The organism is Glycomyces amatae, from assembly GCF_020991375.1.
Taxonomy (GTDB): domain Bacteria; phylum Actinomycetota; class Actinomycetes; order Mycobacteriales; family Micromonosporaceae; genus Glycomyces; species Glycomyces amatae.
The window spans coordinates 1-57,671 of sequence record NZ_JAJLQZ010000008.1 but is presented as its reverse complement, the minus strand read 5'-3'; the positions used below and the strand labels follow the sequence as shown (position 1 = coordinate 57,671).

Sequence of the window (57,671 nt, the reverse complement as noted above, 5' to 3'; positions counted from 1 at the left end):
GTCGACCTCGAGGTCGGGCACGTCGATCCCGGCGATCTTCGCCGCGCGGGTGCGCACCATGTGGTCGTGGTTGGCCGGGTCGTAGGAGATGTCGCCGGTCTTGTCGGCCTTCTCGATGCCGCCGATGCGGTGCTGGAGGCCGGGCGTGCCGGGGACGGCCCACGGCCGGGCGAGGGTCTCGGGGTCGCGCAGGTACGGCAGGAACGCCGGCTCGCCCTTGGCGTCGACGCCGTTCGGCTCGGTCGCGAACGCCACCGAGATGTCGGGCAGGTCGGCGAGGTCGGGCAGCCGCCACGGCTCGGCGCCGTTGGCGATGTACCCGTCGGAGAGGACCATCACCGGGGTCCGGTAGGCCAGGCCGATGCGCGCGGCCTCGAGCATGATGTCGAAGCAGTCCGAAGGGGACTGCGGCGCGAGGACCGCGATCGGGGCCTCGCCGTGGCGGCCGAACATGGCCATCACGAGGTCGGCCTGCTCGGTCTTGGTGGGCAGGCCGGTCGAGGGCCCGGCGCGCTGCACGTCCACGACCAGGAGCGGCAGCTCCAGCGAGACCGCGAGCGAGATCGTCTCGGACTTGAGGGCGATGCCCGGGCCCGAGGAGGTGGTGACGCCGAGCGCCCCGCCCCACGAGGCGCCCAGGGCCGCGCCGACCGCGGCGATCTCGTCCTCGGCCTGCACGGTGGTGACGCCGAAGCGCTTGTGCTTGGACAGCTCGTGGAGGATGTCGCTGGCCGGGGTGATCGGGTACGCGCCGAGGAACACCGGGAGCCCGGAGGCGACGCCCGCGGCGGTGATGCCCCACGCCAGCGCCGTGTTCCCGGTGACGTTCCGGTAGGTGCCCGCGTTGAGCTTCGCCGGCGGGACCTCGAACCGGACCGCGAAGGCCTCGGCGGTCTCGCCGTAGTTCCAGCCGGCCTTGAGCGCGGCGATGTTCGCCTCCGCGATGGCCGGCTTGGCCTTGAACTTGCCGCGCAGGAACTCCTCGGTGGCCTCGGTCGGGCGCGAGTACATCCACGAGACGAGGCCGAGGGCGAACATGTTCTTGGACCGCTCGGCGTCCTTCTTGCTGACCTCGTACTCGGCCAGGGCCGCGATGGTCAGGCCCGCGAGCGCCACCGGGTGCACCTGGTAGTCGTCGAGCGAGCCGTCCTCGAGCGGGTTCGCCTCGTACCCGACCTTGGTGAGGTTCCGCTTGGTGAACTCGTCGGTGTTGACGACGATGGTGCCGCCGGACTTGAGGTCGCGCAGGTTGGCCTTGAGCGCCGCGGGGTTCATCGCGATGAGGACCTCGGGCTGGTCGCCGGGGGTGAGGATGTCGGTGTCCGCGAAGTGGATCTGGAAGCTCGACACCCCCGGGAGCGTCCCGGCGGGGGCGCGGATCTCGGCGGGGTAGTTCGGGAGGGTCGACAAGTCGTTGCCGAGCTTGGCGGTCTCCGCGGTGAAGCGGTCTCCCGTGAGCTGCATGCCGTCGCCGGAGTCCCCTGCGAAGCGGATGACGACCCGGTCAAGCTGCCGGACGGTGTTCACCTAGTTCTCCTCATGCGAGTTCTGGGGCACGCAGGATTGCGGCGCTTCGGGCGGGGGAGCGGGGGGCTCCGCCATGTCTTACTTGCGATGCTACGCGGCGGCCGGGACGCGGTGCCAACCCAACGAGGCGGGCGCGATGTAGGCGACACCACTTCGTGCCCTAGCTCTCACCCACTGGGACAGGACGGCCTCGTCAGTGACCTGGACCTCTCGTTTCGGCCGCCAGAGGACCGAATCCGAGTCTTCCATCCGTCCCGGATCGTGGACGCGGCTCGGCGGCGCCGACACGTCGGAGTCGCGTATCCGACTCGCGTCCGGCGCCCGCCGTCAGTGCTATGGGGACCCGTGCGCTCGCGACCGGCCTCCCCCGCCCCGTCTCCGGGAACCGCGGTCAGGAGCCGCTGGTGGTGCTCGCGCTCGCGCCCGCGTCCGTCGTGGGCGTCTCGCTCGGCACGGGGCTGCTGCTGGTCTCGTCGTCCGGCGTCGGCTCGGTGGTCGGGCCGTCGTCGACGAGGACGAACGCCTCCGCCTCGCCGTCCCACTCGTACCGGGCCGTCCAGGCCTCCCCGGCCTCGTCGAGGCCCTCGATCGCGACGACGCCGTCCTCGACCTCGGTGACCGCGGTCAGCTCGTGCTCGCCGTCCGGCTGCCACACCCACCCGAAGGAGGCCAGCACCGGACCCTCGTCCGCGTCCTCCTCCATCGTGAACGCGGCGACGCCGATCTTCTCGTCGCAGCGCAGCGCCAGGATCGTGTCGTACTCGCCGTCGCCGTCCGCGTCGCCCTCGGCGACCCCGGCGATGCTCCAGCCGGTGTCGCCGGTGATCTTCCACGAGTCGAAGTCCGCGGTCTGCACGCCGGTCGCGCACGACGCGGCCCAGTCGCCCTCGAACGGGCCGTCGACGACCAGCGCCTCGAGCCCGCCGGCGGGCGGCGAGGGGGTCGACGCGGCCGACTCGCCGCCGGACATGCCGGGGGAGGCCGGGTCGTACGGGGACGCGCTGGGCGCCTCGTCCGAGCTGGTCTCGACGACGGCGCCGCCGGCGTCGGTGGACTCGGGCCCGCCCGCGAGCGGGCCGAGGGTCTGCGCGACCGCGAAGCCGCCCGCGGTGACCGCGGTGCACGCGCCCACGACCGCGGCGAGCGAGACGAGGCGGCGGCGGCGCAGCGCGGCCGGGCCGCGCATGATGAGGTCGTCGACCGGCGGCGGCGGGAAGTGCGCGCCCGACTCCGCCTTCAGGCTCGCGAAGGCCGCCGCGACCGCGCGGTCGTCGTCGTGGGGCTCGATGCTCATGAGCGGTCCTCCTTCACGGAAGCCCGGCGGCCCGCGGACCGGGGCGCGCCCGGGTTCGCGCGCCGGATGCGGATCGGCATGGTGTCGCGGAAGGCGCTCGTGGCCGTCTCCGCCGGGGCCTCGTCGCGCAGCAGCGCCGCCAGCTCCTTGCGGCCGCGGTGCAGCCAGGACTTGACGGTGCCCTCGCGGGCGCCGGTCTGGGCGGCGATCGCGCTGATCGTCATGTCGGCCATGTAGTGCATGACCAGGGCCTGGCGCCGCTTGGCCGGGATCTCCTTGAGCGCGGCGACCAGCGCCACGTGGTCCGGGCTCGCGGCGGGCGCGGCCTCGGGGGCCTGGGACTTCTGGAGGAACTTGCGCGCGACCTGGTTGCGGCGGTGCCGGCTGGTCGCGAGGTTCCACGCCACGCGGCGCACCCACGCGACGGGCTCCTCGTAGCCGCCGACCTTGTCCCAGCGCTGCCACGCCCGCAGGAAGGCCTCCTGGACCAGGTCCTGGGCTTCGGTGGCGTCCCCGAGATACGCGCACACCTGGGCAGCGAGCTCCGAGAAGTGGTTCTCGTAGAGGTCGGTGAACTCCGCCTCCGTTCGCACATCCGCTCCAGCGCAAGTAGGGGAATCAAGGACATCCATCGGGCCCTGTCCGTCGTGCCCGGCGGCAACCATTGTCGCTTTGTCCGAGGCGGAGACGCGAGGCGGGGTCGGCATGTCGGCGCTCCCGACCGCCCGGGGGCCGCCGTGCGGCCATCCGCGCACGAGCGCGTCGAACTCGGCGTCGACCGGCCACGGGCCCGGCGCGCTCCGGGTCCACTTCGCCGAGGCCGCATCGGGCCGGCGGTCGGCCCGGTGCAGCGGCGGGGCGCTGGCGGCGGTCATGTGCGGTGATCCCATTCCTTATATCTGCGCTCCGCGTGCGGAACGTCCCGTCTTCATCCGAGGCGGCTCGGTCGTCCATCTGCGCTCCGCGTGCGGAACGCCCTGTCCTCTATCCGCGGCGGCCCGGCGTCTCTCCGTGCGCTGCCCGCGGAACACACGCCTCTCGGCCCCGGCCCGAAGCCGTCCGCCGTTCGGAGTGAATCCTCTTCGTACAACAACACGTTCACGGGTGCCGCGCGGTTGCGCTCAGTGCGCCCGAGTTCCGCGGAAATCGTTCGAACCGGAACGTTTTCCGAAGGGCCCGCGAAACCGCGCCTCCAGCGCTTCCCGTCGACCCCCTCGCGGCATTATGGTGTCCCCATGGCCTCCTCTCGACTGGTCGGTGCCGCATTGTCCGAATACCTGGTCTTCGGGGTGCTCCTGCTGGTCGGATTCGCGTTCGTGGCCGCCGCCATGACGGCGAACCGGCTGCTGCGGCCCTCGGCGCCCTCACCGGGGAAGGGCGCGGTGTACGAGTGCGGCGTGGACCCGGTCGGCGGGGACTGGGCCCAGGTGCAGATCCGCTACTACGTCTACGCGTACCTCTTCGTCCTCTTCGCGGTCGAGGCCGTGTTCCTGTTCCCGTGGGCCGCCGTTTTCCGCGACTTCGGGCCCGCCGCGGCGGCCGAGATGGGGCTGTTCGTCGGCGTCCTGGCGCTGGGCCTCGCCTACGCCTGGAGGAAGGGGGTCCTGCGATGGCGGTGAACCTGCCGTTCCCCTCGCGCGGCGGCCGGCCCGCCGAGTCCGACGCGAGCGCCCTCGGTGAGCCGATCCGCTTCGTCCTCAACTGGGGCCGCCGCTATTCCCTATGGGTCTTCAATTTCGGATTGGCTTGCTGCGCAATAGAATTCATTGCCGCTTCGATGAGCCGGCACGATTTCATGCGCCTCGGGGTGATCCCTTTCGCGCATTCGCCGCGCCAGGCCGACCTCATGGTCGTCTCCGGCACCGTCACCGACAAGATGGCCCCCGCGATCAAGCGCCTCTACGACCAGATGCCCGAGCCGAAGTACGTGATCTCATTCGGCGCCTGCTCCAACTCCGGCGGCCCGTACTGGGACTCGTACTGCGTCACCAAGGGCGTCGACCAGATCATCCCCGTCGACGTGTACGTCCCCGGCTGCCCGCCGCGCCCCGAGGCGCTCCTCTACGGCATCGGCGAACTCCAGAAGCAGATCGCCGCCGAACCCCTGCGGAAGCCGAGCCTGCGCCCCCTGCTGCGGAGGCCCCGTGACTGACCACAGAGGATATAGAGTGGATCCTACGGGATCTGCGATCGGAGGCCCGGCCCGATGACCGACCCCTGGCACAATCGCCTCCGCGCCGCCATCGGCGTCGAGGAGGTCGGCGCGGACGGCCCCCGCGCGGTCGCCGACGTCGACCCCAAGGACTGGCACGAGGCCGTGCGCGCCTGCCGCGACGACCTCGGCTGCGACTTCTTCGACTGGCTCTCCGCCATCGACGAGGGCCCGGTCGAAAAGAGCCCAGCCGAGGGCCCGGTCGTGGAGAGCACCGCCGAGGGCCCGGTCGCAGAGAGCCCGGCTGAGGGCCCCTCCGGCCCGGCCGCCGGCCGCACCGGCGGCTTCCGCGTCGTCGCCCACCTGTGGTCCGTCGCCGAGCGCCGCGGCGTGCTCCTGCGCGCGCTCCTCACCGAGGGCGCGGTCGCCTCCGTCACCGACCTCTACCCCGGCGCGGACTGGCACGAGCGCGAGACCCACGAGATGTTCGGCGTCGACTTCCCCGGCCACCCCGGCCTCAAGCCGCTCCTGCTCGCCCCCGAGTTCGAGGGCCACCCGCTCCGCAAGGACTTCGTGCTCGCCTCCCGCGTCGTCAAGCCCTGGCCCGGAGCCAAGGAGCCCGGCGAGGCGGCGCACACCGACGGCTCGGAGGCTTCGCCGAAGACCCGCGCCGCCCGCAAGCGCGCCCCCAAGCGCCCGCCCGGCGTTCCCGAGGACTGGATCGAGCCCCGGCCCGAGCCCTCGACCCGCCGCCCCGGCCCTCCGGAGGCGCCCGGTGCTGCTTGAGCTCGCCGTCAAGGTCGCGGCCGTCCTCGCCGCGTTCCTGGTGCTGCCCCTGGCCGTGGGCCAGACCGAGCACAAGCTCATGGCCCACATGCAGGGGCGCCTGGGCCCCATGCACGCCGGCCGCTTCCACGGCTGGGCCCAGCTCATCGCCGACGGCGTCAAGTTCGCCCAGAAGGAGGACCTCGTCCCCGACGCCGCCGACAAGCCCGTCTTCAGGCTCGCGCCCGCCGTCGCCCTCCTGCCCTACCTCCTGGTCATCCTGTTCATCCCGCTCGGCCCCGGCGACCTGGTCGGCTCGAGCCTGGACATGGGCCTGTTCGTGGTCGTCGCGCTCGTCGGCGTCGGCGTCCTCGCCGTGCTCATGGCCGGCTGGTCCTCGGCGAACAAGTACACCCTCATCGGCGCCCTGCGCGGCGCCGCCCAGCTCATGGCCTACGAGCTGCCGCTGGTGCTCGCGGCCGCGTCCGTCGCCGTCGCGGCCGGGACCCTGAGCCTCCCGGCGATCGTGGAGGCCTGGCACCCCTGGTGGCTGCTGTGGCAGGCCCCGGCCGCGGTCGTGTTCTTCACCGCCGGGCTCGCCGAGATCCGCCGGCCGCCGTTCGACGCCCCCATCGCCGACTCCGAGCTCGTCTTCGGCTACCTCACCGAGTACGCGGGGCTGCGCTTCGCGCTGCTCCTGCTCGCCGAGTACGTCGGCATCGTCGTCGTCTCGGCCCTCACCGCGGTCCTCTTCCTCGGCGGCTGGCGCGGCCCCGGCCCCGAGTCGCTGGGCTGGCTGTGGACGCTGCTGAAGACCGGCGCGCTCGCGGCCGTCGTCATCTGGCTGCGCGTGGCCTGGCCGCGGCTGCGCGTCGACCAGATCCAGGCCCTGTGCTGGAAGGGCCTCGTGCCGGTCGCGCTCGCGCAGCTCGTCCTCACCACCGCCGTCGCACTGGCCCTCTGAGCCCCCGCGACCGAACCGCCCCATTCGGATCGTTTCGCCCGAGGACAACCGGATCGGGCGCACCCCGCGTATACCACTCATGGCAGGCTCAGCAATCCCCAGCGGAACCGAGTCCACCCTCCAGCTGCGGCGACGGGGCCGCAAGGCCGCCGCCGAGGCCCCGTCCGAGCGCCCCGGCGGGCGCCGGAAGCGGCGCGGGCGCCGCCGCATGGCCGCCCTCGCGGCGGTGCTCGCGCTCCTCTCCGGGACCGCCGTCATCGTCGGCTCGGTCTTCTACGCGAGCGTCGACCTCCCCGACGAGCTCGACGCCGCCCTCAGCCAGGGGTCCACCGTCTACTACAACGACGGCGCCACCGTCATGGGCGAGCTCGCCGCCGAGCGGCGCACCTCCGTGGGCCTCGACGAGATCGCCGACGACCTCGAGCACGCGCTCGTGGCCGCCGAGGACGCCGGCTTCTACTCCCACCCCGGCGTCGACGCCAAGGGCGTGCTCCGCGCCCTCGTCAACAACGTCACCGGCGGCGACCAGCAGGGCGCCTCGACCCTGACGCAGCAGTACGTCGGCCGCGTCGCCGACATCCGCGGCGACGACACCTACCTCCGCAAGGCCCGCGAGGCCGCGATGGCGATGAAGATGGAGGAGGAGTTCACCAAGGACGAGATCCTCAACCACTACCTCAACATCGTCTACTTCGGACGAGGCGCGTACGGCGCCGAGGCCGCGTCCCAGGCGTTCTTCGGCATCCCGGCCGCCGACCTCTCCACCTCCCAGGCCGCGCTGCTGATCGCCCAGCTCAAGTGGCCGGACGGCCCCTACGACCCGCGCGACCCCTACGACCAGGGCGGCACCGCCGAGGAGGCCGCCGAGCGCTGGGAGTACGTGCTCGACCGGATGGTCGCGACCGGCGACCTCGACCCCGTCAAGCGCGCGGCCCTGACCGAGCCCCCCGAGACCCTCGACCCCGCCGACGACCCCGAAGGGCTCGGCCCCGAGGGCTTCGTCACGAACGGGTTCGTCCTGACCGAGCTGGCCGAGGCGGGGCTGACCACCGAGGAGGTGCTGCGCGGCGGGTACCACATCACCACGACGCTCAACGCCGACCTCCAGGAGGCGGCGCTCGAGCGCACGGGGCTGCGCGAGGTCGCCGCGGACGACCCGGACGCGGCCGCGGCGATGGCCGCCGTCGAACCGGGCAGCGGGCGGGTCCTGGCCTACTACGGCGGCGAGAACGGCGCCGGACTCGACCAGGCGTCCGACCTCGGGCACCGCCCCGGCACCGCCTTCAGCACCGTCGTCGCGGCGGCTGCGGCGCTGGCGAGCCTCGACCTGTGGAGCCCGGTCCTGGACGGCTCCTCGCCGCAGTACTTCGACTCCTACACCGACGAGGAGGGCGAGCCGAGGCCCCTCGTCAACACCGGCGGCGCCTCGGTCGAGGAGGTCAGCCTCCAGCAGGCCGTCTTCGACAGGCTCGACACGCCCGTGTACGGCGTCGCCGAGCAGCTCGGCGGCGAGAGGATCGCCGCGACCGCCGCCGCCTTCGGCGTCGACCGCCTCTGGGACCCGCACGACCTGGACGGGCACGGCGTGGCCGCCGAGGTCGCCACCGACGACCCCGCGGCCGGCTTCCAGCCCGACATCGGCATCGGCGCCTACTCGATGACCGTCCTCGACGCCGCCGTCATGCACGCGACCCTCGCCGAGGAGGGCGATGCCGCCGAACCCTACTTCGTGGAGCGCGCGACCGGCCCCGACGGCACCGTCTACGAGGCCGAGAGCGAGGTCCACGAGGAGTCCATCCCCGCGTGGACCGCCTCCGAGACCCGGGCGCTCCTCACGACGGACCGGAGCGACCCGGAGACCCCGACCGCGCTGCCCTTCGTCGTGAACGCCTCCTCGATGTGGCACGCCGGGTCCGTCCCGGACCTGGCGCTCGCGGTCTGGGCCGGCGACGAGCGCCGGGAGGGCGACGGCAGCTCCTCGAAGGGCACCGTCGCCGAGGCGATCTGGTGGGACCTGATGGAGGACCGGCCCGGCCGGTACGGCGGGGACTGGGAGGACTACGAGCGCGAACGGCAGGAGTCGCCGGATGAGTCGGAGGCGTCGGCGTGGGAGGAGGACCTGGAGGTCGAGCAGCAGGCGGCGGAGGGCGACGAGTCCCTGGGCGCCTTCGAAGAGGAGGTCCCCGAGGGACCGGCCGATCCGGCGGGGGAGGCGGAGCCGGTGCGGTAGGGGCCGCCGCCCTCCGGCCTAGAGGTCGTCGGGGAGCAGCCGGAACGCCTGGAACTGCGCGAGCGGTTCGATCGCCCGGAAGTCGCGTCGGTCGAGCGTCAGGATCGCATCGGTCTCGTACTCGGCGGCGATCACGACGTTGAACGCATCTGCGATGTCAAGGTCGAGGCCGCGATATCGGCGGCGAACGTCCTGTGCCAGATCCAGGGTATGCGACGTCACGATGGGAATCACTGCTCGTCCTTCGTCCACCCGGGCCCTCAGATCGTCGAGCACCTCAAGAGAGGCGTCCCGGCCGAAATCCCGTGTGATCATGTGATCGAGTTCCGAGAACAGCACGGGGCAGATCACCAGCATTCCCGCCGTGCTCATGACCGTGCGAGCGGCCTCGCCGTCGGGATGGCCCTCGTCGAGCGCCGCCAGGAGGCCGGAGGTGTCGGCCGCAACGACGATCACGAGCGGTCGCCTCGCGAATTGTGGTAGCGGTCCAGCTTCTCCTCCCAGACGGCGTCTTTCGCCTCCTGGAAGCTCTCATCGCGGATCCGCTTGTAGGTCTTCCTGAAGAACGGCTCGTCCCAGATCCGGCTCGACATCGCCGCCCGGTGGATCGCGTTGCGGATGATCTCCGCCTCGGACACGCCGTACCGCTTCGCGGCCTCCTTGATGATCGCGAGGTCTTCCTCGTCCGCGTAGACCATGGTGCGCTTCTTAGCCATGTGCATATGATACCGCCGGCATACGTGAATGCCTCTCACTTGAAACGAGAAACGCCGGCCCCCGCGCTGCGGGGGCCGGCTGAAGCGTATGGAGCGCTTACGCGGCCTTGGACTCGGCCTTCGCCGCGGGCTTCGCCTTGGCCTCGGACTTGGCGCCGCCCGAGCCGGACTCGGACTTGGTCTCGGCCTTCTTCGCGCCGTTCTTGGAGCCGTTCGAGCCGAGCGAGCTGGAGTCGGTGGAGCGCGAGTCGGTGCGGTAGAAGCCGCTGCCCTTGAAGGTGACGCCGACGTTCCCGAAGACCTTGCGCAGGCCGCCCTTCGCCTCGCAGCTCGGGCAGTCGGTCAGGCGCGCTTCGGAGAACGACTGATGCTTGTCGAACTCGTAACCGCACTCCTTGCAGCGGTATTCGTAGACGGGCACGTCCTACCTCCAGCAGTCAAAACCGAATCCCGATCGACATTAGCAGTCAACGCCGGGGAGTGCTAATCCCATCCGGCGCGGGAGTGAGATGACGGCCACGGGGGCCGCTCACCGCAGCGACGTGAACCCGTTCGAGGGGGTGATCACGCCCGTCACCGGCTGGTCGTGCGGCTCGGCCGGGACCGGCAGCCCGAACTCGCCGTCGCGCAGCAGCGCCACCACCGGCACCCCCGGCCCCAGGCGCGCCAGCGCCCGGTCGTACGAGCCCCCGCCCCGCCCCAGTCGAATCCCGTCATGTGAGACGGCCAGTGCGGGGACGATCACCGCCGCGGCGCCCGCGATCGCGTCCGGCCCGAGCGTCTCCGCCGCCGCGCCCGCGTCCCCGGTCTCGCCGGTCGCCGGCTCGGACGACTCCCCGTCCCCGACGTCGTCGCCCGTCTCCTCCAGCGGCCCAACGGGTACCGACACCTGCCAGGCGAGGTCGTTGTCCGGCAACAGCACCGGCAGCAGCACCTTGTAGACCACGGCGAGCCGTTCGGGCAGTTCGGGTTCCAGCGCCGCGCCCGGCTCGGCCCCGAACGGCCGGTACACGGCCACCGTCGCACCCTCCTCGACCGCTTCGATCAGGAAGTCCCGCAACGCCTTCCATGTGGCCAGATCGGCCTGCCCGCGTGCTTCGCCCGGCATCGACGTGCGCCGCGCGAACAGCTCGCGCCGCGCCGCCCTCTTGGTCTCATGCATCGAAAATCCCTTCGTCGACGATCCGCACCTGCAAGGATTCCCCCGAACGGCCGGACGCATTCGCCCTTTCGGCCAGACTGCCATAAAAGCCCATGCCGCCTCGTGTTCAGACGGTAGCGCTAGGTAGTGTTCTAGGGAGTGAACTTGAGGGGGCTTCGGTGTCGCTGCGCTCACGGCTCACCACGGCGTTCCTCGTCGTCGTGCTCGGGCCGGTCCTGGTGGGGGCCGTCTTCGTCGCTGCCGTCATGTCCCATCTGGCGGACTCCCGCGGCGAGGCGCTGGCCAATTCGGCCGTGACGATGGTCGACTCGACCCTCGGCACGATCTGCGAGCGCATCCAGGCCTCCGCGGCGGCGGTCGCCCTCAATTACAGCAGCGGCACCCGCACGGACGCGGTCGAGATGGCCCACCTCCTGGTCGACCGGGCCGTCGTCGACGGCGTCGTCTTCACGAGCCTCGAGACCGCCGGGGCCGGCGCGGGGGACGACGTCGGCGTCGACGCCCCCGAAGGCGCCTGGGTCGACTGCGGCGAGACCGCCGCCTACGCCGACGCGGGCCCCATCGTCGCCCTCGGCGCCCAGGCCGAGGTCCAGGGCACCGACGGCACCACGGCCGTCTTCAGCGCCTTCCGCGTCGTCGACGTCGCCTTCCTCGGCCGGATCGCCCAGGTCGCCGACGCGGAGCTGGTCCTCCAGGACAGCCGCGCCGACCCGCTCGGCGCCGGCGCGGTCGACGCCGGGCGCTGGGACTTCACCGACGCCTTCCTGCCGCTGAGCATCGGCACCGCCGCCACCGACGTCACCCCCATGTACTGGACCCTCGCGGCCATGGTCGCCGCCTCGGCCGTGTGCGCCATGGGCCTGGCCGCCTGGCTCGCCCGCTCGACCACGCGCCCGCTCGTGGAGCTCTCGGCCGCCGCCGAGCGCGTCTCCGAGGGCGACCTGGACGTGCGCGTGCCCGTCCACGGCCGCGACGAGGTCGCCCACCTGGCGCTCGCGTTCAACCGCATGACGGCCCAGACCCAGGCGTACGTGCAGGCGCTCACCGCCTCCCGCGACCAGATGCGCGGCCAGCTCGGGCGCCTCGGCCAGACCCTGACCGCCACGCTCGACCTCGACCGCATCCTGGAGGTCATCCTCGACACCGCGATGGTCACGGCCGGTGCCGAGGCCGGGGTGGTCATGCTCGTGGACGTGGACGACGCCGACCAGCTGCGCCAGCGCGCCGGCGAGGGCCACCTCGGCATCGACCAGCCCGCGAGCATCCGCGTCGGCCAGGGCATCATCGGCGCGATCGCCGCCAGCGCCGCCCCGGCCCACGGCCGCATCGTCGACGGCGCCTTCGGCGACTGGCACCGCGTCGACACCGAGCCCGACGCCCGCACCATCGCGGCGGTGCCGTTCACCGGGCGTCAGCCCGTGGACAGTGTGTTCGGCACCGGGCGTCAGCCCGTGGACAGTGTGTTCGGCACCGGGCGTCAGCCCGTGGACAGTGTGTTCGGCACCGGGCGCCAGCCCGCCGACAGTGCGTTCGGCACCGGGAACCGGTCCCCGGACGACGCGTCCGCGCGCCGGCCCGCCGAGTCGGACCCCGCCCGCCCGCTCTCCGAGGCCGACGCCGCCGCGCGCACCGACGCCGGGGTCCTCGGCGTCCTCGTCCTCTACAACCGCGTCGCGGGCGAGGACTTCGCGCCCGGGGACGTCGACACGCTCCGCACCTTCGCCGGGCAGGCCGCCGTCGCCGTCGAGAACGTGCTCCTGCACCGCCAGGCCCAGCGACTGAGCCTGACCGACCCGCTCACGGGCCTGTGGAACTACCGGTTCATGCAGACCTCCCTGCGCCGCGAGGCCGAGCGCACCCGCCGCTACCAGCGGCCCTCGGCGCTCCTGGCGATCGACCTCGACCGCTTCAAGGCCGTCAACGACGCGTACGGCCACCCCGTCGGCGACCAGGTCCTCATCGAGCTCGCCCGGCGCATCACCGCCCAGATCCGCGAGGTCGACCTCGCCTTCCGCCACGGCGGCGAGGAGTTCATGGTGCTGCTGCCCGAGACCGACGCGGCCGGGGCCGAGGTGGTCGCCGAGCGCCTCGGCCGGGCCGTCGCCGGCCGGCCCTTCAAGGTCAACGACTCCTCCGGCGGCCGCGAGCTGCACGTGAGCGTCTCCATCGGCGTCGCCGTCCTCGGCGTCCACGCCGAGGGCGCCGCCGCGGTCCTGGCCGCCGCCGACGAGGCCCTCTACGCCGCCAAGGCCGCCGGCCGCGGCACCTGGCGCGTGGCCGCCGCCTGAGCCCCCGCGGGGCGCCGCGCCCCTTCCCGGCACGGTTCCGCGCGCCGCGGCACTCCCTGACGCCACCCCTCCCACCTCGCCCGACGCCACGCCAGCCCCCCCGGACGCACCGTGCCGCTCCGGCACCACGAGTCATGGACGTTCACCCGGTGTTCGCCAGGGTGGCTGACATCTGACGCAGCGTGTGCACGCTACCCTCGCCATATGTCTGATACCTCGCCCCGCGCCACGAAAGCCGTCATTCCCGCCGCCGGTTTCGCGACCCGATTCCTGCCGGTCACCAAGGCCGTCCCGAAAGAGCTCCTGCCCATCGTGGACAAGCCGGTCCTCCAGTACATCGTCGAGGAGGCCGCCGCCGCCGGGGCCGACGACATCACCCTCGTGACCGCCCCCGGCAAAGACGCCATGGTCGACTACTTCGACGCCCGGGCCGACCTCGACAACGCCCTCCGCGCCAAGAAGAAGGACGCGATGCTGGCGAAGGTCAAGGCCCCCGAGTCCATCGCCGAGATCACCGCGATCCGCCAGGGCGGCGCCAAGGGCCTCGGCCACGCCGTCGGCCGCGCCGCCTCCCACGTCGGCGACGAGCCCTTCGCGGTCCTCCTCGGCGACGAGTTCTACCCCCTCGACGACCGCCTCCTGCCGCGCATGATCGACCTCCAGGCCGAGACCGGCGGCATCGTCCTGGCCCTCATCGAGGTCCCCGAGGACCAGGTCTCCCGCTACGGCGTCGCCGCCGTCCAGGCCACCGACGACCCCGACGTCGTCGAGGTGACCGGACTGGTCGAGAAGCCCGCCGTCGAGGACGCGCCGTCCAACCTCATCCTCATCGGACGATACGTCCTGCCCGGCTCGATCTTCCCCGTCCTCGACGCCACCGGCCCCGGCTCGGGCGGCGAGATCCAACTCACCGACGCCATGGACACCATGCGGGCCAAGGGAACCCCCGTCCACGCCGTGGTCTTCCGGGGCCGCCGCCACGACACCGGAGAGCCCGTCGCGTACCTCCAGACCCTGGTGGAACTCGCCAGCGAGCGCGACGACTTGCCCGGCTTCAACGCCTGGCTGCGGGAATTCAGTGCGACACTTGACTGACCTGGCGACCGCGCTGCGGCGCTGAGAGGCACTTGACCGACGGGGGGAAAGCAGTGAAGGGGACCGGCGACGCTACGCCATTGGCCGACTTCCTGTCGAAGGCGCTGGCCCTGGTCCGGCCGCTGCCCCCCGTCGACATCGACATGACCCAGTCCACGGGCGCGGTCCTGGCCGAGAACGCGGTCAACCCCGGGCCGCTGCCCGCCTTCGACTACGCCGCGATCGACGGCTACGCGTGCGCGGCCGACGACATCGCCGGCGCCAGCCCCGAGCGCGGGGTCGGCCTGAAGGTCCTCGGCGACCTGGCCGCCTCCTCGTGGCGGCCGGTCCGCCTCGTCCCCGGCACCTGCTTCTCCGTCGCCGCCGGGGCCGCGCTCCCGGTCGGCGCCGACATCGTCGTGCCGCTCGCGTGGACCGACGAGGGCATGGCCACCGTGGACGTCCGCCAGGCCCCCCGGCGCGGACACGGCGTGCGCCGCATGGGATCCGAGCGTCCCTCGGGTGAGATCCTCGCCCACGAGGGCCGCCGCGTCACGCCCCAGCTCGTGGCCCTCCTCGCCGCCGCCGGGATCGCCGACGTCGTCGTGCGCCCCACCCCGCGGGTCGTCGTCATCGCCACCGGCGACGAGCTGGTCGACACCGGCCGGCCCTCGCAGCCGGGCCAGCTCATCGACGTCAACTCCCACCTCGTCACCGCCGCCGCCTCCGAGGCCGGCGCCCACGCCTACCGCGTCGGCATCTGCGACGACGAGCCCGACGCGCTCCGCACCGTCCTGGACGACCAGATCCTCCGCGCCGACCTCGTCATCACCACCGGCGGCACCGGCACCGGCCCCGGCGACATGGTCCGGCGCACCTTCTCCCGCGACGGCGCCGTCGACTTCGCGCCCATCGCCGTGTACCTGTGCGAGACCATGGGCTTCGGCACGATCGGACCCGAGGAGGTCCCCGTCGTGTGCCTCCCCGGCGACCCGGTCGCCGCGACGATCGCGTTCGAGGTCGTCGCCCGGCCGCTCATCCAGCGCCTCGCCGGGGCCGAGCCCGTTTTCCGGCCCAGCGTGCGCGCCAACCTGACCGAGCCCGTATCCTCACCGAGCGGGCTGCGGGAGTTCCGTCCCGTCCGCGTCGCCGAGCGGCGCGGCGGGGGCTACACCGTCGCCCCGCTGGGATCCACCTCCTACACGCTCTCCGGACTCGCCGAGGCCACCGGCCTGATGACCGTCGGCGAGAACGCGACCCGGGTGCCCGCCGGGTCGACCGTGGACGTGCTCCTGCTGGACCGGAACCGATGAGCCTGCCTTGCCATTTGAAACCGAGCGGAACGATCGCCGCCCCCGGCTCGACCGCCCGCCCGCGACCGAGCGGAACCACCGCCCCGCGGCCCGCCCCGGGCCGGGCGGTGCCCGATGACCGCCCCCGACGACGCGCCCTCCCACCTGCCTCCGGGCGGCCCCCGATGACCGCCCGCCACGACCTGGACCGAGACCGATGACCCTTTCCAACCCCGGCTGGCCGGTGCACCTCGAGCACGGCGACGTGAGCGTCCGGCCCTTCCGCCGATCGGACGCCGCGCGCTGGTCGCAGCTGCGCCGCGCCAACGAGGCCTGGCTCGCCCCCTGGGAGCCCGGCACCGGCACCACCTGGCACGAGGCCCATTCGCCGGCCGCGTTCCGGGCGATGCTCCGCGGCCTCAAGCGCTCCGTCAAGGACGGCACCAGCTGGCCGCTCGCCGTCTGCTGGCAGCGGCAGCTCGTCGGCGGGCTCACCGTCGGCAACGTCGTGCGCCGCGCCTTCGGCTCGGCCTACGCCGGCTACTGGATCGACCGCGGGCACGCCGGGAAGGGCATCACGGCCACGGCGCTCGCCATCGTGATCGACCACGCCCTCACCGTCGGGCGCCTGCACCGCATCGAGGTCAACATCCGGCCCGAGAACGGCCCGTCGAACCGGGTGGCCGAGAAGCTCGGCCTGCGCCGGGAGGGCCTGCACAAGCGCTACCTCTACATCGACGGCGACTGGCGCGACCACTACGGGTACGCCGTCACCGCCGAGGAGATCACCACCGAGCGCATGGTCGACCGGATGGCCCGCCTCGCCCGCTCCGAGGCCGAGCACCCGACCCAGACCCGCGAATAGCCCGCACCGCCCGGGCCGGGCCCGCTCCGCCGACCGCGTCCTCCTGCGCGTCAGTCCCGCGCGGTCAGGATGATCGGCCCGTCCTCGGTGATCGCCACGGTGTGCTCCATGTGGGCGCCCCGCGAGCCGTCCGCGCTGCGCAGGGTCCACCCGTCGGGGTCGTAGCGGATCTCGTCGGTGGTCTGGAGGAACCACGGCTCGATCGCGATGACCAGACCCGGCTTGAGCTTCATGCCCCGCCCCGGGCGGCCGTCGTTCGGCACGTGCGGGTCGCCGTGCATGGTCCGCCCGACGCCGTGCCCGCCGAACTGCGTGTTGACCTCCAGGCCGTCCCCGCGGGCCACGGTCGCGATCGCGTGGCCGATGTCGCCGATCTTGCTGCCCGCCTGCGCGGCCGCGATCCCGGCCTCGAGCGCCCGCGTCGTGGTGTCGATGAGGTGCAGGTCCTGCTCGGCGGCCTCGCCCACCACGACCGACAGGGCCGAGTCGGCGACCCAGCCGTCGACCTCGGCGGCGAAGTCGAAGCTCACCAGGTCCCCGTCCTCGAGCCGGTAGTCGAACGGCAGGCCGTGCAGGACCGCGTCGTTCACGGAGGTGCACAGCACCTTCCCGAACGGGCTGCCGCCGAACGACGGGTGGTAGTCCACGTAGCAGGAGACCGCGCCGGCCTCCTTGATGCGGCGGGCGACGAGGTCGTCGAGCTCCAGGAGGTTGACGCCGACGTCGGCGACCTTCGACAGCTCGGTGAGCACGCCGGCCACGAAGCGGCCCGCGGGGCGCATCGCCTCGATCTCGGCGGGGGAGTAGAGCTCGATCATCGGACGGCCTCTCAGTTGTCGACGGTTCGGTCGTTGGCGGTTCGGGCGGCTGCGGCACCGCCGGTTCAGATATTGCCGGTATTTATATACCGGTACTATAATACCGGTATGATTCGACCGCCGCTGAGGCCCGAAGAGCACGACCGCGGCCGCGCCCTCGGCCGGGCGCTGCGCGAGGCGCGCGGCCCCCGCAGCCTCCTCGACGTCGCCTCCGAGGCCGGCATCTCCCCGGAGACGCTGCGAAAGATCGAGACCGGCCGCATCGCCACACCGGCGTTCTTCACCATCATGGCCCTCTGCGGCGTCCTCGGCGTCGCCCCCGACCAACTCGCCGACCACGCCCGCCCCGAACATCCCATGACCGGCTGATTCACCGCCGCATCGCGTCAAGGACGCAGGTCACGCCCGGCGCCGACGGCGCCGGAAACCCCCCCGCCCCCGGGATAGGCTCTGGCCGTGGATGCCGCGACCCAACTCCCGACCGTGGGCATGATCGGAGCCGGCCAGCTCGCCCGCATGACCCATCAGGCCGCCATCGCCCTCGGCCAGAGCCTCAAGGTGCTCGCGGGCGACGCCGCCGAGAGCGCCGCCGTCGTCGCCCCCGCGACCGTGCTCGGCGACTACCGCAGCGTCGAGGACCTGCGCGGCTTCGCCAAGGGCTGCACCGTGGTCACCTTCGACCACGAGCACGTGCCCCAGGAGGCCCTGAAGACCCTCGCCGCCGAGGGGGTCGACGTCCAGCCCCGGCCCGAGGCCCTGCTGTACGCCCAGGACAAGCAGGCCATGCGCACCCGCCTCGGCGGCCTCGGCCTGCCCCAGCCCCGCTGGGCCCCCGTCGCGTCCGTCGCCGACGTCGAGGCGTTCGGCCTCCCGTGCGTCCTCAAGGCCGCCACCGGCGGCTACGACGGCAAGGGCGTGTGGATGGTCGAGACCCCCGCCGACGCCGAGCCCGTGCTCGCCTCGGGCCTGCGCCTCATCGCCGAGGAGCGCATGGCCCTCCAGCGCGAGCTCGCGGTCCAGATCGCCCGCTCCCCGCGCGGCGAGACCGCCGTCTACCCCGTGGTCGAGACCGTCCAGACGAACGGCATCTGCACCGAGGTCATCGCCCCCGCCCCGCACCTCGACGAGACCGCCGCCGCGGCCGCCGCCGCGATCGCCGAGACCGTCGCGGCCGAACTCGGCGTCTGCGGGATGCTCGCCGTCGAGCTCTTCCAGACCGCCGAGGGCCTCTTCGTCAACGAACTCGCGATGCGCGCCCACAACTCCGGGCACTGGACCATCGAAGGGGCCGAGACCAGCCAGTTCGAGCAGCACCTGCGCGCCGTCCTCGACTACCCGCTCGGCTCGACCCGGACCGCCGCGCCGTACACCGTCATGGCGAACGTCCTCGGCGGCGAGCCCGGCGGCCCCCGCCTCGACGAGCGGCTCCAGCACCTCCTCGCCGAGGACCCGGGCGCGCACGTCCACCTCTACGGCAAGGCCGTCCGGCCCGGCCGCAAGATCGGCCACGTCACCGTCCGCGGCGACGACCCCGACGAACTGCGGCGCCGCGCCCTGCGCGCCGCCCAGTGGCTCCAGGAAGGCGAGTAATGGCAGAGCAGCACCCCCGCGTCGGCGTCATCATGGGCTCCGACTCCGACTGGCCCGTCATGCAGGCGGCCGTGCAGGCGCTCGACGAGTTCGGCGTCCCGCACGAGGTCCGCGTGGTCTCGGCCCACCGCACCCCGCACGGGATGCTCGCCTACGCCGACTCGGCGGCCTCCCGGGGCCTCCAGGCGATCATCGCCGGCGCCGGCGGCGCCGCCCACCTCCCCGGCATGGTCGCCTCGGCGACGCCGCTGCCCGTGATCGGCGTGCCCGTGCCGCTCAAGCACCTCGACGGCATGGACTCGCTGCTCTCGATCGTGCAGATGCCCGCGGGCATCCCGGTCGCCACCGTCTCGGTCGCCGGGGCCCGCAACGCCGGTCTCCTCGCCGTCCGCATCCTCGGCGCGACCGACGAGGCCCTGCGGGCGAAGATGCAGGATTTCCAGGTCGACCTCGAGCGCATGGTCACCGAGAAGGACGCGAACCTCCGCTACCGGCTCGCCCACCCCGACTAGCCGCAACGGTATCCTCCCGCAGGGTGGTACTGCGACTCACCGACAGTAATATATTTGTTACTATTGATAGAGATTCTATGCTTCGGGATAGTATTCCTGAGGATAGTATCCTCATCTATACTAAGTGGTGATGGCAGTGCTGGACTTTGTAGGTCGAACCCGGGAACTCGGCCTCCTCGACGGTGTTCTCGACTCCGTGAGGGGCCGTATCGGCAGCAGGGCGCCCGGTAAGTGCGTGATGATGCGGGGCCGCCGCCGGGTGGGCAAGTCCGCCTTGGTCGAGGAGTACCGGCAGCGCGTGCAGCTTCCGTCGGTGTATTTCAACGCCACGAACGTGAACTCGGAGCTGGAGCTCTCGAACTTCATCGAAGCCGTGGCCGCTTCCGACCTGCCGGACCGGGAGTTCTTTCTTTCGACGCAGCCTTCGCACTGGGGTGCGGCACTGGGGCAGTTGGCCGAGATCCTGCCCGAGGACGGACCGAGCCTCGTGGTCATCGACGAGGTCCCCTACCTGATGGACAACGTGCCTTCATTTGAAGGAATTCTCCAAGGGGCTTGGGACCGCCAGCTTTCGCGCAAACCGGTGCTGCTCCTATTGGTCGGCTCGGATCTGTCGATGATGGAGGCGCTCAACAGCTATGAACGGCCCTTCCATCAGCGCGGCACCGAGATGGTGCTGGGGCCGATGAGTCCGGCGGAAGTCGGTGAAATGCTCGATCTCGAGCCTGCCGACGCTTTCGACGCCGCACTCGTGACAGGAGGGCTTCCACTGATCTGCGCCGATTGGTCGCTCGGGACCGGCTTGTGGGACTTCCTGGGCCGATCGCTGGAGAATCCGATCTCGGCGTTGGTCGTCTCCGGCAGGCTCGCGCTCGCCGCGGAGTTTCCGGACCGGGCGATGGCGTCGCAGGTACTTCGAGCCATCGGCAGTGGCGAGCGGACTTTCACCAACATCGCCAGAGCTGGGGGCGGCCTCAACCATGCGACCTTGAACAAAGCCCTCGAACTGTTGGTGCACAAGGGTATCGTGACTGCCAGCTTGCCGATGTCCCTTCAGCCTTCGAAGGATCGCCGCTACACGATCTCCGATCCGTACCTGCGATTCTGGCTAGCGCTCGTAGAACCGCACATGGACGAAATCGAGCGTCGCCGCGGTGATCTGGTAGTGGAGAGAATCCGTAACTCATGGACGAGCTGGCGAGGCCGGGCGATCGAGCCGTTGCTGCGAGAGTCGCTGGCGCGCATCCTTCCCATCGGATCGATTCCGTATGCGCGGTATATCGGCGGGTATTGGACACGGAGTAACAGTGTTGAGATCGACATCGTCGGCGCGGAGGAAGCGCCGATTGCGAGAGAACCGCTGTTCGTAGGTTCGATCAAATGGCTCGACAACGACAGGTTCGACCGACGCGATCTGGCCGCCCTGAAGAACCACCGGGTGGCCCTGACCGATGAGGACATTCCTCTGATCGGTGTCTCCCGCAGCGGCTTCGACTGCCAGGGCCTCGACGGGCAGTTCGGCCCCGAAGACCTCATCAAGGGCTGGCAGCGCTGACCGCTGAAAACCGGTGGCGGGCCGCGGAGCCGCCCGATAGCCTCGCCGCATGTCGGGAACCGGGCTGCACCCCACCGGGGGCTACGAGCATGTGACCATCGTCGAAGCGGGCCGCACCGCCTATCTCGCCGGGCAGTGCCCGGTCGACGCCGAGGAGCGCGTCGTCGGCGTCGGCGACCTCGACGCGCAGATCGAGCAGGTGGCGGCGAACTGCCTCGCCGCGCTGGAGGCCGCGGGCGCGAAGCCCGAGGACGTGGTCCGCTCGATCGTCTACGTGGTGAGCGGCGACAGCGACGAGGTCGGCGGCGCCTGGCACCGCCTCTACGAGCACCCCGACCTCGGCCCGGCCTTCAAAGCCGCGAGCACCGTTCTGGGAGTGACCGCCCTCGGCTACTCCGGCCAACTCATCGAGGTCGACCTCACCGCCCGCCTGGACTGAACAGCCCCGCGCCGGCAACCGCGGTGCCGCCGCAGCGGATCGACGCGATCGTGCACGGCGGTTCAGGCCTCCCTGCAGAGGATCGCGACGTGGGCCTCTCCCACCCGGGTCGCCACCAGCGTCGCCTCGTTCGGGCCCTTCGGCTTCAACTGCCTCCGCAGCGCCGCCGGGTCGATGCCCGTGCCCCGCTGCTTGATCGTCAACCGCCCGATCTCCCGCTCCGCCAGGAGCGCCTTCAGCTTCTTCGGGTGCAGCGGCCAGACCTCCTCCACCTTCCACGCCCTCGCGAACGGCGTCTCCCGCAGCTCATCGCCGTACAGGTACGCGATGCGCTCGCTGGCCGTGTGCGCCTCCAGCCCCTCCGCCAGCTCGGCCACCAGCCCCGCCCGGATCACCGCCCCGTCCGGCTCGTACAGGTACGCCGCGACCTCGCCGACCTCGGCCCGCTCTTCCCCTGAACCGGTCAGCTCGTGCCACTCGCCCGCCTTGCACACGCTCGCCCGCCGCGGCACCTGCGCCGCCTCGCCCAGCCACAGGCACGCCTCCACCACGTCCCGGTCCACCGAGACCCATTCGGCCTCGGCCCCTCCGGGGATCCACTCGTGGCCGACCCCCGGCCCCAGCTTCACCGCCGCGAACCGCGCCTTCGCCAGATGCTCCAGCAGCCCGTCCAACGGCGGCGAGTAGTCCGCCGGGTTGAAGTTCCTCGTCCCGCCCGACCTCCTGGCCGGGTCCGCGAACGCCGCCTCCGCCAGATCGGCCTGCAGCGCGTCGCCCACCCGCACCGCGACCGGCAGCCCCATCGCCTCCGCGTTCGCCCGCGCGTACGCGGCGGTCGCCTCGTCCATGTCCACGGCCTCGACCTCCAGGCCCGCCTCCGCGAACGCCAGCGCCTCCGTGCCCAGCCCGCAGCACAGGTCCGTCACCCGATCCGCGGCCGCCGCGAACCGCGCCGCCCGCCGGACCGCCACCGGCCACCGCGTGGCCTGCTCCAGGCCCGCCCTCGTGAAGTACAGCCGCTCGGCCCGCTCGCCGAACTTCGCCCGGGCGCGGCCCCGCAGCTCCGCCAGCGTCAGCGCCGCCGCGGCCAGGTCCGGCTCGACCCCCGCCTTCCGCAGCGTCAGCGGGGCCCGGCCCCCGTCGCGCTCCAGCGCCTCGGCGGCCCTCCGCCGGAGTCCGGGGTCGGCCTTCAACGCGGCGAGCAGGCTGGTTTCCACGCGTCCCATGATCCACCACCGGCGACCCCCGCCCGCCGCGGCCTATGACTTTCAAGACCCCCGGTTGACGTCCCCCACCTGCACGAACTAACTTCTGCCTTAGCACTCGCAGACCGAGATTGCCAAGCGCTATGATCGGCTTGGCACTCTCACCTGGAGAGTGCCAACAGCCACCGGCCGGTGCCTCGGCACCCGCGACGACGAGACCCGCGCTGTCGTGGCGGACAACGTATCGAACATCAGGTTTGGAGAAACCAAGTGAGCAAGGCTGCCATCAAGCCGCTGGGCGACCGCATCGTGGTCCAGGCGAACGAGGCCGAGACCACCACCGCCTCCGGCATCGTCATCCCCGACACCGCCAAGGAGAAGCCCCAGGAGGGCACCGTCCTGGCCGTGGGCCCGGGCGCCTTCGACGACAAGGGCAACCGCCTCCCGATCGACGTCAAGGTCGGCGACGTGGTCATCTACTCCAAGTACGGCGGCACCGAGGTCAAGTACAACGGCGAGGAGTACCTCGTCCTGTCCTCGCGCGACGTCCTCGCGGTCGTCGAGAACTAGCGCGTTCGGGGGCCTCGGCGGCGACGCCCGGGGCCCTCACGCGTCTTAGGAAGGGAAACCATGCCGAAGATTCTCAACTTCGCCGAGGACGCGCGGCACAACCTGCTGCACGGCATCGACCACCTCGCCGACACCGTCAAGGTCACGCTCGGCCCCAAGGGCCGCAACGTGGTCCTCCAACGCTCCTTCGGCGCGCCGCTGATCACCAACGACGGCGTGACCATCGCCAAGGAGATCGAGCTCGCCGACCCGTACGCCAACCTGGGCGCGCAGCTGGTGAAGGAGGTCGCGACCAAGACGAACGACGTCGCGGGCGACGGCACCACCACCGCCACGGTCCTGGCCCAGAAGATGAGCCGCGCCGGCATCAAGGCGGTCACGGCCGGGGCCAACCCGATCGCGATCCGCAAGGGCATCGAGGCCGCGGCGAACGCCGTCTCGGACGAACTGCTCAACCAGGCCGTCGAGATCTCCGGCCACGAGCACATCGCGCAGGTCGCGGCGGTCTCGGCGCAGGACCCGGAGATCGGCGAGCTCATCGCCGAGGCCATGGACGCGGTCGGCGTCGAGGGCGTCATCTCCGTCGAGGACGGCTCCAGCCTGGAGACCGTGCTCGAGGTGACCGAGGGCATGCAGTTCGACAAGGGCTTCATCTCGCCGAACTTCATCACCGACCAGGACTCGCGCCAGACGGTCTTCGAGGACCCGTACATCCTCATCAGCAACTCCAAGGTCTCCTCGATCGAGGAGCTCCTGCCGGTGCTGGAGAAGGTCGTCGAGACCTCGAAGCCGCTGCTGATCATCGCCGAGGACGTCGAGGGCCAGGCCCTCGCGACCCTGACGGTGAACGCCCTGCGCGGCACCCTGCGCGTGTGCGCCGTCAAGGCCCCGGCCTTCGGCGACCGCCGCAAGGCCATCCTGGGCGACATCGCGACCCTCACGGGCGCCGAGGTCATCTCCGCGGAGATCGGCCTCGAGCTCAAGCAGGCCGACCTGTCGCACCTGGGCCGGGCCCGCCGCGTCACGGTCTCCAAGGACGCCACCACGATCGTGGACGGCGGCGGGACCAAGGACGAGGTCGACGCCCGCATCGCGCAGATCAAGCAGCAGGCGTCGCAGACCGAGTCCTCCTGGGACCGCGAGAAGCTCGAGGAGCGTCTCGCGAAGCTCTCGGGCGGCGTCGCCGTCGTCCAGGTCGGCGCGGCCACCGAGGTCGAGCTCAAGGAGCGCAAGCACCGCATCGAGGACGCGGTCAACGCGACCAAGGCCGCGGTGGAGGAGGGCATCGTCGCCGGCGGCGGCGCGGCCCTGGTCCACGCGATCGCCGCGCTCGAGAAGGTCGAGCTGGACGACCCGGAGGCCCGCGTGGGCCTCAGGATCGTCGAGTCGGCCCTGTCGGAGCCGCTGCGCCGCATCGCGGTCAACGCCGGCGAGTCGGGCGACGTCGTCGTCAACGCCGTCACCGGCAAGGGCTGGCGCGAGGGCTGGAACGCCGCCACCGGCGAGTACGAGGACCTGGTCGCGGCCGGCATCCTCGACCCGGTGAAGGTCACCCGCAACGCGCTGCTGAACGCCGGCTCGATCGTGGGCATGCTGCTCACGACCGAGGTGACGATCGTGGACAAGCCCGAGGAGGAGGACGAGGAGGCCGGCCACGGCCACTCGCACTCCCACGGCGGGCACTCCCACTCGCACTAGCCCCTGATCGCGGGCCCCTCGGGGTCCGCGAACACGGCTAGGGCGCCGCGCCCGGCTCTTCCGGGCGAGCGCCCCGCAGGGCCGCCGACATTCGTCGGCGGCCCTGCTTCGCGTCCGGAGCCCTTCCGGCGAACGCGCCCGGGCCCCGTGCACCGGGCCGACCCGCCGCGGACCGCGCCTCGGGCACCAGTCCGCGGATGAGGACGGGCAGGCCCGGACCCGCCGCCTCGACCGCGGACCGTGCTCGTTCGGCCACACCGCCTCGGCTCGGCCCTCCGGACCGGAATGCGCCCGTCCCGACGCACGGTCCCCTGCGGAGGCCCTGGCAGCGGCCTCGGCTGGAACCCCAAGTGTCAACATCCCGACACTTGGTCGCGTAACTGTCGGGAAACCGATAGAGTTCAAGTGCCTTCGCGGCCTTTGGGGATCGGAGCCGCGAAGGCACTTTTACGCCCGCTTTCAGCGGTATCGCCAGTGCCTCCCGAGTAAGCGGACCCTCACGGCCGCAAGCGCTCCGGTCACTCTCCGCTCTGCCGCACCCGCAGCTCCCGCATCCGGTTCAGCGTCGCGGCCACCTCGTGCCGCCGCGGCACCGCCAAGTCGACGTCCCGGATCCGCAGCAGCGCCGCCGCCCCGTCCGCGCCGAGTGCCTCCTCCAAGCGGTCCAGCGCCTCGGCGACCGTGGCCTTCCCGTCGATCCAGTCCTCCCGCACGGCCGCCTCGATCGCCAGGCCGATCCCGGCGGTCATCGACGGGTCGGTGATCTGCTCCACCGACCTGACGTCCACTTCGGACTCACCGAAGCGGAGCCCGTCCGTGCCCTCGGCCTTGATCCGCTGCTTGCCCCGCGCCTCCGAGGACACCGACCGCGGGTCGATCACCCGCTCGCGCGGCATCCGGAACCCCTCGGCCTCCACGCGCCGCCCGGTCGGCCTCGCCGCCAGGGCCCTCGCCCGCTCCGTGACGTCCTCGGGCCGGTAGGCGTCCATGAGGACCACCCGGTCGGCCACGTCCATGTAGTCGCCCGAGCCGCCCATCACCAGGATCACGGCGACCCCGTGGTCGTCGGCCATCGACCGCACCAGGTCCACCAGCGGCGTCAGCGGCTCGCGGTCCTTGGCGACCAGCTCCTGCATCCGCGCGTCGCGGATCATCAGGTTCGTCGCGGCCGTGTCCTCGTCGATGAGCAGCACCCGCGAGCCCGCCTCGAGCGCCTCCACCACGGACGCGGCCTGCGACGTCGAGCCCGAGGCGTTCTCGGTCGTGAAGCGCCGCGTGTCGTCCCCGGACGGCAGCCGGTCGACGAACGCGTGCACGTCGACGCCCGTGACGGCCCGGCCGTCCTCGGCGCGGACCTTCACCGCGCCCCGGTCGGCCACCACGAAGTCCCGGCCGTCCCCCGGCACGTGGTCCCACACCCCGGCCTCCAAGGCCCGCAGCAGGGTCGACTTGCCGTGGAACCCGCCGCCGACGACGAGCGTCACGCCCGGTCCGATCCCCATGCCCCGCACCGTCCCGGCGTGCGGCAGCGTGAACTCGACCGCCATCGACCCGGGGCTCGCGAACGGCACGCCCGCCTCCAGCGGCCGGTCGTCCACCCCCGAGCGCCGCGCGAGCATCGACCCGTCCGCGACGAACGCGACCAAGCCCCGCGCGGCGACCTGCTCGCGCAGCGCGGCGACGTCGTCGGCGTGCCGCACCCACCGCCCGGCCTCCTCCTCGCCCACCGCGAGCGCGTCGTCGGCGGCGTCCGGCAGCAGCCCGCACAGCAGCCGCGCCGCCTCCCGCCCGGCGATGCGCCGCCCGTGCCCCGGCAGCTGCGCGCCGAGGCGGAACACCACCGAGCCGTCCTCGCCGACCTCGCACGAGGACCGCGCCAGGATCTCCTGCCCGCCCGAGTCGATCCGCAGGTCCCTTGTCCGGCAAGCGCTTCGCAGCCGCTTGGCGAGGAGCACCGCGAGCGCCCGGCGCCGCTCGGGCGTGGCGTGCCAGTCGGACAGCAGGTCCGCCGCCTCGGCATCGAAACGCAGTTCGATACGACTGGGCGGTGCGTACGGATCCGACTGGACCTTCACGATGTCCAGAACCGCCGCATCCGTCCACCATTTGCCGCGCAGGGATTTATATCGGCCGTAACTCGTACCTTCCAGGGCCGTTAGTTCGTTAGACAGGTCATGGCGAGGTGGATGCGAACGTTGATCATCAAAATCGCGGGACCCGGCCCGGTGCTGTCGTCCGACTCTTCGCTGTGTCATGCCCCCAGTTTTCCATCAGGGACGAGGCCTCCGCGTCAGCGAACCGAGCGCCGTGCGTCCGCGCCTCATCCCCGGTACCTCGAAAAGTCACTCGAAAAAATCGCGCGAATCCGCGTCATGGCGGCGGACCGCCTGCGTGCTGGATACAGACATGCACGGCCTACCGCAGCGAAAGGTAGAATAAAGTGAGAACCGTACTGGTCTGTGTCAAGACCCCTCAAGCCGGACAGAAGATCTCGGCCTGCGCCACCCGGATGGGACTCGCGCAGGCGGTCAAGTCGGTCGAGGGGTCGCCCGAGCTCTTCCTCGAACTCGGCCGCCGCCAAGTGGACGTGGTGCTGGTCGACGTGGCGCTCGCCGCCCCCGACCCGGTCAAGTTCGTCAAGACCGTCCGCACCCGCTCGCCCCGGACCGGCGTCCTCCTGTCCGGCGCCGCCGACCCCCGCACGGCCGCCATGGTGGTCGCCGCGGGCGCCCGGGGCGTCATCCGCACGCCGTCCAACAACTCCGACGACCTGCTGGTCGCCCTGGCGCAGGCGATCATGTTCGCCTCGCCGACCCTCCAGCGCGTCACGGAGACCGTCCCCCGCCAGCGCTCGACCCTCCAGGGCATGAAGCTCACCGAACGCGAGCTCCAGGTCCTGCGCGGCATGAGCGAGGGCAAGTCGAACGCCGAGATCGGACGCGACCTGTTCGTCTCCGAGGACACCGTCAAGACCCATGCGCGGCGCATGTTCCGCAAGCTCGGCGCGCGCGACCGCGCCCACGCGGTGGCCGAGGCCTTCCGCTCGGGACTGGTCTGCTGACCCGTCCCATCCATTGAGGACTTCAGCGCTCCGGCCGGCAGGAAGAGCGCTTCGGGCCGCGGGAGTTCGGCAGGGCTCCGCACGGCCGGTCCTCACCGATCCTCGCGCGCCAGATGATCCGTGCATGTGGGAAGCACGGAGACGAAGGCGCGCAAGGCGACCGCTCACGCCGCCCCCGGCGGTTCAGCGGCGGTCGGCCAGTTCCAGCAGGACCTCGTCGCCTCCCGGAGTGGCGACGAGCTGCAGACCCACCGGCGCGCCGTCCACCGCGCCGGCGGGGACGGCGAGGGCCGGAGCCCCGGACAGTCCCGCAATGCACGTCAAGCGCACGATCGCCTCCCGGTCGGGCTCGCGCCCGATGCGGGGGGCGGGCCCGGGCGCGGCGGGCAGCGCGAGGGTCGTGCCCGCGGGGATCCGGTCCCTGACCAGTGCGACGACGCCGCTGCGGACCCTCCCGGCCGCGGTGACCGCGTCGCTGCCGATCAGCGACGCGTTCGCGAACCGGGCCTTGACGCCCGGCCCGAACTCGGGGCCCTCCGCCTCGATCCACGCGCCGTGCGCCTGCCAGGCCTCCCACGCCTGGAGGGTCGCGTACGCGACCCTGGCGGTCTCCAGCGGCGAGGCCGCCGCCTCGGCCGCGCCTTCGAGCCCGCCCGCGAACAGCGGCGACGGGTCGACGTCGATCCCGAGCGCTTCGACCGCGGGCATGACCGCGGCCCGCACCGGGCCTGCGATCTCGTCCCACACGTCCTCGGGCACCAGCAGCCGCGTGATCGGCGCGCCCTCCTCCGGTTCGCCCAGGAGCACGCCCATGGCCGCCGCGAGCGTGCCCGCGTCCCGCGCGAGGACCCCGGCCGTGTCGAACGTCGGCGCGAGCGGCACCGCCCCCTCCAGGCTCACCCGCCCGTGGGTCGGGCGCAGCCCGTACAGCCCGCAGTAGGAGGCCGGGACGCGGATCGAGCCGCCGGTGTCGGTGCCGAGCCCGATGTCGGCCAGCCCGAGCGCGACCGCCGACGCCGACCCCGACGAGGACCCGCCGGGCACGCGCCCGGGCGCGGCCGGGTTGTCGGGCGTCCCGTAGTGCGCGTTGGTGCCGTTGAGGCTCCACGCGAGCTCGTCGGTGATCGTCTTGCCGACCGCCCGCGCCCCGGCGCCGCGCAGCAGCGCCACCGCCGCGGCGTCCTCGTCCGGGACGCCGTGCGTCTCGAGCCACCGCGGATTCCCGGCGCCGGTGGGCGTCCCGGCCAGGTCGAACAGGTCCTTGACGGCCAGGCGCAGCCCCGCGAGGGGCCCTTCGCGGCCGGCGTCCTCGAAGGTCCGGATGAACGGGTCAGACATGGCCTCGAGTCTCCTCCTCCGGAGAACCGCGGGGCCGACCGGACCGGACAGGCGGTGCCGCGCGGCGGGACCGCGCATTGCGGCCCTCAACGCTATTCTGAGGACAATCCGATTCCGCCGCTCCACCACACCCCCCTGAGCGAGGCCGAATTGTCCTATCCGCATGCGTCCGATGCCGACCGGTACTGGAACGACGATCACCCCGTCCTCGAAGTGATCCGGGCCCGCCGGGCGGCCGGCTCGGCGCCCGGCGCGCGCGCCGACGGCTTCAGGCTCGGCCTGGCCGTCGAAGGCGGCGGGATGCGCGGGGTCACCTCCGCCGCGATGCTCGTCGCCCTCGACGACCTGGGGCTGCGCCCGGTGTTCGACGCCGTCTACAGCACCTCGTCCGGTTCGATCAACGCCGCCTACTTCCTGGCGGGCGGCGACTGCTGGTACCCGCTGACGATCTACTTCGACGACCTCTGCACGCGCAGGTTCGTGGACATGCGGCAGATGTTCACCAACCGCCCGATGCTCAACCTCGACTACGCCTTCGACGAAGTCCTGGAGAAGGTCAAGCCGCTCGACTACGAGCAGGTCCTGAAGAACCCGACCGAGTTCCACGTCGCGATCAGCCTGGTGGACGAGCTCACCGCGATCAGCCCGAGCGAATTCGAGTCCAGGGAGGACCTGAAGTCCGCCCTGAAGGCGAGCTGCTGGATGCCCGTCGCCGTTCCCGGGACCGGCGTCTTCAGGGACCGGCGCGCCATCGACGGCGGCGTGCTCACCGCGCACCCCCACCTCCTCGCGCTGGACGACGGCTGCACCCACGTGCTCTCCCTCAGCACCAAGCCGATCAAGGCCCCGCCCACCCGCCTCTCACCCGGCCGCCGTTACTCCGTCGCCTATCTGGAACGGCTCCGCAAGGGCCTCGGCAAGGCCTACGCCGCGTCCCAGTTCCAGTACCGCACGCAGCGAAGGCGGCTGCAGCAGTGGATGACCGAGCCCGGCGACGGCCCGCAGGTCCTCGACCTCGCGCCGCTGCCGTGGATGCGGGAGGTCGGGAACCAGACGCAATCGCGCGACACGCTCATCACCGCCGCCCGGCATGCGCACGCCGTCATGAGCGCCGCGATCCAGGGGATACCGCTCGCCGAGCTCCGCGACGGCTCCTTCCGCTCCGTGCCCCGCCTCGTCACCGTGAGGACCGCCGATGGCGAACGCATCGGTTGACCTCCTCGCCGCCGCCTGCGCGCACCTCACCGGCCGCCGGGACGACCGGGCCGCCGCAACGGGAGTCGACCGCTGGAAGACCGACGACTGGCATGCCGCGCTGCTCGACGTGCCGCTCGACGAGCGCGCCTACGCCGACCGGTTCGCAACCGCCCGGCCCACCGAGATCGACGAGCTGTGGGCCTGGTGGTCCGATCCCGAAGCCGACGACCGGGTGAGCTCCACGACCACCGGCTACCTCGGGTTCTTCCTGCTCACGCTGATCTCGATGCACCGCTCGGACCGGATGCGCTACCACGGCGAGGCGTACGAGAGCGTCGGGATCGCCGGGCGGTCGCCGGACGAGCTGTGCCGCAGGCTCGTCGCCGACCCCCACGTGCAGGAGGCCCTCAGGCGGCTCTACGCGCCCTCCGGGAAGACCGGCGGGGCGGCGGCGGTCTGGACCACGATCGACTTCGACACCATGGCGTTCCACCGCCACGGCACGACCTCGATCATCATCTCCGCGTCCTCGGTGGCCCCCGCGGTCGGCCGCGCCGAGCGCCACGCCCTGAAATGCCTCATCTACCCGTACCTGCGCATCCCGGCGATCGTCAAGGCCACCGAGGACTACCAGCGTGACTTCGGCGGCGTCCACTCCAAGGAGTCGCCCCTGGTCACGGTGTGGGCCAGCCATGAGAGCTGGGTGCTCATGGACTTCGTCGAGGGGCCGACCCTCACCGACCACCTCCGTGAGATCGCCAAGGGCCGCAAGGCTCCGCGGTCCGAGATCCTGCGGGCCGTCGACGCCGGGCAGCTGCGCGTCCTCGGCGCGGCCCTGCTGGAGGCGATGGCCGTACTGGCGCAGAAGGTCGGCCACCACAACGACCTCACCCCGTCGAACATCATCGTCCAGGCCGAGAACGCCACCACCGTCAAGTTCAAGATCATCGACCTCGGCGTGAACTTCCTCCACACCCGCACGCTCCCGGGGGCCGAACCCGTCGAGGCCGGGTACGTCGCGCCCGAGGTCAAGGCCAACGGCACGGGCGGCCCGCAGGCCGACCTCTACTCGGTCGGCATGGTGCTCATCGCGATCGGCGGCATACCCCGCACGACGGACGGCACGGTGCCCGACCAGTTCTACGTCGCCTCGGTGGGCCTCGCGAGGCTCCTCGAGGACCTGCTCGACGCCGACCCCGACCGGCGCCTGATCGTCTCCGGCATCGGACCCGGCCCCGCCCGCTTCAAGGAGATCCGCGACCTCTTCCTGCGCGAGGTCGAGGTGCTCGAGGCGGCGGAGGCCGAGAAGCCCAAGACGCCGTGGCGCCGCCTGAAGAGCATCGTTCCCGGTGCCGACGCGGTCCAGCGGCAGCGCGCCATCTGGAAGGTCCGCCGCAGGCAGGCGAAGAGGATCGACAAGGCGAGGCATCCGATGCAGGTCCACCACCTGCGGCAGGCGAAGCGGCTCAAACGCTGGGCGATCGTCTGCGCGGCGCTGGCGTGGGCGACGGTGGCGCTGGTGCTCACCTGGACGGCGCGGGACTTCGACTTCTTCTGGCAGGCGAAGTGGGTGGAGTACGCCAACGGCCTGCTCAATCGCTCGGGGGACCAGCGCGTGCCGTTCTTCGACGACTTCCGCGCCGCCGACTACCCGATCTCGGACGCCTGGGGCAACCTGCCGGTGCGGATCGTCGCGTTCACCTACGCCCTGCCCGGCCTGCGGTGCTACATGAACATCTTCGCCGACATGACGCCGCATTCGGCGCTGCGCCGGCGCGGGTGGAAGGGCGTGCGCACGGCCGCGGCCTCGTTCATGATGCGGGCCGCGGCGATCTTCCCGTTCGTGTACATCCTGCTGCCGACGCTGGTGCAGCGGCGCTGGTGGGTCATCTTCTGCCCGCTGGGGATCGTCACGGTGGCGACGATGGTCTCGGCGTGCCTGTGGTTCGCGCGCGACGCGAACGCGCGGGCCCGCAGGGCCGGGCTCTCGACCGTCCCCAGAGGGGAGATCATGACGCTGGAGCGCCTGGCGTCGTGGGCGCCCACGGCCTGGCTCTACTCCGCGCCGGTGATCGTCATCGGGATCTTCCTCTACAACGACCGGCTCCAGGACGAGCTCATGTACGCCATCGCGATCGGACTGATCAACATCGGCATCTGGTACTTCAAGAACTCCGGGACCGACGCGCCGTACGTGCGGGCCGGGCTCACCCGGGCGATCCTCGCCGCCGAGCGGCTCGACGTGCTGGAGGCGGGGGAGGCCGAGCGGCGGACCGCGCGGACCCCGGGGCCGCGGGCGCCCGACCCGGTCAAGGAGGCCGTGGGCTGACCGCGGTGTTCAGGGAGACCTGCCGGGCGGGAACGACGTTCCTGAACACCGCCGCTCACGCGGGGTCCTCGCCATGCTGCTTGAGCCAGCAGTCGGAGAACCCCCGGGCGTAGTCCCAGGTCACGTAGTGCGCGGGGTCGGGATCGAAGGCCGGCTCGTGGACCTGCGCGCAGTTGGCCTCCAGGAGGCCGCGCAGGTTCGCCATGAGCAGGCCCCACGTGAAGTAGTGCGGCTCGTCGCAGTCGGCGCAGTCGACGACGACGCCCCGGAATCCCTGCGGATGCAGCACCTTCTCGAACATCTCCAGTTCGTGGAGGTCTTCGAGGAGGTCGGCGCGGTCGTCGTCGTCCAGCTCGGGTTCGAACGGGGCGAGCGCCTCCGCGTGGTCGGGATCGTCGGCGAACGGGTCGCGAGGCTCCTCATACACGGTTCAAGCCTAACGCCCGGGAGCGATCCCGCCAGGGCTCCGGCGCGGCGGATCCCCCGGACGGCGCCGGGCCCGGGGGCGCGGGCCGGCCGCGGCGCCGCCTCCTCCCGGATGCGTGCCACTGTCGCCGCCGGGTGCTGACAACGCGGGCCCTGCTCATTAACATGGGCCGCAAGCCAACCGACCGACACAAGGAGACGGCAATGGATGAGTTCACCGAGGGCGCCGAGGAGATCTTCGACGACGTCGTCGACAGTGTCGCCGACGCGATCGGCGACATCGACGCGGGCGAAGTGTGGGAGGACGTCAGCGACGGCGCCACCGAGGCCTGGGACGTCGTCTCCGAAGAGGTCGGCGACCTGATCGAGTAGCCCGCCGCGTTCACTCCGCGCCCGGTCCCGTTCCGCGGGGCCGGGCGGCGCGGACGCCGTAGGGCCGCCGTTCCCGTCTTCCCGGAACCGGGTACTCAGAATCCTATAGGATATATCCTGTAGGATCACCGCTCCGCCGCGACGGGCACGTCCCATGACCCCCTCACCGGGCCCCGGCGCCCGCTGCGAATCACACCTCAGGGGCCGTGTGCACCTCGAAGCGGCGCAGCTCGCGGCACTACCATTGGCCCATGGCGTTCTCAGGCGATTTCGGAATTCAGGGGCACGAGGGTGCCACCGGTGAGCGTGTCGGCGGCACCACGGTGCCGATGGGCTCGGTCGGTGCCATCCCGCTCGGCCTGACCTTCGACGACGTGCTGCTCTTGCCCGGCGAATCCGACGTGATCCCGTCCGAGGTCGACACCTCCTCCCAGCTCACCCGCAACATCCGCATCTCGGTGCCGCTGCTGACGGCCGCGATGGACACCGTCACCGAGGCCCGCATGGCCATCGCCATGGCCCGCCTCGGCGGCCTGGGCATCCTGCACCGCAACATGTCCGCCGAGGAGCAGGCCCAGCAGGTCGACCTCGTCAAGCGCTCCGAGTCCGGCATGGTCGCCGACCCGGTCACCTGCTCCCCGCACGACACGCTCGAGCAGGTCGACAAGCTCTGCGGCAAGTACCGCATCTCCGGCCTCCCCGTCACCGACGAGGACGGCAAGCTCATCGGCATCGTCACCAACCGCGACATGCGCTTCGAGAGCGACATGACCGTGACCGTGGCCTCCGTCATGACCTCCCGCGACCTGGTGACCGCCCCCGAGGGCGTCTCCAGCGAGGAGGCCCTGGAGCTGCTCAAGCGCAACAAGATCGAGAAGCTCCCGATCGTCGACGCCGAGGGCCACCTGCGGGGCCTCATCACCGTCAAGGACTTCTCCAAGCGCGAGGAGTTCCCGAACGCGTCCAAGGACGGCGTCGGGCGCCTGCGCGTCGGCGGCGCGATCGGCGTCGGCGACGACCAGTACGCCCGCGCCGGCCAGCTCGTCGAGGCCGGGATCGACGTCCTGTCCGTCGACTCGGCGCACGGCCACTCCCGCGGCGTGCTCGACATGATCGCGCGCGTCTCCAAGGACTTCGGCGACAAGGTCGACATCATCGGCGGCAACATCGTCACCGCCGAGGCCGCGAACGCCATGATCGACGCGGGCGCCGACGGCGTCAAGGTCGGCGTCGGGCCCGGCGCCATCTGCACCACCCGCGTGGTCGCGGGCGTGGGCGCCCCGCAGGTCTCCGCGATCATGGACACCGTGCGCGCCGCCCGCGAGCGGGGCGTCCCGGTCATCGCCGACGGCGGCATCCAGTACTCCGGCGACATCGCCAAGGCCATCGTCGCCGGCGCCTCCTCGGTGATGATGGGCCAGCTGTTCGCCGGCTGCGCCGAGAGCCCCGGCGAGCTCATCTACATGAACGGCAAGCAGTTCAAGTCCTACCGCGGCATGGGCTCCTTGGGCGCCATGCAGTCCCGCGGCGAGGCCCGGTCCTACTCCAAGGACCGCTACTTCCAGGGCGGCGTCGAGTCGAACGACAAGCTCGTCCCCGAGGGCGTCGAGGGACAGGTGCCGTACCGCGGGACTCTCGCACAGGTGGTCTACCAGCTCGTGGGCGGACTGCGCAGTGCCATGGGCTACACCGGGGCCGGTACCATCGAGGCGATGCATGAGCGCGGGCGTCTGGTCCGGATCACCGCTGCGGGCCTCAAGGAGAGCCACCCGCACGACATCCAGATGACTGTTGAAGCGCCCAACTACCACACGCGGTAGTCGGGCCCGGTAGGAGGAGAGACTGTGCGGGAATTGGTCGAGATCGGCCCCGGCAAGATCGTGGCGCGCGGCTGGCGTCTGTCCGAAGTGGCGCTCGTGCCGACCCGGCGGACCAGGGACATCGACGATGTGTCCACCGAATGGCAGCTCGACGCCTACCGGTTCGAGATCCCCGCCGTGGCGCACCCGTCCGACGCGACGATGAGCCCGGCCTCGGTGATCGAGATGGGCCGCCTCGGCGGCCTGGGCGTCCTGAACGGCGAGGGGCTCTGGTGCCGCTACGTCGACCCGACCTCGCTGCTCAAGGAGCTCGCGGACACCCCGGCGGAGAACGCGATCGAGCGCCTCCAGGAGGTCTACGCCGAGCCCGTCAAGCCCGAGCTCGTCGCCGAGCGGATCGCCGAGATCCGCGCCGGCGGCATCACCACCGCGATCCGCTTCAGCCCGCAGCACACCGCCGAACTCGCGCCGCTCGCGGTCGAGGCCGGGGTGGACCTGCTGGTCATCCAGGGCACCATCGTCTCCGCGGAGCACGTCTCCTCCGGCGGCGACGTGCTCAACCTGAAGCAGTTCATCGCGGACCTGGACGTCCCCGTCGTCGTCGGCGGGGCCACGAACTACAAGACCGCGATGCACCTGATGCGCACCGGCGCGGCGGGCGTCATCGTCGGGGTCGGCTCCGACGACTGGTCGACCACCGACACCGTGCTCGGCATCGACGTGCCGATGGCCTCGGCCATCGTCGAGGCCGCCGCGGCCCGGCGCGACTACCTGGACGAGACCGGCGGGCGCTACGTGCACCTCATCGCCGACGGCGAGGTGACCAACTCGGGCGCGATCGCGAAGGCCGTCGCGTGCGGCGCGGACGCGGTCATGCTCGGCTCGATCCTCGCGGACGCGGCCGAGTCCCCGGCGGCGGGCGCCTGGTGGCACTCCGCCGCGTCCCACCCGAAGCTCCCGCGCGGGCGCTTCCGCCCGGGCGACTCCGGCGACGTGGAGGTCCCGGACCTGGAGGCGATCCTGTACGGCCCGAGCAACAGCTCGGACGGCAGCCAGAACCTCTTCGGCGGCCTGCGCCGGGCCATGGCCAAGACCGGCTACACCACCGTGAAGGAATTCCAGAAGGCCAGCCTGGTCACCGCATAAGCAAGAAGTCGAACGAGGCCCGGGCCCGCGAAAGCGGCCCGGGCCTCGTTCGTACCAGCCGAGAATCGGGAGACGTCGAAGTGACGAGCAAAGAACTGCTGCACCGCTTGATAGACGGCCTCGACGAAGCGCGGGCCGTCGAGGTGCTCACCTGGCTGCGCGCCCGACTCGCGCTGGGCGACCCTGCCCGCGACGGGAGCAAAGCGCGATCGGTCAGCGGTTCGTTTAGCCGTCCGATGGAAACGGGCCGTTGACCTCTCTATTGCTCAAAACGCTGAGGTCGAAGTGATCAAAACGCCGAGAGTGAAGTGACCAGAATGCCGGACCGGTCGACCCCGCCCTACTCGCCCACGGATTTCGGACGCCGATCGGCATCCTGTCGCTCGGCCTGGTGCTCGAGCAGGATGTCGGCCAGGTTCGCCCAGTCCTTCCGATCGGCGAACCACCGAACGACCGGCAGCCGGCGCCGCTTCCCGCTTGCCGCGACCTCATAGACCCCGGCGTCGTACACCGAGTACTCGATCCGGTCGAATCCCCGCCAGGGGTAGACCCCCCTGCTCCTCCACCTACCCGAAGCCGTCACCGTTCTGCTTCGCAGGTCGTAGGTGAAGTACCAGCGGCGAAGGAGCGGCGTGAGGCAGTAGATCGCCAGGTTCAAGCACAGGATCCCGCCTGCGCGCGACAGGTCCTCGGCTGCCGAATCGACGTCTTCGGGATCGAACAGGATGAGGCCGGCGGACAAGATGAGACCGGTGATCGCGATCGACAGGCAGCGGAATCGGTTCGCTCGTACCTTGATCACCGGTCCTCACCACCGGTGGAACGGCTTTCGGCGGCCGCCTGGTCCCGCATGAACCGGTCGACGAAGGTCTTCCACGCCGCCTGGTCGCGCGCCCATCCCCTGGCCACCCGCCGCCGCTTGCCGTCGGCCCGCACCTCGTAGAGGACGCCGTCGTAGACCGAGTGCTCGAGCCGCTCGAAGCCGGGGCGCGGGAACCCGCGGGCCGGGAGCCCTCGCGTCTTGACACTGACCCGGTCGGACCCCGACTCGTAGGCGAGCACCGGATTGCAGACGATCGGGAGCACGCCGAAGAGGACGTACCCGCCGGCCATGACCGTCAAGAGCCCGAAGAAGTCGTAGTCGGCCCCACTGCGCTCGGCGTCGGCCCAGATGGCGACGTTGAACGCTACGAGCGCCAGTCCGGCGAGCAGCACGGCGCCGAAGAACCGCCAGCGGACGCCGACCCTGACCGCGGGCCCGAGGCCCGGTTGCGGTGCCGACGGGTGTCGGGGTTCGGCACCGGTGTCCCGGTGGTCTTCTGCCCGGGTGTTCTGGTGCGCCAGGAAGACGTCGACGAACGCGGTCCAGGAGGCGCGGTCGACGAGGTATCCGCTGCGGAAGAGGACACGTCGTCTGCCGTTCGCGCGGATGAGCTCCAGTCGCCCGAGCGGGACCGAGTATTCGATGCGGTCCCCGTCGCGCCACCGATTGAGCGCCGAACGACCCGCGACACCCCCGATCCACCCATGGCGGACGTCGTAGGTGAGAAGGTCCTTCCGCGTCAGGAGGTAAGTGCCGAAGGCCGCGGCGTACAGCGGTGGGAAGTTCAGGAGGAACGTGGGGACGCTGCTGTCGAGTTCGAAGGACACCATGAGGTAGATGCCGAGTACGAACGTCACGGGGGTCAGGGGCCACGCGATCGCGACCACCCACCAGAGCAGGCGGCGCTTGTAGCGGACGGTGACGACGTTTCGCTCGGACGCGTCCGGGGCGGTCCGGTCCGGCTTCGGGCGTTTCCGGAACCGCGCCATCTCGTCGTCCGGGATCGGGGGTGCGGTCGGCAGGTCCGAGGGTGGGGCCATATGGGGTGTCTTTCGTCTGCGGAGCCGCGAGGGGCCGGCTCGGTACCGCTGATTTTATCGGGGTCCGCGGTGTTCATGGGGTCTGCGCCCTCGCGTTTCCCATCGGGCTCGACGAGGTCCGCGGGGTGTGTGGGCCGGGTCCTCTGTTCGTGTGAGGACCTGTCCGCTTACCGGTGGTTTGTGGGTCCGCACACAGGCAGCTGTCAGCTAGGCCACGTATCCTTGCCAGCGTGAAGCGCAAGAAGCACCCCATTCCCACAAGGAGTGGGGAACAACACACCCGCCTTGCATCGTTGGTGCTGCTGTGACCTGCCCGTTCTGCTCCGTGCCCACCGTGCCCGGCGCGCGCTACTGCCACAACTGCGGTGCGCCGCTGTCCCCAGAGGCGACCGCTCCGCAGACGGAGCGCCGCTACGTCACGGTGCTCTTCGGCGACCTCTCCGACTTCACGACCTGGTCCGAGACCCTCGACCCCGAGCGCGTCTCGTCCGTGACCGACCGCCTCCTCGCCGAGTGCGTCTCCGCCGTCAACGAGTTCGGCGGCCACGTCGACAAGCTCATGGGCGACGGCCTCATGGCCGTCTTCGGCGCCCCGCTCTCCCACGAGGACGACGCCGAGCGCGCCGTCCGCGCCGCCCAGGCCATGCAGAAGCGCGTCCGCCGCCTGCTCAAGGCCGAGTCCGGCGGCGGCCTCCCCATCGGCCTGCGCATCGGGCTCTATTCCGGCCTCGTCGTCGCCGGCATGCAGGCGAACCTCGAGTACACCGTCATCGGCGACACCGTGAACACCGCCGCGCGGATCTGCGCGGTCGCCTCCGTCGGCACCGTTTGGGCCGGCGCCGAGACCATGCGCGCCACCAAGCACGCCGCCGCCTGGCGCCGCCTCACGCCCGTGCGCCTCAAAGGCAAGCGCGAGCCCGTCGAGGTGTTCCAGCTCCTGGGCCTCGAGGACGAGCCCGGCACCCGCGCCAGCCTCGGCGACACCGCGCCGTTCATCGGCCGGGACGCCGAGATCGGCCGCGTCACCGGCCGCCTCGAGGCCGTCATCGACCGCGGCGAGCCCCTGGTCCTCATCCACACCGCCGAGGCCGGCATGGGCAAGACCCGCTTCGCCCGCGAGGTGCGCACCATCGCCACCGAGCGCGGCGCCCGCGTCCTCACCGTCCGTGTCGCCCCCTACGGCGAGGGCCGCCGCTTCGGGCCCCTCGCCGACCTCGTCCGCAAGGCCGCGGGCCTGCGCTTCGACGACGACCGCGCCACCGCCGAGGCCAAGATCCGCCGCATCGCCGACGGCCACCCCGACCACGGCGAGTGCCGCCTCAACATCACGCTCCTGCTCGGGCTCCTGGGCCACGGCCGCCCCGGCGCCGCCGACCGCGTCGGCGGCTTCACCGGCCAGCAGTCCGACGCCTACACGATCCCCGAGGCGGTCGCCGAGCTCATCACGCACATGGCCACCCAGGGCCCGCTCGTGCTCAACATCGACGACCTCCACACCGCCTCCCTCGACGGCATCGACGCCCTCGGCGTCGCCCTCTCCAAGATCCACGGCCCCGTGCTCGTGATCCTCTACGGCCGCCCCGAGCTCACCCGCTCCTCGGGCGTCCTCACCCGCATCTCCGAGGCCGAGGTCCACCCGCTGCCGCCGCTGGCGGGCGCCGACGCCGCGCGCCTGCTGCGCGAGTTCCTCGGCGGCGGCCGCATGCCCAAGCCCGACGAGGACCGCCTCCTCGGCTTCGCCCAGGGCAACCCGTACTACCTCGCCGAGCTCGTCACCCTCCTCACCGAGCAGGGCCTGCTCACCGACGCGGGCGACCACTGGCGCCTCGCCGCCGGGTCCCTCACCGGCCGCGTCCTCTCGCGCGACCTCGCGCAGGTCCTCGGCGCCCGCATCGACGCGCTCAGCCCCGCGGCCCGCTCGCTCCTGCGCGCCGCCTCGATCTTCGGCGACGCCGTGCCCCCCGAGGCCGCGCAGCTGCTCGAGAAGGAGGTCCCCGGCGAGTTCGACCGCGCCCTCCAGGAGCTCCTCGACCGCCGCATGCTGCGCCGCCGCTCCTACGGCGGCTACCGCTTCGTGACCCCGCTGCTGCGCCAGGCCGCCTACGCCCCGATCGGCAAGGCCGACGCCGCGCACGCGCACGCCGAGATCGCCCGCTGGGCCGCCGACACCGAGCTCGAGGGTCAGAGCGCCGACGACCTCGTCGTCTTCCACGCCGAGCAGGCCGTCACCCTCGCCAAAGAGGTCGAGATCGAGGCGCTCGACGAGGTCTGGAACGTCCTCCCGCTCGCGGTCGAGGCCGTCCGCAAGCAGGCCGCCCGCGCCATGGACGCCTCCGAGCCCGAGCGCGCCGTGGCCCTGCTCAACGGCGTCGAGCGCCTCGCGCCGCTCTCGTACGACGACCGCCTCCTGCGCGGCCGGGCCCTGACCCGCCTGGGCCGCACCGTCGAGGCCGAGGCCGAGATCGAGGGCCTCGCCGTCGACATCGGCCTCATCGTCCCCGCCGACGACCACGAGGAGCACCCGTCCGGGCGGCTCTTCGGCGACGACTTCCCCGAGGACGAGGCCGAGCTCGTCGCGCAGCTCCTGCTGCTGCGCGGTCGCCTCCACCGCTACAAGGGCGAGCTCCAGGACGCCCGCACGGCGTGGACCGCCGCGCTGGCGCTGTCGCGGCGCGAGGGCCTCGCGGGGCCCCGCTGCGACGCGCAGTGCCGCATCGGCCTGCTCGACTTCCTCGCCGGGCACCTCTCGGAGGCCGAGGCCCGCTTCCTCGACGCCTACGACGTCGCGTACGGCGTCGGCGACGACCGGCGCCTCGCGTGGGCCCTCCAGCACCGCGCCTGGGTCCTGGTGGCCCGCGGCGACTTCGACGGCGCCGACGACGTCCTGCGGGAGGCCGCGAAAGCCTTCGCGCGCCAGATGGACCTCGTCGGCCGCGCCTGGGTCCGCGGCGTCTCGGCGTTCGCCCTGCTCATGGCCGGGCGCTTCACCGAGGCGAAGCGCCTCTCGGACGTGTTCATGCCGATCGGCGAGCGCTCGGGCGACGTGTTCGCCGTGGGGCTCCTGCGCGCCACCGGCGCCGCGGCCCAGGTCGGCCTCGGCAACCCGGCCGGCGCGGACGCGGCCGCCCGCAAGTCCTTCCGCGACTTCGAGCGCATCGACGACGACTGGGGCCGCGGCTTCGCCAAGTACGTGCGGGCCCTCGCGGCCCGCTCGATCGGCGCCCTCGACCACGCCCTCGACCTCGCCGCGACCGCCGAGGAGTACGGCGCGAAGACCGGCCACCCGCTGCTGATCTCCTTGGCGCACAACCTCAGAGGCCGCTGCGCCCTCGAAGCGGGCGACCCCGCGACCGCGGAGGCCGCCGCCGAGGAGGCGCTCGCGCTCGTCACCGACGACGTGCTCGAGCCGGGCCGCGCGGCCAACACCGCGCTCCTGGCGGAGGTGCGCGCCGCCAAGGGCGACCGCGACGAGGCCCTGCGGATGCTGGCCCCCCTCGCGGCCCACTACGACGAGCCGTCACTGGGCCGGTCGCGCCGCGCCATCGTGGCCCGCTACGCCCGCCTGCTCGACGAGGACGGGCAGCGCGACGAGGCCGCCAGGTGGGCCGCGATCGCGCTGAAGTCCTTCGGCGAGGACCCCGAGGCCACCGCCTGGGCCGAGGGCTACCTCGACCGCAGCGTGACCGCCTTACGGCGCGGTTCGCGGCACTGCCCGCCGTCCCGGCCGCAGGCGATCGCCTCACCGCGCGCCCTTCGGACCCGCCGTCCCGACCGCCGCGGCGCCCGGCCGGCGCCCTGCGAGACGACGCACTCCCTGTCTGCCGCGCACCGGCCCGGCGGCTGGGATGCTGAAGGCATGAAAAAGACGCGACGGGCGGACGGGCGGCCCTTTCGAGCTCCGGCCGTGTCGGCCGGGGCCCGTTCCAGTCGGGCCGCCCGTCCTCCCGCGCGCCGCACGGGGGATGCATTCACTATGCGCCACCGCCACTTCGCCCTCGGCGAGCGACACATCATCCGTTCGGCCAGTTGTCGGTGCCTTTTCGTCCAGGGGTATACAGAAACGTGGGCGCGTTGCCGTACCGTTATTCCCAAAAGGTCCCATGACTCGGAACCCCCAGATCCGATCTTGCCGACCTAGGCTCGGAACGTACCCCGCACCCACGCGTGCACCGAACCGCACCGAACCGCATCAGGCCCGACGCCAGGCTGCTCCACGGCCGTGCGTCGCCGAGAACGGAGGCTGTATCCAGTGGACACCATCTCGTCCTACGGTGCTCCAACCGGTCCCCACCCCTCCGCCGGCGTCCCCCTCGCCCCTCCCGGCCTCCGCGTCGAACCCGACCCCGAAGCCCTCCTCCAGGGGATCGAGCGCCTCACCGGCTTCACCGAGATCGACCGCGGCGCCTACTCCACCGTCTACAGCGCCACGCGCTTCGACGACGGCGCCGAGGTCGCCGTCAAGATCGAGGCCCGGCCGCTCACCGACGACGCGGGGCTCGAGCGCTTCCGCCACGAGGTCCAGACCGCCGGGCGCCTGTCCGACCACCCGTGCGTGGTCAAGATGCTGTCCGCGGGCCTCACCCACCAGGCCAACCCGTACGTGGTCATGGAGCGCTGCCGCGGGTCGGTCGCCGACCTGCTCGACCGCCACACCACGATCCCGCCGCACCGGACCATCGAGATCGGCATCCGCATCGCCGACGCCCTCGCCGCGGCGCACGAGGCCGGGATCGTCCACCGCGACGTCAAGCCCGCGAACCTCCTGGTGAACCACACCGGCCACGCCGTCCTGGCCGACTTCGGCCTCTCCAGCCTCATCCCCGTGCCGCGCCCCGGCGAGCCCGTCTCCACGATGGCCACCCCGGCGTACGCGCCGCTGGAGGTCTTCCAGATGCGCGAGGCGGGCCCCAGCGCCGACGTCTACTCGCTCGCGGCCACGCTCTACACGATGCTCAGCGGCAACCCGCCGCGCTTCCCCTCGGACGGCGTCCCCGACATCAACCAGGTCGCGGCCCTGTTCGACCAGCCGATCCCGGCGATCCCCGGTATATCGCCCCTGCTGCTCGAGATGCTGCGCACGGCGCTCATCAACAACCCGGAGGGCCGCCCCACCGCGGTCGAGTTCCGCGAGTTCCTCGCGAGCATCCCCGAGGCGTCCACCGGCATCATCCAGCGCGTCACCGACGACGGCTCGCTGCGCACCCCGGTCTCCCCCGCGCCCCAGGGGGTCGGCGTGTACGGCGCCTACGCCTCGCCGCCGAGGGCCGAGGCCCGCGGCGCCGCCCCCGGCCGCGCCGACCTCGACCCGCCGGTCATCCCGGACGCGCCCTCGACGCTGCGCCTGGCCCCCGGCAAGCGCCGCGGCCGCATCCCCACCCACCCGGTCGAGACGCAGGCGGGGCCCCCGTTCGTCTCGCCGATCAGCCCCGAGCGGCCCGCCCTCATCGTTCCGGAGCGGCCCTCCCTCATCGTCCCCGAACGCGCCCCGCTCCTCGTCCCCGAGGGGACCGCGGCCGCCGGTCCCGCCGTGAGCCCCCCGGACCCGGTGTTCCCCGAGGACGACGGCTTCGGGAACGAGACCGCCAAATGGCAGTCCTTCACCTCCGGCGGCACCCGCGACCGCGACGACCACGACTCGCGCCTCCCGGTCCCGGTGGCCCGCAACGAGTCCGGTCTGACCCGCCGCGAACGCCGCCTCAAGGAGGGCGACGGCGGCTCCGGCCTCGGGCGCCTCATCGGCATGGGCGCCGCGGGCCTGGTGGTCCTGGGCCTGCTCATCGTCGGCGGCGTGTGGCTCTTCGGCGGCGACGAGCCGACCGACCTCGCCGAGCAGTCCATGGCCGAGGACTACGTCAGCGAGTGCACGCTCGACGTCGCCGGCGCCGGGTGCGTCACCGAGCCGGCCTGCTTCGACGCGGAGTTCGCCTCGGCCAACTGCGAAGGCGCCCACCAGTGGGAGGCCTACGCGACCGGTTCGCTCCCCGAGGGCGTCGAGGACGCCGAGGCCGCGCGCGCCGACGCCTCCGTCGCCGAGGCGTGCGTCGCCGGTGAACGCGAGGACGGCCCGCTCTCCCAGCTCGTCGGCGGCGACTCCGTCTACTGGACCACCGACGTCCACCTCCCCGGCGACGGCACCTTCCTGTGCGTCGCCCAGCTCAAGGACGGCACCGAGGCCTCGGGCGCGCTCTTCGCCCGCGGCTGAGCTCCGCAACCGGACGCGAAGCGGCCGACCGGGAACGACCGAAAGGGCCCCGGCACCACCTCTGGTGCCGGGGCCCTTCGTCGTCGCCGCGCCGGGGAGAACGGGCGCGGCCTCGGATCAGAACTCCTCGTCGAGGTCGACCTTGCCCTCCACGGCCACTTGGTAGGCGGTCGGCCTGCGCTCGAAGAAGTTCGTCAGCTCCTGCACGTCCTGGAGCGCCATGAACGGGAACGGGTTCTCCGAGCCCCACTTCTTGGGCATGCCGAGGCGCGCGAGGCGCTGGTCGGCGGCGTACTCCAGGTACGACTTCATGTCCTTGACGGTCATGCCGGGCATGCCCTCGCCGATGAGGTCCTCGGCGAACTGGAGCTCGGCCTCCACGGCCTCCTCCAGCATGTCGGTGACCTGCTGCCGCATCCGCTCGTCGAACAGCTCGGGCTCCTCCTGGCGCACCACGTCGACCACGCTGAACGCGAAGTTCATGTGGCAGGACTCGTCGCGGAACACCCAGTTGGTGCCGGTGGCGAGCCCGTCGAGCAGGCCCCGGCTGCGCAGCCAGTACACGTACGCGAAGGCGCCGTAGAAGAACAGGCCCTCGATGCACGCGGCGAAGCAGATGAGGTTGAGCAGGAACGACCGGCGGTCCTCGGCGGTCTTGAGCTCCTGCATGTCGAAGACCGAGTCGATCCACTTGAAGCAGAAGTCGGCCTTGCGCTTGATCGAGGGGATGTTGTTGACCGCGTCGAACGCCTTGGCGCGCTCCTCCGGGTCGGGCAGGTACGTGTCGAGCAGCGTCAGGTAGAACTGGACGTGCACGGCCTCCTCGAACAGCTGCCGCGACAGGTACAGGCGGCCCTCGGGGGAGTTGACGTGCTGGTACAGGTTGAGCACCAGGTTGTTCGCCACGATCGTGTCGCCGGTGGCGAAGAACGCCACGAGCCGGTGGATGAGGTGCTGCTCCTGGGGCGTGAAGGCCGCCAGGTCGGTCAGGTCGGAGGCGAGGTCGACCTCCTCGACGTGCCACGTGTTCTTGATGGCGTCCCGGTACTGCTCGTAGAAGTCCGGGTACTTCATCGGTCGCAGCGTCAGGTCCATACCTGGGTCGAGCAGCATGGGCGGGTCCTCTCGGTCGTCGGTTCGGTCGGGGTGGCGGCAGTACGAGGTCTCGGTGCGGGGGCGGGCCCGCGGGCCCGCCCCGGGCCGTCTACTGGCAGGCCTCGCAGCTCTCCGGGTTCTCCAGCGAGCAGGCGATGTCGGCCGGGACGACCTCCAGCTCCGTGGGCTCCTTCGCGGCGGGCGCGGCGCTCACGGTGGTCTGGTTGATGCGCGTGGCCGGGCGGCTGCGCAGGTAGTACGTGGTCTTCAGGCCCTGCTGCCACGCGTAGCGGTACATCGACGAGAGCTTGCCGATGGTCGGGCTCGCCTGGAACAGGTTGAGCGACTGGGCCTGGTCGATGAACGGCGTGCGCGCGGCCGCGAGGTCGATGAGCGCGCGCTGCGGCAGCTCCCACGCGGTGCGGTACCGCTCCTGGAGGTCGGCCGGGATCGCGTCGATCCCCTGGACCGAGCCGTCCGCGACCAGGATGGCCTGGCGCAGCGTCTCGTTCCACAGGCCCCGCTCCTTGAGCTCGGCGATCAGGTGCCGGTTGACCTGGAGGAACTCGCCCGAGAGGGTCTCGCGCTTGAAGACGTTCGACACGACCGGCTCGATGCACTCGGCGCAGCCGGCGATGGAGGCGATGGTCGCGGTCGGGGCGATCGCGATCATGAGCGAGTTGCGCAGGCCGTGCTCGCCGACGGCGCCGCGCACCGCGTCCCAGCGCTCGTGCAGCGTGACGCGCGCGTTCGGGTAGTGGTCGAGGTGGAGCACGCCCTCGGCGGCGCGGGTCTCGGCGAAGTTCGGGTGCGCCCCGAGCTCGGCGGCGAGCCGCGCGGAGGTCTCGAACGCGACGAGCGCGATCCGCTCGCTGATCGCCGTGGAGAGCCTGAGCGCCTCCTCGGAGTCGAACGCGAGCTTCAGCTTGAAGAACACGTCGGCGAGGCCCATGCAGCCCAGGCCGATCGGGCGCCACTTGCGGTTGGCCTTCTCGGCCTCGGCGGTCGGGTAGAAGCCGAGGTCGATGGTGCGGTCGAGGAACTTGACGGCGGTCGCGACCGTCTCCTCCAGCCGCTCGAAGTCGAAGCCCTCCGGCGAGCAGTGCTCGGCGAGGTTCACCGAGCCGAGGTTGCACACGGCGGTCTCGGAGTCGTTGGTGACCTCGAGGATCTCGGTGCACAGGTTCGAGAGGTGGATGACGTTCTCTTTGCGCGCGGTCTGGTTCGAGGTCCGGTTCGCGGTGTCGGAGAAGGTGATCCAGCCGTTCCCGGTCTGCGCGAGGGTCCGCATCATGCGCCCGTACAGTTCACGCGCGGGGACGGTCTTGCGGGCCTTCCCGGCGGCCTCGGCGGCCCGGTACGCCTCGTCGAACGCGTCGCCCCACAGGTCCACCAGCTCCGGCGTCTCCTTGGGGTCGAACAGCGACCACTGGGCGTCGGCCTCGACGCGGCGCATGAACTCGTCCGGGATCCAGTTGGCGAGGTTGAGGTTGTGGGTGCGGCGCTCGGTGTCGCCGGTGTTGTCGCGCAGCTCCAGGAACTCCTCGACGTCGGCGTGCCAGGTCGCCAGGTACACGCACGCGGCGCCCTTGCGGCGCCCGCCCTGGTTCACCGCCGCCACCGAGGAATCGAGGGTCCGCAGCCACGGCACGATGCCGTTGGAGTGCCCGTTGGTGCCGCGGATGAGCGAGCCCCTCGAGCGCACCCGCGACCACGCGATGCCGATGCCGCCGGCGTACTTCGACAGGCGCGCGACCTGGCTGTAGCGCTCGTAGATCGAGTCGAGCTCGTCCTTGGGGGAGTCGAGCAGGAAGCACGAGGACAGCTGCGGGCGGCGGGTGCCGGAGTTGAACAGGGTCGGCGAGGACGGCAGGTACGCGAGGGCCGACATGAGCCGGTAGAGCTCGGCGGCCTCCTCCACGGTCTGGCTCAGGCCGCAGGCGACGCGGAGCATGAAGTGCTGGGGCCGTTCGAGCACCGTCCGGTGCTCGGGGTGGCGCAGCAGGTAGCGGTCGTAGACGGTGCGCAGCCCGAAGTACTCGAACCGGTCGTCGGCGGCCTCGTCGATCACGGCGTCGAGCGCGGGGCCGTCGGCCCGCACGAACGCCACCAGGTCGTCGGAGAGCAGCCCGTTGGCCCGGCACGCCTCGATCGAGGACGTGAAGCTCGTGACGCCCTCGCCCGCGGTCTCGTCCGCGATGTGCTCGGCGAGGAGCCGGGCGGCGAGCTTGGAGTACGTGGGCTCGGAGGCCACGGTCGACGAGGTGATCTCGATGGCCCGCTCGCGCAGGGCCGCCTCGGTCGCGCCGGGCCACAGGCCCGACTCGATCTGCGCGATGACCCGCTCGGCGTCCACGTCGGGCAGTCCGGCCGCGTGGGCCCGGAGGCGCTCGGCGATCAGGGCGGCGGGCCCCTGCTCGGGCTCCCGCTGCGGCGGTGCGGTGGTGGTGGCGGATGGCGTGGTGGCGAGCCCGGTCATCTCTGCATCCCCTCGTGCTGTGCGTTCTGTGGCGTGCGGTCCGGTGCGGACCGCACTCTGACGGCACGGCGGCGCCGCCCTCCCCGCATGGTGGGAACGGAGGTTGACGGCACCGACCTGACAGAGGGGAATCATACATGTTGTGGTCGACCCTTGGGGTCGCCCCAAGATGTTGCGATTCCTCGGAGTTTTACTCACTGAACCCGCAGCGTGTCCGCTAGGCTCGAGGGTTTCCGAGGAGTCAGCCTATGCCGCGAATCCGACACTCCCGCCGCGAAACCGCCGCGGGCGCGGCGGTGTGATCCTCGACCGCCAAACCGCCTGCGGGAGGCGGAGCGGGGGCTGATAGCATCGTGGCGGCCTGTTCGATCAGGCCATGCCTCCGTAGCTCAGTGGATAGAGCACTGGTTTCCGGGACCAGGTGTCGCAGGTTCGAATCCTGCCGGGGGCACAGGTCAGACCTGCGCGACCGTTTTGGCCGCGCAGGTCTTTTTTGCTCGTGCCTGCTTCGGCAAGGATGTCGCCGATGGCCCGTTGGACGGCTCGGATGGTTTCACCGATCAGCGTGATCTGGCATACGGCGCTCCGTGTCGTGTGATCGTAGGTGACGGTCAGTCTGAGGGCTTCGAAGAGGCGGCGGGTGAGTTCGACTGGCAGTTGGTGAAGATCGATTCTTGCTGTTGGCAATTCCTCGATGAGTTCCGGGTTGGCGACCTCACTTGCAGACGCGGCGAGGTCCACCAGTTGGTCCTTGAGGTGCTGCTGCTGTGTCCGCAGTTCGGCGCTGCGCTGGTTCATGACGTGAAGAAGGCCCTCGTCGAGCTCGTCAGCCGATTCGAGGCGGCTGGCGAGCCGCCAGAGCTTTGCTTCGGCCTCGGCCAGGGCCTTTTGCAGGGTGGCGGTGTGGTCGGCATGTTCGTCGATCTGCGCTTCTTGGAGTGACGCCAGGTTGTCTTGCAGGATGCTCTTTCGGTAGGGGCCGAAGACGTATGTGGCGAGGAAGGTGTTGATGCCGTCGAGGAGGACATCTTCTCGGACGCGGACGGTGTGAGGGTGGTCGTCCGGTCGCTGGTCGGGTTTTGGTGAGCAGGAGTGGTAGCGGCTCTCTCGGCGTTGATTGCCGAACATGCGCCGCCCGCACTGTTCGTGGAACACGAAGCTTCGTAGCGGGTATTCGTTCTTCGCTGCTTGTCGGGAGTTCTTCTTTGAGCGGGATCGGTTGGTGCGCTTGGCGACTTCTTGGGCTTGGACGAATTCTTCGAGACTCACCAGGGGCTCGTGGACGGGCTCGGGTGACCATACCCACTCATCAACAGGGTTGGCGCGGTTCTTGCCTTTGCCTTTGCGCGCTCGCCGGTTCCAGACCATGTGGCCGGTGTGTTTGGGGTTGGTGAGCATGTCGCGGACGTTCGAGGCGGTCCAGTGGCCGACGGCGCGAGTCGGGATGACCGGGACCGGTGGCGGATTGAGCACGAGGTCGTCGTTGAGGCGGTCGGCGATCGCCTGGTAGCCGAGTCGTTCGGTGATGCGCCAGTTGAAGGCCCGCTGCACCACGGGGCCTTCGACTGAATGGACTTCGAGCATGCTCTTCTTGATGCCCTTGTCGCGCTTTGCGGGAACGGGGTGGGGCAGGTGCTTTGCGCGGTACCCGTAACAAGGCTTGCCGACGTTGTAGCCCTGTTCGGCGTGCATCTCGAAGCCACCCCAGGCTTTTTCGAGCATCTCGATCACGTACCACTCTGCGACGCCCTGTTTCATGCGTCTGGTGAGTACCTGGGTGGAGTTCTTAGGCCGTCGGCCCGACCCGCCGAGGTGGAACGGCTCGTCGGAGGCGATCAGCTGCACGCCCGCCTCTTCGAGTTGGTGTTCGATCTCGGTGGAGATGTGGCTGCGCCTGCCTGCACGCCCGATGTCTTCGCAGATGACCACGTCGAAGCGGCGGTCGGGTCTGCGTGCTTCTTCGAGAAGGTCGTCGACTCCGCCGTCGCGGGGCACTGGGATCTGCATGCGCTGGTGCCCGCCGCCTTTGCCTCGGTCGACCAGGTCCTTGCGGCCGGATTCGACGTCGTAGAAGTGCGCGACGATGAGCGCATCCTCGGGGAGTACGAGCTGGCAGGCGCGCAGTTGCCGGGGGATTGACAGGGTCGGGTCTTGCTGGTCGTAGGTCGAGGTGCGGCCCAGAAAGGCCAACAGGATGACCCCTCCGGGCCGCTCGGGCCTGAACAGGCCCGGATTGCCGCGTTCTACCCGCAGGGGCCCTTCCCACGTGCTGATAGCTGCTGGGATTGCCACTCGCATACCTCCCGGATCACTTGCGCTTGATGGCGTTCGAGCTGCCGGGCCTCGGCGAGAGTGGCGGTGATGACCTTGAAGTCGATAACCGTGCCATCATCGTGCTCATACCGCCACTCCCGGCCCGCGGTTTCGTCCTCAGTGGTCATGGGCAGGCCGCCCCGGCGATGGGACGATACGAGGACTCCCAGGCGCCGCCAAGCGCGCCGGATACCGACCTGCACCTGCGGTCGGCGAGCAACCGTAGTTCGCCTGGGTCCGGTGTTCGGTCCAGGGCGGCTGCGTTCATTGCGGCCTCCGGAAGACGATGACGTCCTCGTGCGCCCTGGCGAAGACGGTCTTCCCGGCTGCACGCGCGCGGCGGACGTTGTGCAGGTGGAAGAACGTCACGCTCGGCGAGAGCTTCGCGCCGTCCCAGCGCGACAGAAGCGCGACCCGGCGCTCGGCGAGCGTGAACCCGGCGGCGATCCCGGCACGGATCACGGCGGAAGGGAAGTCGACCAACTGCCCCGCCTCGGTGAACGGGCGCGACGTGACCACTGCATACCCGCCCGGCTTCAGCGCTGCGAGACAACCCGCGAAGACCGCCTCGAGACCGGCCTGCAGCCGAGGCGCCGACGAAGTCGCCAACGACTCGGGCTTCGGCTTGCCGGTGCTGTAGCGGTGCGCGCGATTGCGGATCTTCCCGCCGGTCACCCGCGAGGTGTCCGGCTGCCCGTGGGTCACGGCACCGTATGGCGGGCTGGTGAGCACCAGAGCGACCTTGCCCCTCAGCCCCGTGTCCGCCAGCAGCGATACGAGGTTCGCCGCATCCCCCTGGACGACCTCGCCCCGCACCCCGGGGTGAGCGGCCATCGCCGCCTCGGCGTTGGTGCGTGCCATCTCGACCCACTCCGGCTCCAGATCGACACCGAAGGCGTTCCGGCCCTGCGCGATCGCTTCGATCAGGGAGGTGCCGACGCCGCACATGGGGTCCAAGACCGTGTCGCCGGGCTTGGAGTAGCGGGCGATCGCAGTGGCGGCGATTTGCGGCCACATCTTCGCCGGGTGGGCGTTCCCGGCCACGTACGCTGCAGTGCGCTGGCGGTGCGGCTTCGTCTGCCCGGTCGCCCAGATACTCGGCAGCGGCCGAGGAGCACGGCTAGCCACGAGCACCACCCCCGATTCCGTCGGTCCGTCGCCAGACCCCGATGCCCCAATGGGAGCCGGGCGTCGTCGGATCGCCGCCACCCGCCACCGGGCGCGTTTTGACCGCAGCGTCGAAGACCGGCGGTGCCGCGGCGACCAGGTAGGCGGTGAAGGACAGCGGCAGGAACGTGACGTCGGTGAGCGTGGCGATGTCGACCGCGTCCTGTTCCGAGCGCCCCACCAGCACGAGCAGCCCGCCCGGCTTCAGCGCCCCGATCGCCGCCTCCAGCGCGCCCGGGCAGTGCAGCAGCCATGCTGAGGCCGCAATCATCCCGGCCTGGTACTGGTGCAGTTTCGCCGCGAGCGTGGAGCTACAGACCGGCTCCATGCTCGTCCGGCGCTGGCCGAAGGCCGGCACGTTGCCGAGCGCACGGGTCGCAGTGGCGCGGCGGCGGTAGAGGACATGAGTACGCCGCCCCGCAATGGGAACGGCCTCCCACCCTGGGAGATCGACGGTGATGACCATGCCGATGGGAGCGAGTTCGTCGAGGAGCCCGTCCACGAGGTCGACGGCGTCCCGGACGGTCCAGACCGTGAGTGGAACGTCGAGGCTGCCGACACGGGCGACCGCCAGCGGCGGCTGTTGCATGCGGTTAGGCAAGAGCGCGTCTCACCGAACACCGAGAGATCCAGGCACCCTGTATAGGCAGCGGGTGCGCGGATTTCATTCACGGCAATCCCGGGTGCGCGCACCCGAAATACCAGACTAAATACTTGTATGCACCAGACTATGAGCGAAACGGGCCGCAGGGTTGCAGGAGTAGCGAAGGTAGGGCGTGTCCCCATGGCGGACCCGCCCTGTAAGAATTTGGCTAATCTTACGGGTCTATTTGAGGAACGACAGTGCCGCCAGTGAGAGGGTCAGCGCTCCTCCAAACCACAACCCTCCCTCGAGAACTGCGCGAGGCGCGGAGGTGCCATCCAGGAACGACAGGCCGCCAGCGAAAAGACCCACCAAGAGAGAAAACATGAGCAGGATCGCAAACCAGACGCGTTTGATGTTGGGGTCTTTCACCGGGCCTCCAAGGCTGATGCCAGCGGTAACGCAGGCTGGGGTCGATGTGCGTTGTAAAATTTACAGTAGTGTACACCGAAGCCGACATGTAGGCTGAGGGGACGGGAGGACGGATGACGGACCCAATACAGGAGACCTCAGTTACGGACCTGAGCGCGTACCTGCGTCGATTGCGCGCGGACGCAGGCATGCCGAGTTTGCGCGAGATCGCCCGTGACGCCGTGAATGTCAGTCATACCTCAGTTGCTGACACTTTTTCGGGTAAGCGAGCTCCTTCCTGGCGCATTGCCAGAGAGGTTGGGCTCCGGCTAAATGGTGACGAAGCGACGCTGAGGAGGCTGTGGGAAGCTGCAGTCCTAGCAAAGAAGAAGCCGAAGTCAAGCAACGATGAAACCGCAAAGACTACATTTCCTTGCGTATTTGGGATCGTGCCTCGCCTTGCGGCAGCTAGGCAGATGCGCGAGGCAGATGCTCAACTAGAAGTGTCTATGGGAAGCAGTGAGTTCGCACCTCCAACGCAAATTCTTAGCGGTATGGGCGGCGTTGGTAAAACTCAAATTGCTGCTGCATATGCGCAACGCCATTGGAATGCTGGAGATATTGACCTGCTTCTCTGGATAGATGCCAGTCGTCGCGACAACATCGTAATGATGCTTGATCAAGCGGCCAGTGCACTCCTGGGATCCGATGGTGGGAATGGCATGGCGGCCGCAGAACGCTTGCTCTCCTGGATTCGTCGACCGAACGGACCTCGATGGCTAATAATTCTGGACGATCTTTGCGATCCCGCTGACATGGAAGGGCTTTGGCCGCCAGCAAGTCCTCGAGGCAAAGCAATTATTACCACTCGAAGGCGGGATGCTGCTCTCGATGGATACGATCGGGTGCGAATTGATGTTGGTTTGTTCAATGAGGTCGAATCCATCAATTACTTGCGGGAGAGGCTACACGGAGATGCCCGTGTGCTTGAAGAAGCGGAGGCCCTGAGCTGGGAGCTGGGATTCCTTCCACTGGCACTCTCTCAAGCCGCAGCATTCATTATTGATCAACCTGGTCTGACTTGTGCTGAATATCGTCACCTTCTCCATGATCGGAAACTTCGGCTTTCTGAGCTAAGTCCGGACAGGCTTCCTGATGGCTACCCGCTTACGGTTGAAGCCATGGTTTCTCTTTCTGTACAAGCTGCTAGCTTGGATAGCGGTGAGGGGGTGTATGACAGAGTCCTCCAGATTACGAGTGTGCTGGACCCTGTCGGCATTCCTGTCGATATCCTGAAGTCGAGAGCAGTTAGAAAATGGATTTCTTCGGCGGAGGTTGCAGAGTCAAAGATTCGGAATGATCTTGTCTATCAAGACTCGGTCTCTTTCGCACTTGCGCGACTTCATCGGCTTAGTCTCCTGGATTTCGACGGCCAGACAATTCAGATGCACCCGCTCGTCAGCTATATTGTGGTTTCCATGATGAGTCGTTCTGAGCTTGTGAATGCTATCCAGGTCGCTGCTTCTGCCTTGGTGGAAAAATGGGATGAAAGCTCGGATACTCCTGCTGGTGCGGCGGTAATGCGATCAAACGCCAATAGAGTCAAGTCGGTTGACTCTTCGGCGTTGTTTCAAGAAGGTGCCCATCCTGTCCTGTTTCTTATTGGGCAAAGTCTTGGTGACCATGCTTATATGCAAGATGCGGCGAACTACTTTACGGAATTCTCTCAGAACTGTGAGGTCGAACTGGGTCACAGTCATCCAGACACGCTGCGATCTCGCTCTGAAGCACTGTATTGGCTGGCACGATTGGGACGCCCAAGCGAAGCTAGACCACTTGTAGGGCAGATTGTGACGGATCATGTGAGTGTCTTTGGGCCGCATGCTCATGAAACACTCAATGCTCATCGAAATCTTGCCGCCTGGTGTGCCGCGAGTGGCGACCTGGGGCGGGCTCTAGAAATCTATGAGTTGCTCCTTGACGACCTGCAGAAAGCCCTCGGGCCGGACCATTACGAAACGCTGCGCACCCGTCATCAGCTCGCGCAACTGCAGGGGAACCTGGGAGACGCTTCGGGAGCCGCATCCGTTCTCGTTGCGCTTGTCAATGACATGGATCAGTTCATGGGCACTGATCACGCTGAAAAGCTCCTTAGCCAAGGTGATCTCGCGTACTGGCGCGGCAAGTCCGGGGATCTGAACGGTGCACGGAGATCTCTTGAAGAGCTGCTGACTGAATGCATCCGCATCCTTGGTGCAGACCATCCGCATACGTTGAAAACTCGCGGCGACCTGGCGCGCTGGAGAGGGGAGGCCGGAGACGTTTCCGGAGCTCTGTTGGCTTTCGAGGAACTTCTTGCTGATAGTCTCCGAGTGTTTGGGCCGGAGCATCCCGAAACACTCCGCGCTCGTGTAGAGCTAGCTCGATGGCGTGGATTTTCTGGAGATGCGCTCAGAGCAGTTGCCGGATTTGAGGAGCTGCTTCCCGATCTGCAACGTGTGCTGGGACCAGATCATCCAGATACCTTTCGGGCCAGGGCAGAACTTGCTCGCTGGCATGGTGATTCAGGTGATGCTCCTAAGGCTGTGGCAGCATTTAGCGCACTGCTTGGAGACCGCCCCCGAGTGCTCGGACCCGATCATCCCTATGTACTGCGTGTTCGTGCGCAGTTGGCGCGATGGTATGGCGAGGCAGGCCATGCCGCAACGGCGGTAGCAACGTTCGAAGAATTGCTCCCTGACTTCGTACGGGTGCTTGGTGACCAACATCCGCGAACTCTCAGGGTTAGGGGTGACTTGGCGCGTTGGCGGGGAGCATCCGGTGAATTTAGTGAAGCTGTTGAAGCTTTTGAAGAGCTACTTCCTGACTTCATAAGTGTGCTCGGATCTGATCATCCTCACACTCTTAGGGCGCGCCTGGAACTCGCTCGATGGAAGGGCGAGGCCGGCGGTGCTCAGGAGGCAGCAGCTGCGATCCGTCGCCTTCTCGATGATCTATTTCGTGTCCTTGGCCCCGACCATCCCGATACGCTCCGCGCCCGAGCTGAGCTGGCGCGGTGGTTGGGGGCAGCAGGAGAACATGCTTCCGCAGTCGCGGCGTTTGAACAACTTCTTGCGGATCGTCCGACTTACATTGACCTGGACAACCATAATGTTCTCCGAGCGCGTGCGGAGCTAGCGCATTGGCGGGGCGAGAGTGGGGACACTTTCGGCGCATTGTCCGAAATTGAAGCACTGTTGCCTGAGATGATGCGGGTACTTGGCCAGCATCATCCTCGAACTTTCAGGACCCGGGCAGACTTGGCGCATTGGCGCGGCCTCGCAGGCGACATCGATGGTGCTATCGCGGATCTCGAGCGGATCTTGGCAGATGTAGAAGCAACATCAAGTGCTCAACACTTTGATGGATCCTCGATTCGAAAGGAATTGTCTACCCTGAAGGAGATGTGCTAAGGCGATCTTGGCGCTGGCTGGTTGATGGCTGACGCTTGACTTCGGTAGAAGCTCCCTGGTGCACGGCCTGCTGGCCGACGGGCACAGCATCCGCGGCATCGCCCTCCACCTGGGCCGGTGCCGCCACACCGTCCAGTGCTACGTCCGTGCGACCCCCTAACCAGAGCATGGTCAAAGGCCACAAACACCAGAAGCGGACCATTCTCGACCCCTACAAGCCCCAATGGGAGCAGAAACGATCCCACGGCCAGGACCTCTGCCGCGAGAACCGCACGCGAGGCAACGCTGTCGCCTCCGACCTGCCCGGGATCTACGGCTTCGCCAAGGGCCTGCAACACGACTTCGACGCCGTGACCGCCGGCCTCGCCCTCCCGCACAGTTCAGGAGCGGTAGAAGGCAACATGAACCGACTGAAGACCCTTGAGGCAGATGTCCGGACGCGCCAACCTCGACTTGCTCAGGAAACGAATCTCGCTCGGCCGCTGACCGGAACAACACCACCATCAAACTTGGGCCAGATCCCAAATCTCATCGTCGGAATCACCATGGCCTGTGGTACACCAGACCGGGGAACGCAGGTCTGCTTCAGGGACTAGGCATCGATGTCTGCGGCAATGGCGCCGGCGGGGGCCGCCTTGACGGGCCTGATCATGGCGCTCGAGGGCTTGGAGGTCGTCTTGAGTGAACACATCGAGGACCTTGATCAGGAGACCGTCAGCGATGACGACGCCGCCGCCGCGGCCGACGACCTCACCGCCGCCATTGCCTATGAGAGGGACCTTCACCGCCAAGCTGACGCGAAGGCGATCGGCACGTTCACCGTGGTCGGCTTGATTATTGCGGCGACATCAGCCACGTTTTCTCACATTGACGGAGTGCTCCAAGACGTCGTGGCAATAGGACTCGCCATGGTTATCGCTGGTGGGATCACCAGCGGCATCACCTTGATCCCGCTGAACGCACCGTTGCGCGCCGCCTCCGCTGAGGAGGCCCAGAAGCTCGTGCTCAAGCGGGCCCGCGATCCGCGCTTCCGGCTCAATGCGGCGTCGACAGAACTGTGGCGCTTGGAGAAGATCACCCGGGCGAAGAACCGGCTGATGGTCTCGAGCTTGATATTGCTGGGGGTCGGCGCTTACCTGATTGGCACAGTCCTGTTCCTGTTCGTCTTCTGATCGTTGAGCGAATGTTCCTCAGCACCGGAGGGGTCGCTCCAGGCTGCCTAGTGAGCATCACTGTCAGTCCGAGATGCCCACAGGCGAACCAGGTAGTGCTGCGTGAGATTCGAAGTGCGAGTGACAGTTGGGGCGGTGGTTCAGCCGGCGGGATCATTCAGAGCAATAGCCGCCCATTGAACTGCGTCGGTCGGAACTTCGATGCCGCGACCACCGAGTTTGAGGAGCGCTTCGCGGCGGCCGCGCTCGATGAAGTCCTTCGAGTTCCTGGTGATAAGCAAGTCGCCATCGTACTTGAGATGGCTCCAGTAAAGGTCAGCATCGATGATCCGGTTCCGCCATTTCTGGGTTTCACGCGTGTCCAGGTCGAAGGGGACTGGTGGCTCGTAGTGGATGCCACTGGTAGAGGTTCGGGAAGGCAGCGAGCCCACGGTTCCATTTCGCGCCGCTGATGCGTCGGCCATTGGCCGGGGCGTGGCGACGCCATTCCTCGTAGTCGAACAGGTCGTCGGCGGTTGCTTCGTGGCAG

49 protein-coding genes, 1 tRNA gene and 2 pseudogenes (1 of these 52 running past the window's edge) are annotated in these 57,671 nt (G+C 70.1%); 31 read left to right on the top strand and 21 right to left on the bottom strand.

Features of this window, described 5'->3' with window-relative positions:
• The 3 genes from LO763_RS14320 to LO763_RS14310 all read right to left on the bottom strand — a co-directional run.
• A protein-coding gene (locus LO763_RS14320) for a 2-oxoacid:acceptor oxidoreductase subunit alpha (protein ID WP_230603213.1) crosses the window boundary here: on the bottom strand, positions 1 to 1,527 show its 5' portion. Its footprint begins 327 nt before the window's first position; only the first 1,527 of its 1,854 coding nucleotides appear in the window; the start codon lies at positions 1,525 to 1,527; the stop codon falls past the left edge of the window.
• A 391-nt stretch (positions 1,528 to 1,918) separates the two neighbouring features.
• Complete coding sequence (locus tag LO763_RS14315; RefSeq protein WP_230603211.1) at positions 1,919 to 2,821, bottom strand: hypothetical protein; 903 nt, start codon at positions 2,819 to 2,821, stop codon at positions 1,919 to 1,921.
• Positions 2,818 to 3,414: an RNA polymerase sigma factor gene (locus tag LO763_RS14310; protein ID WP_230603209.1), complete on the bottom strand. Its 597-nt coding sequence runs from the start codon at positions 3,412 to 3,414 to the stop codon at positions 2,818 to 2,820. Before LO763_RS14310 ends, LO763_RS14315 begins: the two co-directional genes overlap by 4 nt.
• 642 nt (positions 3,415 to 4,056) lie before the next feature.
• Here LO763_RS14310 and LO763_RS14305 point away from each other — a divergent pair.
• The 5 genes from LO763_RS14305 to LO763_RS14285 all read left to right on the top strand — a co-directional run bounded on the left by LO763_RS14305 (position 4,057) and on the right by LO763_RS14285 (position 8,932).
• On the top strand, positions 4,057 to 4,440 hold the full coding sequence (locus LO763_RS14305) for an NADH-quinone oxidoreductase subunit A (RefSeq protein WP_230603208.1): 384 nt from the start codon (positions 4,057 to 4,059) through the stop codon (positions 4,438 to 4,440).
• Positions 4,431 to 4,973 carry an NADH-quinone oxidoreductase subunit B gene (locus LO763_RS14300; RefSeq protein ID WP_255672461.1) on the top strand — a complete coding sequence of 181 codons (543 nt, stop codon included), beginning with the start codon at positions 4,431 to 4,433 and terminating at the stop codon, positions 4,971 to 4,973. The genes LO763_RS14305 and LO763_RS14300 overlap by 10 nt, the downstream gene beginning before the upstream one ends.
• Positions 4,974 to 5,027: 54 nt before the next feature.
• Positions 5,028 to 5,759 (top strand): NADH-quinone oxidoreductase subunit C, encoded by a 732-nt coding sequence (locus LO763_RS14295; RefSeq protein ID WP_230603207.1) that lies wholly within the window; start codon positions 5,028 to 5,030, stop codon positions 5,757 to 5,759.
• Positions 5,749 to 6,702: a complex I subunit 1/NuoH family protein gene (locus LO763_RS14290; protein WP_230603206.1), complete on the top strand. Its 954-nt coding sequence runs from the start codon at positions 5,749 to 5,751 to the stop codon at positions 6,700 to 6,702. The genes LO763_RS14295 and LO763_RS14290 overlap by 11 nt, the downstream gene beginning before the upstream one ends.
• A 79-nt stretch (positions 6,703 to 6,781) precedes the next feature.
• Positions 6,782 to 8,932 (top strand): transglycosylase domain-containing protein, encoded by a 2,151-nt coding sequence (locus LO763_RS14285; protein WP_230603205.1) that lies wholly within the window; start codon positions 6,782 to 6,784, stop codon positions 8,930 to 8,932.
• Positions 8,933 to 8,950: 18 nt separating this feature from the next.
• On the opposite strand, the gene LO763_RS14280 is transcribed toward LO763_RS14285, so the two are convergent.
• The 4 genes from LO763_RS14280 to LO763_RS14265 form a co-directional block, all read right to left on the bottom strand.
• On the bottom strand, positions 8,951 to 9,388 hold the full coding sequence (locus LO763_RS14280; RefSeq protein WP_230603203.1) for a PIN domain-containing protein: 438 nt from the start codon (positions 9,386 to 9,388) through the stop codon (positions 8,951 to 8,953).
• A complete protein-coding gene (locus LO763_RS14275; protein WP_230603201.1) occupies positions 9,385 to 9,648 on the bottom strand; it encodes a ribbon-helix-helix protein, CopG family in 264 nt (87 codons plus the stop codon). Before LO763_RS14275 ends, LO763_RS14280 begins: the two co-directional genes overlap by 4 nt.
• Before the next feature lie 97 nt (positions 9,649 to 9,745).
• Entirely contained in the window at positions 9,746 to 10,069 is a 324-nt protein-coding gene (locus LO763_RS14270) for an FmdB family zinc ribbon protein (RefSeq protein ID WP_230603200.1), read from the bottom strand.
• A 108-nt stretch (positions 10,070 to 10,177) separates the two neighbouring features.
• On the bottom strand, positions 10,178 to 10,810 hold the full coding sequence (locus LO763_RS14265; RefSeq protein ID WP_230603199.1) for a 5-formyltetrahydrofolate cyclo-ligase: 633 nt from the start codon (positions 10,808 to 10,810) through the stop codon (positions 10,178 to 10,180).
• Between the two features lie 158 nt (positions 10,811 to 10,968).
• Here LO763_RS14265 and LO763_RS29405 point away from each other — a divergent pair, with 158 nt between their 5' ends.
• From LO763_RS29405 to LO763_RS14245, 4 genes are all read left to right on the top strand, one after another.
• Entirely contained in the window at positions 10,969 to 13,098 is a 2,130-nt protein-coding gene (locus LO763_RS29405; protein ID WP_369431992.1) for a diguanylate cyclase, read from the top strand.
• A gap of 204 nt (positions 13,099 to 13,302) precedes the next feature.
• On the top strand, positions 13,303 to 14,193 hold the full coding sequence (locus LO763_RS14255; protein ID WP_230603198.1) for a UTP--glucose-1-phosphate uridylyltransferase: 891 nt from the start codon (positions 13,303 to 13,305) through the stop codon (positions 14,191 to 14,193).
• Between the two features lie 32 nt (positions 14,194 to 14,225).
• Complete coding sequence (locus LO763_RS14250) at positions 14,226 to 15,485, top strand: molybdopterin molybdotransferase MoeA (protein ID WP_369431991.1); 1,260 nt, start codon at positions 14,226 to 14,228, stop codon at positions 15,483 to 15,485.
• Between the two features lie 196 nt (positions 15,486 to 15,681).
• Entirely contained in the window at positions 15,682 to 16,329 is a 648-nt protein-coding gene (locus LO763_RS14245) for a GNAT family N-acetyltransferase (RefSeq protein ID WP_230603196.1), read from the top strand.
• Between the two features lie 50 nt (positions 16,330 to 16,379).
• On the opposite strand, the gene map is transcribed toward LO763_RS14245, so the two are convergent.
• Positions 16,380 to 17,147 carry a type I methionyl aminopeptidase gene (gene map, locus LO763_RS14240; protein WP_230603195.1) on the bottom strand — a complete coding sequence of 256 codons (768 nt, stop codon included), beginning with the start codon at positions 17,145 to 17,147 and terminating at the stop codon, positions 16,380 to 16,382.
• Between the two features lie 108 nt (positions 17,148 to 17,255).
• Between map and LO763_RS14235 the strand changes: the two genes are divergently transcribed.
• The 5 genes from LO763_RS14235 (at position 17,256) to LO763_RS14215 (ending at position 21,243) form a co-directional block, all read left to right on the top strand.
• On the top strand, positions 17,256 to 17,516 hold the full coding sequence (locus LO763_RS14235) for a helix-turn-helix domain-containing protein (RefSeq protein WP_230603193.1): 261 nt from the start codon (positions 17,256 to 17,258) through the stop codon (positions 17,514 to 17,516).
• Between the two features lie 87 nt (positions 17,517 to 17,603).
• Entirely contained in the window at positions 17,604 to 18,737 is a 1,134-nt protein-coding gene (locus tag LO763_RS14230; RefSeq protein WP_230603191.1) for a 5-(carboxyamino)imidazole ribonucleotide synthase, read from the top strand.
• Entirely contained in the window at positions 18,737 to 19,249 is a 513-nt protein-coding gene (gene purE / locus LO763_RS14225) for a 5-(carboxyamino)imidazole ribonucleotide mutase (RefSeq protein ID WP_230603189.1), read from the top strand. The genes LO763_RS14230 and purE overlap by 1 nt, the downstream gene beginning before the upstream one ends.
• A 136-nt stretch (positions 19,250 to 19,385) precedes the next feature.
• Positions 19,386 to 20,804 carry an ATP-binding protein gene (locus tag LO763_RS14220; RefSeq protein WP_369431996.1) on the top strand — a complete coding sequence of 473 codons (1,419 nt, stop codon included), beginning with the start codon at positions 19,386 to 19,388 and terminating at the stop codon, positions 20,802 to 20,804.
• Between the two features lie 49 nt (positions 20,805 to 20,853).
• The gene (locus LO763_RS14215) at positions 20,854 to 21,243 is read left to right on the top strand and encodes a RidA family protein (RefSeq protein ID WP_230603186.1); all 390 of its coding nucleotides are present in this window, start codon (positions 20,854 to 20,856) and stop codon (positions 21,241 to 21,243) included.
• Between the two features lie 62 nt (positions 21,244 to 21,305).
• On the opposite strand, the gene LO763_RS14210 is transcribed toward LO763_RS14215, so the two are convergent.
• Positions 21,306 to 22,460 (bottom strand): class I SAM-dependent methyltransferase, encoded by a 1,155-nt coding sequence (locus LO763_RS14210; RefSeq protein WP_230603184.1) that lies wholly within the window; start codon positions 22,458 to 22,460, stop codon positions 21,306 to 21,308.
• A 258-nt stretch (positions 22,461 to 22,718) separates the two neighbouring features.
• On the opposite strand from LO763_RS14210, the gene groES reads away from it, so the two are divergent.
• Both groES and groL read left to right on the top strand, forming a co-directional pair.
• The gene (gene groES / locus LO763_RS14205) at positions 22,719 to 23,018 is read left to right on the top strand and encodes a co-chaperone GroES (protein WP_091037834.1); all 300 of its coding nucleotides are present in this window, start codon (positions 22,719 to 22,721) and stop codon (positions 23,016 to 23,018) included.
• A gap of 60 nt (positions 23,019 to 23,078) precedes the next feature.
• The gene (gene groL / locus LO763_RS14200; RefSeq protein WP_230603183.1) at positions 23,079 to 24,716 is read left to right on the top strand and encodes a chaperonin GroEL; all 1,638 of its coding nucleotides are present in this window, start codon (positions 23,079 to 23,081) and stop codon (positions 24,714 to 24,716) included.
• A gap of 518 nt (positions 24,717 to 25,234) precedes the next feature.
• On the opposite strand, the gene LO763_RS14195 is transcribed toward groL, so the two are convergent.
• Positions 25,235 to 26,971, bottom strand: a complete 1,737-nt coding sequence (locus LO763_RS14195) for an ABC-ATPase domain-containing protein (RefSeq protein WP_230603181.1) — start codon at positions 26,969 to 26,971, stop codon at positions 25,235 to 25,237.
• A 185-nt stretch (positions 26,972 to 27,156) separates the two neighbouring features.
• On the opposite strand from LO763_RS14195, the gene LO763_RS29860 reads away from it, so the two are divergent.
• Positions 27,157 to 27,777: a helix-turn-helix transcriptional regulator gene (locus tag LO763_RS29860; protein WP_230603179.1), complete on the top strand. Its 621-nt coding sequence runs from the start codon at positions 27,157 to 27,159 to the stop codon at positions 27,775 to 27,777.
• 183 nt (positions 27,778 to 27,960) lie between these two features.
• Here the strand turns inward: LO763_RS29860 and LO763_RS14185 are convergent, their stop codons facing one another.
• Positions 27,961 to 29,115 (bottom strand): amidase, encoded by a 1,155-nt coding sequence (locus tag LO763_RS14185; protein WP_230603177.1) that lies wholly within the window; start codon positions 29,113 to 29,115, stop codon positions 27,961 to 27,963.
• Between the two features lie 150 nt (positions 29,116 to 29,265).
• Between LO763_RS14185 and LO763_RS14180 the strand changes: the two genes are divergently transcribed.
• Entirely contained in the window at positions 29,266 to 30,330 is a 1,065-nt protein-coding gene (locus tag LO763_RS14180; protein ID WP_230603175.1) for a patatin-like phospholipase family protein, read from the top strand.
• Positions 30,311 to 32,641 carry a protein kinase domain-containing protein gene (locus LO763_RS14175; RefSeq protein ID WP_230603174.1) on the top strand — a complete coding sequence of 777 codons (2,331 nt, stop codon included), beginning with the start codon at positions 30,311 to 30,313 and terminating at the stop codon, positions 32,639 to 32,641. The genes LO763_RS14180 and LO763_RS14175 overlap by 20 nt, the downstream gene beginning before the upstream one ends.
• Before the next feature lie 55 nt (positions 32,642 to 32,696).
• On the opposite strand, the gene LO763_RS14170 is transcribed toward LO763_RS14175, so the two are convergent.
• A complete protein-coding gene (locus LO763_RS14170) occupies positions 32,697 to 33,068 on the bottom strand; it encodes a DUF5319 family protein (protein ID WP_230603172.1) in 372 nt (123 codons plus the stop codon).
• A 203-nt stretch (positions 33,069 to 33,271) separates the two neighbouring features.
• On the opposite strand from LO763_RS14170, the gene LO763_RS14165 reads away from it, so the two are divergent.
• From LO763_RS14165 to LO763_RS14150, 4 genes are all read left to right on the top strand, one after another.
• A complete protein-coding gene (locus LO763_RS14165) occupies positions 33,272 to 33,439 on the top strand; it encodes a hypothetical protein (protein ID WP_230603170.1) in 168 nt (55 codons plus the stop codon).
• 251 nt (positions 33,440 to 33,690) lie between these two features.
• A complete protein-coding gene (guaB, locus tag LO763_RS14160) occupies positions 33,691 to 35,259 on the top strand; it encodes an IMP dehydrogenase (RefSeq protein ID WP_255672459.1) in 1,569 nt (522 codons plus the stop codon).
• Between the two features lie 24 nt (positions 35,260 to 35,283).
• Positions 35,284 to 36,405 (top strand): GuaB3 family IMP dehydrogenase-related protein, encoded by a 1,122-nt coding sequence (locus LO763_RS14155; protein ID WP_230603168.1) that lies wholly within the window; start codon positions 35,284 to 35,286, stop codon positions 36,403 to 36,405.
• 80 nt (positions 36,406 to 36,485) lie between these two features.
• Positions 36,486 to 36,659 (top strand): hypothetical protein, encoded by a 174-nt coding sequence (locus LO763_RS14150; RefSeq protein WP_230603167.1) that lies wholly within the window; start codon positions 36,486 to 36,488, stop codon positions 36,657 to 36,659.
• A gap of 86 nt (positions 36,660 to 36,745) precedes the next feature.
• Here LO763_RS14150 and LO763_RS14145 read toward each other — a convergent pair whose 3' ends face one another.
• Together LO763_RS14145 and LO763_RS14140 are read right to left on the bottom strand one after the other, a co-directional pair.
• Positions 36,746 to 37,207 (bottom strand): hypothetical protein, encoded by a 462-nt coding sequence (locus tag LO763_RS14145; protein ID WP_230603165.1) that lies wholly within the window; start codon positions 37,205 to 37,207, stop codon positions 36,746 to 36,748.
• Positions 37,204 to 38,268, bottom strand: a complete 1,065-nt coding sequence (locus LO763_RS14140) for a hypothetical protein (RefSeq protein ID WP_230603164.1) — start codon at positions 38,266 to 38,268, stop codon at positions 37,204 to 37,206. The genes LO763_RS14145 and LO763_RS14140 overlap by 4 nt, the downstream gene beginning before the upstream one ends.
• 304 nt (positions 38,269 to 38,572) lie before the next feature.
• On the opposite strand from LO763_RS14140, the gene LO763_RS14135 reads away from it, so the two are divergent.
• Both LO763_RS14135 and LO763_RS14130 read left to right on the top strand, forming a co-directional pair.
• Positions 38,573 to 42,406 (top strand): adenylate/guanylate cyclase domain-containing protein, encoded by a 3,834-nt coding sequence (locus tag LO763_RS14135; protein WP_230603161.1) that lies wholly within the window; start codon positions 38,573 to 38,575, stop codon positions 42,404 to 42,406.
• Between the two features lie 111 nt (positions 42,407 to 42,517).
• Complete coding sequence (locus tag LO763_RS14130) at positions 42,518 to 44,470, top strand: serine/threonine protein kinase (protein ID WP_230603158.1); 1,953 nt, start codon at positions 42,518 to 42,520, stop codon at positions 44,468 to 44,470.
• Positions 44,471 to 44,587: 117 nt separating this feature from the next.
• On the opposite strand, the gene LO763_RS14125 is transcribed toward LO763_RS14130, so the two are convergent.
• Positions 44,588 to 45,583 carry a ribonucleotide-diphosphate reductase subunit beta gene (locus tag LO763_RS14125; protein ID WP_230603155.1) on the bottom strand — a complete coding sequence of 332 codons (996 nt, stop codon included), beginning with the start codon at positions 45,581 to 45,583 and terminating at the stop codon, positions 44,588 to 44,590.
• Positions 45,584 to 45,674: 91 nt separating this feature from the next.
• Entirely contained in the window at positions 45,675 to 48,044 is a 2,370-nt protein-coding gene (locus LO763_RS14120; protein ID WP_230603153.1) for a ribonucleoside-diphosphate reductase subunit alpha, read from the bottom strand.
• Positions 48,045 to 48,422: 378 nt separating this feature from the next.
• On the opposite strand from LO763_RS14120, the gene LO763_RS14115 reads away from it, so the two are divergent.
• Positions 48,423 to 48,495 (top strand) — tRNA-Arg (locus LO763_RS14115).
• Between the two features lie 23 nt (positions 48,496 to 48,518).
• Positions 48,519 to 48,986 carry a hypothetical protein gene (locus LO763_RS14110; protein ID WP_230603152.1) on the top strand — a complete coding sequence of 156 codons (468 nt, stop codon included), beginning with the start codon at positions 48,519 to 48,521 and terminating at the stop codon, positions 48,984 to 48,986.
• 297 nt (positions 48,987 to 49,283) lie between these two features.
• On the opposite strand, the pseudogene LO763_RS29855 reads toward LO763_RS14110, so the two are convergent.
• A pseudogene (locus LO763_RS29855) lies at positions 49,284 to 49,628 on the bottom strand (recombinase family protein); the annotation flags it as partial.
• On the opposite strand from LO763_RS29855, the gene LO763_RS14105 reads away from it, so the two are divergent.
• Positions 49,614 to 50,183 carry a hypothetical protein gene (locus LO763_RS14105; RefSeq protein WP_230603151.1) on the top strand — a complete coding sequence of 190 codons (570 nt, stop codon included), beginning with the start codon at positions 49,614 to 49,616 and terminating at the stop codon, positions 50,181 to 50,183. The pseudogene LO763_RS29855 and the gene LO763_RS14105 overlap by 15 nt on opposite strands.
• A gap of 438 nt (positions 50,184 to 50,621) precedes the next feature.
• Here the strand turns inward: LO763_RS14105 and LO763_RS14100 are convergent, their stop codons facing one another.
• The 3 genes from LO763_RS14100 to LO763_RS14090 form a co-directional block, all read right to left on the bottom strand.
• Positions 50,622 to 51,485, bottom strand: coding sequence for a TRM11 family SAM-dependent methyltransferase (locus LO763_RS14100; RefSeq protein WP_230603510.1), 864 nt, complete (start codon positions 51,483 to 51,485; stop codon positions 50,622 to 50,624).
• Positions 51,478 to 52,113, bottom strand: a complete 636-nt coding sequence (locus tag LO763_RS14095) for a hypothetical protein (protein ID WP_230603150.1) — start codon at positions 52,111 to 52,113, stop codon at positions 51,478 to 51,480. The genes LO763_RS14100 and LO763_RS14095 overlap by 8 nt, the downstream gene beginning before the upstream one ends.
• A 237-nt stretch (positions 52,114 to 52,350) precedes the next feature.
• Positions 52,351 to 52,539: a hypothetical protein gene (locus LO763_RS14090; RefSeq protein ID WP_230603148.1), complete on the bottom strand. Its 189-nt coding sequence runs from the start codon at positions 52,537 to 52,539 to the stop codon at positions 52,351 to 52,353.
• Between the two features lie 188 nt (positions 52,540 to 52,727).
• On the opposite strand from LO763_RS14090, the gene fxsT reads away from it, so the two are divergent.
• The 3 genes from fxsT to LO763_RS14075 all read left to right on the top strand — a co-directional run bounded on the left by fxsT (position 52,728) and on the right by LO763_RS14075 (position 57,142).
• Entirely contained in the window at positions 52,728 to 55,970 is a 3,243-nt protein-coding gene (gene fxsT, locus LO763_RS14085) for an FxSxx-COOH system tetratricopeptide repeat protein (protein ID WP_230603146.1), read from the top strand.
• Positions 55,971 to 56,137: 167 nt separating this feature from the next.
• Entirely contained in the window at positions 56,138 to 56,566 is a 429-nt protein-coding gene (locus tag LO763_RS14080) for a hypothetical protein (protein ID WP_230603143.1), read from the top strand.
• Between the two features lie 6 nt (positions 56,567 to 56,572).
• Positions 56,573 to 57,142 (top strand): Pycsar system effector family protein, encoded by a 570-nt coding sequence (locus LO763_RS14075; protein ID WP_230603140.1) that lies wholly within the window; start codon positions 56,573 to 56,575, stop codon positions 57,140 to 57,142.
• Positions 57,143 to 57,282: 140 nt separating this feature from the next.
• On the opposite strand, the pseudogene LO763_RS14070 reads toward LO763_RS14075, so the two are convergent.
• Positions 57,283 to 57,671 (bottom strand): annotated as a pseudogene (locus tag LO763_RS14070) (hypothetical protein); the annotation flags it as partial.

Coding starts and splice junctions, on each gene's coding strand:
- LO763_RS14315 (WP_230603211.1), bottom strand. CDS start 2,821: ATGAGCATCGAGCCCCACGACGACGACCGCGCGGTCGCGGCGGCCTTC.
- LO763_RS14305 (WP_230603208.1), top strand. CDS start 4,057: ATGGCCTCCTCTCGACTGGTCGGTGCCGCATTGTCCGAATACCTGGTC.
- LO763_RS14300 (WP_255672461.1), top strand. CDS start 4,431: ATGGCGGTGAACCTGCCGTTCCCCTCGCGCGGCGGCCGGCCCGCCGAG.
- LO763_RS14295 (WP_230603207.1), top strand. CDS start 5,028: ATGACCGACCCCTGGCACAATCGCCTCCGCGCCGCCATCGGCGTCGAG.
- LO763_RS14285 (WP_230603205.1), top strand. CDS start 6,782: ATGGCAGGCTCAGCAATCCCCAGCGGAACCGAGTCCACCCTCCAGCTG.
- LO763_RS14275 (WP_230603201.1), bottom strand. CDS start 9,648: ATGGCTAAGAAGCGCACCATGGTCTACGCGGACGAGGAAGACCTCGCG.
- LO763_RS14265 (WP_230603199.1), bottom strand. CDS start 10,810: ATGCATGAGACCAAGAGGGCGGCGCGGCGCGAGCTGTTCGCGCGGCGC.
- LO763_RS14255 (WP_230603198.1), top strand. CDS start 13,303: ATGTCTGATACCTCGCCCCGCGCCACGAAAGCCGTCATTCCCGCCGCC.
- LO763_RS14245 (WP_230603196.1), top strand. CDS start 15,682: ATGACCCTTTCCAACCCCGGCTGGCCGGTGCACCTCGAGCACGGCGAC.
- map (WP_230603195.1), bottom strand. CDS start 17,147: ATGATCGAGCTCTACTCCCCCGCCGAGATCGAGGCGATGCGCCCCGCG.
- LO763_RS14235 (WP_230603193.1), top strand. CDS start 17,256: ATGATTCGACCGCCGCTGAGGCCCGAAGAGCACGACCGCGGCCGCGCC.
- purE (WP_230603189.1), top strand. CDS start 18,737: ATGGCAGAGCAGCACCCCCGCGTCGGCGTCATCATGGGCTCCGACTCC.
- LO763_RS14215 (WP_230603186.1), top strand. CDS start 20,854: ATGTCGGGAACCGGGCTGCACCCCACCGGGGGCTACGAGCATGTGACC.
- groL (WP_230603183.1), top strand. CDS start 23,079: ATGCCGAAGATTCTCAACTTCGCCGAGGACGCGCGGCACAACCTGCTG.
- LO763_RS14195 (WP_230603181.1), bottom strand. CDS start 26,971: ATGACACAGCGAAGAGTCGGACGACAGCACCGGGCCGGGTCCCGCGAT.
- LO763_RS14185 (WP_230603177.1), bottom strand. CDS start 29,115: ATGTCTGACCCGTTCATCCGGACCTTCGAGGACGCCGGCCGCGAAGGG.
- LO763_RS14175 (WP_230603174.1), top strand. CDS start 30,311: ATGGCGAACGCATCGGTTGACCTCCTCGCCGCCGCCTGCGCGCACCTC.
- LO763_RS14165 (WP_230603170.1), top strand. CDS start 33,272: ATGGATGAGTTCACCGAGGGCGCCGAGGAGATCTTCGACGACGTCGTC.
- guaB (WP_255672459.1), top strand. CDS start 33,691: ATGGCGTTCTCAGGCGATTTCGGAATTCAGGGGCACGAGGGTGCCACC.
- LO763_RS14140 (WP_230603164.1), bottom strand. CDS start 38,268: ATGGCCCCACCCTCGGACCTGCCGACCGCACCCCCGATCCCGGACGAC.
- LO763_RS14125 (WP_230603155.1), bottom strand. CDS start 45,583: ATGCTGCTCGACCCAGGTATGGACCTGACGCTGCGACCGATGAAGTAC.
- LO763_RS14120 (WP_230603153.1), bottom strand. CDS start 48,044: ATGACCGGGCTCGCCACCACGCCATCCGCCACCACCACCGCACCGCCG.
- LO763_RS14105 (WP_230603151.1), top strand. CDS start 49,614: ATGGACTTCGAGCATGCTCTTCTTGATGCCCTTGTCGCGCTTTGCGGG.
- LO763_RS14095 (WP_230603150.1), bottom strand. CDS start 52,113: ATGCAACAGCCGCCGCTGGCGGTCGCCCGTGTCGGCAGCCTCGACGTT.
- fxsT (WP_230603146.1), top strand. CDS start 52,728: ATGCCGAGTTTGCGCGAGATCGCCCGTGACGCCGTGAATGTCAGTCAT.
- LO763_RS14080 (WP_230603143.1), top strand. CDS start 56,138: ATGGTCAAAGGCCACAAACACCAGAAGCGGACCATTCTCGACCCCTAC.
- LO763_RS14075 (WP_230603140.1), top strand. CDS start 56,573: ATGTCTGCGGCAATGGCGCCGGCGGGGGCCGCCTTGACGGGCCTGATC.